The organism is Priestia sp. 179-F W1.4 NHS (assembly GCF_045369295.1).
In the GTDB taxonomy this organism is placed as follows: domain Bacteria; phylum Bacillota; class Bacilli; order Bacillales; family Bacillaceae_H; genus Priestia; species Priestia zanthoxyli.
The window spans coordinates 230,686-288,221 of the sequence record NZ_JBIQFF010000001.1; the positions used below are offsets into that span (position 1 = coordinate 230,686).

Annotated in this window: 59 protein-coding genes, 1 other RNA gene and 3 other annotated features (2 of these 63 only partly in view); of the genes, 52 read left to right on the plus strand and 8 right to left on the minus strand. The window is 39.2% G+C overall.

All coding sequences use genetic code 11. The features are described from left to right. Positions 1-59, plus strand: the final stretch of a protein-coding gene (ysxE, locus tag ACH0CI_RS01110) for a spore coat protein YsxE (RefSeq protein ID WP_406900785.1). The gene continues 991 nt to the left of window position 1, outside the view; the window shows 59 of its 1,050 coding nt (coding positions 992-1,050); the start codon falls outside the window, past its left edge; the stop codon is at positions 57-59. A gap of 11 nt (positions 60-70) precedes the next feature. Here ysxE and ACH0CI_RS01115 read toward each other — a convergent pair whose 3' ends face one another. After that, positions 71-268 carry a hypothetical protein gene (locus ACH0CI_RS01115; protein ID WP_013059354.1) on the minus strand — a complete coding sequence of 66 codons (198 nt, stop codon included), beginning with the start codon at positions 266-268 and terminating at the stop codon, positions 71-73. Between the two features lie 230 nt (positions 269-498). After that, positions 499-743: a binding site (T-box leader), on the plus strand. Positions 744-825: 82 nt separating this feature from the next. On the opposite strand from ACH0CI_RS01115, the gene ACH0CI_RS01120 reads away from it, so the two are divergent. From ACH0CI_RS01120 to pheA, 23 genes are all read left to right on the plus strand, one after another. Next, positions 826-3,468, plus strand: coding sequence for a valine--tRNA ligase (locus ACH0CI_RS01120; protein ID WP_406900786.1), 2,643 nt, complete (start codon positions 826-828; stop codon positions 3,466-3,468). A gap of 96 nt (positions 3,469-3,564) precedes the next feature. Next, entirely contained in the window at positions 3,565-4,863 is a 1,299-nt protein-coding gene (locus ACH0CI_RS01125; protein ID WP_406900787.1) for a bifunctional folylpolyglutamate synthase/dihydrofolate synthase, read from the plus strand. 156 nt (positions 4,864-5,019) lie between these two features. Continuing rightward, positions 5,020-5,577 carry a DUF420 domain-containing protein gene (locus ACH0CI_RS01130; RefSeq protein WP_028411723.1) on the plus strand — a complete coding sequence of 186 codons (558 nt, stop codon included), beginning with the start codon at positions 5,020-5,022 and terminating at the stop codon, positions 5,575-5,577. Between the two features lie 185 nt (positions 5,578-5,762). Next, positions 5,763-5,957: an ATP synthase subunit B family protein gene (locus ACH0CI_RS01135; protein WP_406900788.1), complete on the plus strand. Its 195-nt coding sequence runs from the start codon at positions 5,763-5,765 to the stop codon at positions 5,955-5,957. Continuing rightward, positions 5,954-6,709: a prepilin peptidase gene (locus tag ACH0CI_RS01140; protein ID WP_034265545.1), complete on the plus strand. Its 756-nt coding sequence runs from the start codon at positions 5,954-5,956 to the stop codon at positions 6,707-6,709. The genes ACH0CI_RS01135 and ACH0CI_RS01140 overlap by 4 nt, the downstream gene beginning before the upstream one ends. A gap of 118 nt (positions 6,710-6,827) precedes the next feature. Beyond that, a complete protein-coding gene (locus ACH0CI_RS01145; RefSeq protein ID WP_367076845.1) occupies positions 6,828-7,910 on the plus strand; it encodes an SPOR domain-containing protein in 1,083 nt (360 codons plus the stop codon). Between the two features lie 111 nt (positions 7,911-8,021). After that, positions 8,022-8,591, plus strand: coding sequence for a Maf family protein (locus ACH0CI_RS01150; protein WP_406900789.1), 570 nt, complete (start codon positions 8,022-8,024; stop codon positions 8,589-8,591). A 15-nt stretch (positions 8,592-8,606) separates the two neighbouring features. After that, positions 8,607-9,293 carry a RadC family protein gene (gene radC, locus ACH0CI_RS01155; RefSeq protein WP_028411718.1) on the plus strand — a complete coding sequence of 229 codons (687 nt, stop codon included), beginning with the start codon at positions 8,607-8,609 and terminating at the stop codon, positions 9,291-9,293. Positions 9,294-9,522: 229 nt separating this feature from the next. Beyond that, positions 9,523-10,548: a rod shape-determining protein gene (locus tag ACH0CI_RS01160; RefSeq protein ID WP_013059345.1), complete on the plus strand. Its 1,026-nt coding sequence runs from the start codon at positions 9,523-9,525 to the stop codon at positions 10,546-10,548. 19 nt (positions 10,549-10,567) lie between these two features. Beyond that, a complete protein-coding gene (gene mreC / locus ACH0CI_RS01165; RefSeq protein ID WP_095378863.1) occupies positions 10,568-11,449 on the plus strand; it encodes a rod shape-determining protein MreC in 882 nt (293 codons plus the stop codon). Beyond that, a complete protein-coding gene (mreD, locus tag ACH0CI_RS01170; RefSeq protein ID WP_340843706.1) occupies positions 11,449-11,967 on the plus strand; it encodes a rod shape-determining protein MreD in 519 nt (172 codons plus the stop codon). The genes mreC and mreD overlap by 1 nt, the downstream gene beginning before the upstream one ends. 116 nt (positions 11,968-12,083) lie before the next feature. Next, positions 12,084-12,767: a septum site-determining protein MinC gene (gene minC / locus ACH0CI_RS01175; RefSeq protein WP_028411717.1), complete on the plus strand. Its 684-nt coding sequence runs from the start codon at positions 12,084-12,086 to the stop codon at positions 12,765-12,767. 2 nt (positions 12,768-12,769) lie between these two features. Then, a complete protein-coding gene (gene minD, locus ACH0CI_RS01180) occupies positions 12,770-13,570 on the plus strand; it encodes a septum site-determining protein MinD (RefSeq protein WP_013059341.1) in 801 nt (266 codons plus the stop codon). A 120-nt stretch (positions 13,571-13,690) separates the two neighbouring features. Continuing rightward, positions 13,691-14,473, plus strand: coding sequence for a M23 family metallopeptidase (locus ACH0CI_RS01185; protein WP_028411716.1), 783 nt, complete (start codon positions 13,691-13,693; stop codon positions 14,471-14,473). After that, the gene (locus tag ACH0CI_RS01190; protein WP_033579652.1) at positions 14,466-15,332 is read left to right on the plus strand and encodes a M50 family metallopeptidase; all 867 of its coding nucleotides are present in this window, start codon (positions 14,466-14,468) and stop codon (positions 15,330-15,332) included. Before ACH0CI_RS01185 ends, ACH0CI_RS01190 begins: the two co-directional genes overlap by 8 nt. A gap of 83 nt (positions 15,333-15,415) precedes the next feature. Beyond that, positions 15,416-16,885, plus strand: a complete 1,470-nt coding sequence (locus tag ACH0CI_RS01195; protein ID WP_406900790.1) for an Rne/Rng family ribonuclease — start codon at positions 15,416-15,418, stop codon at positions 16,883-16,885. A gap of 78 nt (positions 16,886-16,963) precedes the next feature. Then, positions 16,964-17,035, plus strand: a sequence feature (ribosomal protein L21 leader region). Positions 17,036-17,049: 14 nt separating this feature from the next. After that, positions 17,050-17,358 (plus strand): 50S ribosomal protein L21, encoded by a 309-nt coding sequence (rplU, locus tag ACH0CI_RS01200; protein WP_013059337.1) that lies wholly within the window; start codon positions 17,050-17,052, stop codon positions 17,356-17,358. Between the two features lie 9 nt (positions 17,359-17,367). After that, positions 17,368-17,700 carry a ribosomal-processing cysteine protease Prp gene (locus ACH0CI_RS01205; RefSeq protein ID WP_013059336.1) on the plus strand — a complete coding sequence of 111 codons (333 nt, stop codon included), beginning with the start codon at positions 17,368-17,370 and terminating at the stop codon, positions 17,698-17,700. Positions 17,701-17,716: 16 nt separating this feature from the next. Continuing rightward, on the plus strand, positions 17,717-18,010 hold the full coding sequence (gene rpmA / locus ACH0CI_RS01210) for a 50S ribosomal protein L27 (RefSeq protein WP_013059335.1): 294 nt from the start codon (positions 17,717-17,719) through the stop codon (positions 18,008-18,010). Positions 18,011-18,181: 171 nt separating this feature from the next. Then, complete coding sequence (locus tag ACH0CI_RS01215) at positions 18,182-18,718, plus strand: Spo0B C-terminal domain-containing protein (protein ID WP_013085118.1); 537 nt, start codon at positions 18,182-18,184, stop codon at positions 18,716-18,718. A gap of 51 nt (positions 18,719-18,769) precedes the next feature. Continuing rightward, positions 18,770-20,056 carry a GTPase ObgE gene (gene obgE, locus ACH0CI_RS01220; protein ID WP_406900791.1) on the plus strand — a complete coding sequence of 429 codons (1,287 nt, stop codon included), beginning with the start codon at positions 18,770-18,772 and terminating at the stop codon, positions 20,054-20,056. A 33-nt stretch (positions 20,057-20,089) separates the two neighbouring features. Then, positions 20,090-20,539 carry an ACT domain-containing protein gene (locus tag ACH0CI_RS01225; protein ID WP_028411711.1) on the plus strand — a complete coding sequence of 150 codons (450 nt, stop codon included), beginning with the start codon at positions 20,090-20,092 and terminating at the stop codon, positions 20,537-20,539. A gap of 28 nt (positions 20,540-20,567) precedes the next feature. Continuing rightward, complete coding sequence (gene pheA / locus ACH0CI_RS01230) at positions 20,568-21,440, plus strand: prephenate dehydratase (RefSeq protein WP_406900792.1); 873 nt, start codon at positions 20,568-20,570, stop codon at positions 21,438-21,440. A gap of 29 nt (positions 21,441-21,469) precedes the next feature. Here pheA and ACH0CI_RS01235 read toward each other — a convergent pair whose 3' ends face one another. Both ACH0CI_RS01235 and ACH0CI_RS01240 read right to left on the minus strand, forming a co-directional pair. Beyond that, complete coding sequence (locus ACH0CI_RS01235; RefSeq protein WP_028411709.1) at positions 21,470-22,015, minus strand: transcription repressor NadR; 546 nt, start codon at positions 22,013-22,015, stop codon at positions 21,470-21,472. A gap of 15 nt (positions 22,016-22,030) precedes the next feature. Further along, the gene (locus tag ACH0CI_RS01240) at positions 22,031-23,167 is read right to left on the minus strand and encodes an IscS subfamily cysteine desulfurase (protein ID WP_406900793.1); all 1,137 of its coding nucleotides are present in this window, start codon (positions 23,165-23,167) and stop codon (positions 22,031-22,033) included. A gap of 89 nt (positions 23,168-23,256) precedes the next feature. On the opposite strand from ACH0CI_RS01240, the gene nadB reads away from it, so the two are divergent. The 6 genes from nadB (at position 23,257) to ACH0CI_RS01270 (ending at position 29,988) form a co-directional block, all read left to right on the plus strand. Further along, entirely contained in the window at positions 23,257-24,801 is a 1,545-nt protein-coding gene (gene nadB / locus ACH0CI_RS01245; RefSeq protein ID WP_406900794.1) for an L-aspartate oxidase, read from the plus strand. A 35-nt stretch (positions 24,802-24,836) separates the two neighbouring features. Continuing rightward, positions 24,837-25,730 (plus strand): carboxylating nicotinate-nucleotide diphosphorylase, encoded by an 894-nt coding sequence (nadC, locus tag ACH0CI_RS01250; RefSeq protein ID WP_406900795.1) that lies wholly within the window; start codon positions 24,837-24,839, stop codon positions 25,728-25,730. Continuing rightward, the gene (gene nadA / locus ACH0CI_RS01255; RefSeq protein ID WP_406901368.1) at positions 25,687-26,787 is read left to right on the plus strand and encodes a quinolinate synthase NadA; all 1,101 of its coding nucleotides are present in this window, start codon (positions 25,687-25,689) and stop codon (positions 26,785-26,787) included. Before nadC ends, nadA begins: the two co-directional genes overlap by 44 nt. A gap of 214 nt (positions 26,788-27,001) precedes the next feature. Beyond that, on the plus strand, positions 27,002-28,279 hold the full coding sequence (safA, locus tag ACH0CI_RS01260; RefSeq protein WP_335388183.1) for a SafA/ExsA family spore coat assembly protein: 1,278 nt from the start codon (positions 27,002-27,004) through the stop codon (positions 28,277-28,279). Then, the gene (locus ACH0CI_RS01265) at positions 28,269-29,234 is read left to right on the plus strand and encodes a phosphotransferase (protein ID WP_230624656.1); all 966 of its coding nucleotides are present in this window, start codon (positions 28,269-28,271) and stop codon (positions 29,232-29,234) included. Before safA ends, ACH0CI_RS01265 begins: the two co-directional genes overlap by 11 nt. Before the next feature lie 94 nt (positions 29,235-29,328). After that, positions 29,329-29,988: a YhcN/YlaJ family sporulation lipoprotein gene (locus ACH0CI_RS01270; RefSeq protein ID WP_033579658.1), complete on the plus strand. Its 660-nt coding sequence runs from the start codon at positions 29,329-29,331 to the stop codon at positions 29,986-29,988. Between the two features lie 103 nt (positions 29,989-30,091). Here the strand turns inward: ACH0CI_RS01270 and ACH0CI_RS01275 are convergent, their stop codons facing one another. Further along, the gene (locus tag ACH0CI_RS01275) at positions 30,092-31,171 is read right to left on the minus strand and encodes a YsnF/AvaK domain-containing protein (RefSeq protein WP_406900796.1); all 1,080 of its coding nucleotides are present in this window, start codon (positions 31,169-31,171) and stop codon (positions 30,092-30,094) included. A 291-nt stretch (positions 31,172-31,462) separates the two neighbouring features. On the opposite strand from ACH0CI_RS01275, the gene ACH0CI_RS01280 reads away from it, so the two are divergent. The 7 genes from ACH0CI_RS01280 to yajC all read left to right on the plus strand — a co-directional run bounded on the left by ACH0CI_RS01280 (position 31,463) and on the right by yajC (position 36,673). Continuing rightward, the gene (locus ACH0CI_RS01280; protein WP_028411700.1) at positions 31,463-31,999 is read left to right on the plus strand and encodes a BofC C-terminal domain-containing protein; all 537 of its coding nucleotides are present in this window, start codon (positions 31,463-31,465) and stop codon (positions 31,997-31,999) included. 296 nt (positions 32,000-32,295) lie between these two features. Beyond that, positions 32,296-32,907 carry a Holliday junction branch migration protein RuvA gene (ruvA, locus tag ACH0CI_RS01285; RefSeq protein WP_028411699.1) on the plus strand — a complete coding sequence of 204 codons (612 nt, stop codon included), beginning with the start codon at positions 32,296-32,298 and terminating at the stop codon, positions 32,905-32,907. A gap of 16 nt (positions 32,908-32,923) precedes the next feature. Beyond that, positions 32,924-33,925 (plus strand): Holliday junction branch migration DNA helicase RuvB, encoded by a 1,002-nt coding sequence (gene ruvB, locus ACH0CI_RS01290; protein WP_028411698.1) that lies wholly within the window; start codon positions 32,924-32,926, stop codon positions 33,923-33,925. Continuing rightward, positions 33,922-34,122, plus strand: a complete 201-nt coding sequence (locus ACH0CI_RS01295; RefSeq protein WP_028411697.1) for a DUF2905 domain-containing protein — start codon at positions 33,922-33,924, stop codon at positions 34,120-34,122. The genes ruvB and ACH0CI_RS01295 overlap by 4 nt, the downstream gene beginning before the upstream one ends. Before the next feature lie 23 nt (positions 34,123-34,145). Next, positions 34,146-35,174, plus strand: coding sequence for a tRNA preQ1(34) S-adenosylmethionine ribosyltransferase-isomerase QueA (gene queA, locus ACH0CI_RS01300; protein ID WP_028411696.1), 1,029 nt, complete (start codon positions 34,146-34,148; stop codon positions 35,172-35,174). A gap of 23 nt (positions 35,175-35,197) precedes the next feature. Continuing rightward, positions 35,198-36,337 (plus strand): tRNA guanosine(34) transglycosylase Tgt, encoded by a 1,140-nt coding sequence (tgt, locus tag ACH0CI_RS01305; RefSeq protein WP_013059317.1) that lies wholly within the window; start codon positions 35,198-35,200, stop codon positions 36,335-36,337. A gap of 72 nt (positions 36,338-36,409) precedes the next feature. After that, entirely contained in the window at positions 36,410-36,673 is a 264-nt protein-coding gene (yajC, locus tag ACH0CI_RS01310; protein ID WP_028411695.1) for a preprotein translocase subunit YajC, read from the plus strand. 34 nt (positions 36,674-36,707) lie between these two features. On the opposite strand, the gene ACH0CI_RS01315 is transcribed toward yajC, so the two are convergent. Continuing rightward, complete coding sequence (locus ACH0CI_RS01315; RefSeq protein ID WP_014458132.1) at positions 36,708-37,091, minus strand: TIGR04086 family membrane protein; 384 nt, start codon at positions 37,089-37,091, stop codon at positions 36,708-36,710. Positions 37,092-37,237: 146 nt separating this feature from the next. Between ACH0CI_RS01315 and ACH0CI_RS01320 the strand changes: the two genes are divergently transcribed. Continuing rightward, positions 37,238-37,891 carry a DUF421 domain-containing protein gene (locus tag ACH0CI_RS01320; protein WP_028411694.1) on the plus strand — a complete coding sequence of 218 codons (654 nt, stop codon included), beginning with the start codon at positions 37,238-37,240 and terminating at the stop codon, positions 37,889-37,891. 20 nt (positions 37,892-37,911) lie between these two features. Here the strand turns inward: ACH0CI_RS01320 and spoVB are convergent, their stop codons facing one another. Then, complete coding sequence (gene spoVB / locus ACH0CI_RS01325; RefSeq protein ID WP_028411693.1) at positions 37,912-39,522, minus strand: stage V sporulation protein B; 1,611 nt, start codon at positions 39,520-39,522, stop codon at positions 37,912-37,914. Positions 39,523-39,586: 64 nt separating this feature from the next. Here spoVB and ACH0CI_RS01330 point away from each other — a divergent pair, with 64 nt between their 5' ends. The 6 genes from ACH0CI_RS01330 (at position 39,587) to dtd (ending at position 48,128) form a co-directional block, all read left to right on the plus strand. After that, positions 39,587-39,880, plus strand: coding sequence for a post-transcriptional regulator (locus ACH0CI_RS01330; RefSeq protein ID WP_028411692.1), 294 nt, complete (start codon positions 39,587-39,589; stop codon positions 39,878-39,880). Between the two features lie 137 nt (positions 39,881-40,017). Next, complete coding sequence (secDF, locus tag ACH0CI_RS01335; RefSeq protein WP_335388187.1) at positions 40,018-42,255, plus strand: protein translocase subunit SecDF; 2,238 nt, start codon at positions 40,018-40,020, stop codon at positions 42,253-42,255. A gap of 141 nt (positions 42,256-42,396) precedes the next feature. After that, positions 42,397-44,739: a single-stranded-DNA-specific exonuclease RecJ gene (gene recJ / locus ACH0CI_RS01340; RefSeq protein ID WP_406900797.1), complete on the plus strand. Its 2,343-nt coding sequence runs from the start codon at positions 42,397-42,399 to the stop codon at positions 44,737-44,739. A gap of 15 nt (positions 44,740-44,754) precedes the next feature. Beyond that, a complete protein-coding gene (locus tag ACH0CI_RS01345; protein WP_013059309.1) occupies positions 44,755-45,267 on the plus strand; it encodes an adenine phosphoribosyltransferase in 513 nt (170 codons plus the stop codon). 185 nt (positions 45,268-45,452) lie between these two features. Further along, the gene (locus ACH0CI_RS01350) at positions 45,453-47,651 is read left to right on the plus strand and encodes a RelA/SpoT family protein (RefSeq protein ID WP_013059308.1); all 2,199 of its coding nucleotides are present in this window, start codon (positions 45,453-45,455) and stop codon (positions 47,649-47,651) included. Between the two features lie 15 nt (positions 47,652-47,666). After that, on the plus strand, positions 47,667-48,128 hold the full coding sequence (dtd, locus tag ACH0CI_RS01355) for a D-aminoacyl-tRNA deacylase (protein WP_406900798.1): 462 nt from the start codon (positions 47,667-47,669) through the stop codon (positions 48,126-48,128). On the opposite strand, the gene ACH0CI_RS01360 is transcribed toward dtd, so the two are convergent. Next, positions 48,119-49,003, minus strand: coding sequence for an N-acetylmuramoyl-L-alanine amidase family protein (locus tag ACH0CI_RS01360; protein ID WP_223546263.1), 885 nt, complete (start codon positions 49,001-49,003; stop codon positions 48,119-48,121). The two genes, dtd and ACH0CI_RS01360, sit on opposite strands and share 10 nt — an antisense overlap. Positions 49,004-49,169: 166 nt before the next feature. On the opposite strand from ACH0CI_RS01360, the gene ACH0CI_RS01365 reads away from it, so the two are divergent. The 8 genes from ACH0CI_RS01365 (at position 49,170) to pstA (ending at position 57,267) form a co-directional block, all read left to right on the plus strand. Continuing rightward, on the plus strand, positions 49,170-49,346 hold the full coding sequence (locus tag ACH0CI_RS01365) for a hypothetical protein (RefSeq protein WP_013059305.1): 177 nt from the start codon (positions 49,170-49,172) through the stop codon (positions 49,344-49,346). 87 nt (positions 49,347-49,433) lie between these two features. Further along, positions 49,434-49,666: a binding site (T-box leader), on the plus strand. 68 nt (positions 49,667-49,734) lie between these two features. After that, complete coding sequence (hisS, locus tag ACH0CI_RS01370) at positions 49,735-51,003, plus strand: histidine--tRNA ligase (protein ID WP_028410586.1); 1,269 nt, start codon at positions 49,735-49,737, stop codon at positions 51,001-51,003. A gap of 12 nt (positions 51,004-51,015) precedes the next feature. Next, positions 51,016-52,794, plus strand: a complete 1,779-nt coding sequence (gene aspS / locus ACH0CI_RS01375; protein WP_335388191.1) for an aspartate--tRNA ligase — start codon at positions 51,016-51,018, stop codon at positions 52,792-52,794. A gap of 119 nt (positions 52,795-52,913) precedes the next feature. After that, a non-coding RNA gene (gene ssrS / locus ACH0CI_RS01380) (6S RNA) lies at positions 52,914-53,095 on the plus strand. A gap of 162 nt (positions 53,096-53,257) precedes the next feature. After that, positions 53,258-54,022, plus strand: coding sequence for a tRNA threonylcarbamoyladenosine dehydratase (locus ACH0CI_RS01385; RefSeq protein ID WP_028411687.1), 765 nt, complete (start codon positions 53,258-53,260; stop codon positions 54,020-54,022). 422 nt (positions 54,023-54,444) lie between these two features. After that, positions 54,445-55,329 (plus strand): phosphate ABC transporter substrate-binding protein PstS family protein, encoded by an 885-nt coding sequence (locus ACH0CI_RS01390; protein WP_335707220.1) that lies wholly within the window; start codon positions 54,445-54,447, stop codon positions 55,327-55,329. A gap of 124 nt (positions 55,330-55,453) precedes the next feature. Beyond that, positions 55,454-56,341: a phosphate ABC transporter permease subunit PstC gene (pstC, locus tag ACH0CI_RS01395; RefSeq protein ID WP_016765624.1), complete on the plus strand. Its 888-nt coding sequence runs from the start codon at positions 55,454-55,456 to the stop codon at positions 56,339-56,341. Continuing rightward, positions 56,338-57,267: a phosphate ABC transporter permease PstA gene (pstA, locus tag ACH0CI_RS01400; RefSeq protein ID WP_406900799.1), complete on the plus strand. Its 930-nt coding sequence runs from the start codon at positions 56,338-56,340 to the stop codon at positions 57,265-57,267. Before pstC ends, pstA begins: the two co-directional genes overlap by 4 nt. 46 nt (positions 57,268-57,313) lie before the next feature. Here the strand turns inward: pstA and ACH0CI_RS01405 are convergent, their stop codons facing one another. Continuing rightward, on the minus strand, positions 57,314-57,536 hold the 3' end of the coding sequence (locus ACH0CI_RS01405) for a replication-associated recombination protein A (protein ID WP_028411685.1). The gene runs 1,055 nt beyond the window's last position; the window shows 223 of its 1,278 coding nt (coding positions 1,056-1,278); its start codon lies off the right edge, out of view; it ends in the stop codon at positions 57,314-57,316.

Sequence of the window (57,536 nt, forward strand, 5' to 3'; positions counted from 1 at the left end):
TAGATCAGCAAAAAAAAATGGCAGCGGAAGCAGCTGCACAAGCCCAAGCGAACGAATAGCGCTTGGGTTTTTAAATCCAGTCCGAATATAAAGCAACCGCTAGTATGGCAAGAAGTGCCAACAACAGTACATCAAAGGTTGTGGGGAAGAATAGTGTACGTATACCTTGAAAAATTGTTAAAGGAACAATAAACTGTCCACAAGCCGCTCCTGCTGTTTTGAGCCACCGCTGCAGCTGATACGAATTTACATTTATTCGTTTCTTCATTTGTACATGCCCCTTTCAATCCACGTGCCCAGGTTAAAGTAAGTATATGAAAAAAGAAAGAAATGGTGCCATTTTTTTGAGCGGACTTTTCATTTTATTTCCAAAATTAGCGAGTGAATGAAAAAATAAAGAGCAGAACAAAAAAATTATGAATATAATCATAAAAAAATGGAGAAGATTATTGACGATTCAACATTTTTTCATATAGTATAATTAAGAGAAATTCATACATAAATACAGTGAATAGGAAGAGTACGGGATGTTCGTCTTTCAGAGAGAGAAATCAGCTGCTGTGAGATTTCTTAAGAATGTGCACTCGGAATGTCGCCTGTGAGTAGCTTTTTTGAACAGCTGCATAGCTCAGTAGAAAAAGCCGGTTAATCAACCGTTATGAAATGAAGTGTATAGGCTTATCAAACGGGATACGTCTATAAAAAAAGGTGGTACCGCGAAATCAACTCCTTTCGTCCTTTTATTAGGAAAGGAGTTTTTTTATGTTTATAAAAGGTTTACACAGTTTCTAAAGACTGAAACTTTATATTATGGAGGTATACATTATGTCTGAAAAAGAAGTGACTCTTCCAACGAAGTATGATCCAAAAACCGTTGAAGAAAATCGTTATCAGTATTGGTTAGACGGGAAGTTTTTTGAAGCAACAAATGACCCTGAAAAAGAGCCATATACAATTGTAATTCCACCCCCAAACGTAACGGGCAAGCTGCATTTAGGCCACGCTTGGGATACAACGTTACAAGATATTTTAACGCGTATGAAGCGCATGCAAGGCTATGACGTTCTATGGCTTCCCGGCATGGACCATGCGGGGATTGCAACGCAGGCAAAAGTAGAAGAAAAGCTTCGCAGCGAAGGGAAAAGCCGCTACGATTTAGGCCGCGAAAACTTTGTAGCTGAAACGTGGAAATGGAAAGAAGAATATGCAAGCTTTATTCGCCAGCAGTGGTCGAAGCTAGGACTTGGCTTGGACTATTCACGCGAGCGCTTCACGCTTGATGAAGGTCTTTCTAAAGCAGTGCGCGAAGTATTCGTAACGCTTTACAAAAAAGGGTTAATCTATCGCGGAGAATATATTATTAACTGGGATCCAGCTACAAAAACAGCTCTTTCAGACATCGAGGTTATTTACAAAGATGTACAAGGTGCGTTTTATCATATGCGCTATCCGTTGGCAGATGGTTCTGGACATATTGAAATCGCAACAACTCGTCCTGAAACAATGCTAGGAGATACGGCTGTAGCTGTTCACCCTGAAGATGATCGCTATAAGCACTTAATCGGCAAAAAGGTTGTCCTTCCGATTGTAGGTCGTGAAATTCCAATCGTAGGCGATGATTATGTAGATATGGAATTCGGTTCTGGTGCGGTAAAAATTACGCCTGCTCATGACCCGAACGATTTTGAAATTGGAAACCGTCATAATTTAGAGCGTATTTTAGTGATGAATCAAGACGGCACGATGAATGACAAAGCAGGTAAATATGAAGGAATGGATCGTTTTGCTTGCCGTAAGCAAATTGTTAAAGACCTTCAAGAAGACGGCGTATTGTTCAACATTGAAGACCACATGCATTCAGTAGGTCACAGTGAACGAAGCGGTGCCGTTGTTGAACCTTATTTATCAACTCAGTGGTTTGTAAAAATGCAGCCGTTAGCAGATAAAGCAGTAGATCTTCAAAAACAAGAAGAAAAAGTAAACTTTGTGCCTGATCGTTTTGAAAAGACATACTTACACTGGATGGAAAATATTCGCGACTGGTGTATTTCGCGTCAGCTTTGGTGGGGACATCGCATTCCAGCTTGGTATCATAAAGAAACTGGAGAAGTATACGTAGATCATGAGGCTCCAGCAGATATCGAAAACTGGGAACAGGATTCAGATGTATTAGACACATGGTTCAGTTCAGCGCTATGGCCGTTCTCAACAATGGGCTGGCCGGATGTGGATGCAGCTGATTTCAAACGCTACTACCCAACAAATGTGCTTGTAACGGGCTACGACATTATTTTCTTCTGGGTATCTCGTATGATTTTCCAAGGTCTTGAATTTACGGGTAAACGTCCGTTTGACGATGTACTTATTCACGGTCTTGTACGAGATGCTGAAGGTCGTAAGATGAGTAAATCACTTGGTAACGGCGTAGATCCAATGGAAGTAATCGAGAAATACGGTGCAGATTCTCTTCGCTATTTCTTATCTACAGGAAGCTCACCGGGACAAGATTTACGCTTCAGCTTTGAAAAAGTCGAAGCGACGTGGAACTTTGCAAATAAAATTTGGAATGCTTCTCGTTTTGCATTAATGAACATGGACGGCATCACATTTGAAGAGCTTGATTTATCAGGCGAAAAGTCAGTTGCGGATAAATGGATTTTAACGCGCTTAAATGAAACGATTGAGCACGTAACAAAATTAGCTGACAAATATGAATTTGGTGAAGTTGGACGCATTCTTTATAACTTTATTTGGGATGACTTCTGCGATTGGTACATTGAAATGGCTAAACTTCCTCTTTACGGAGAAGATGAAGCAGCTAAAAAGACCACTCGCTCAATTTTAGCTTATGTACTTGATAACACAATGCGACTTTTACATCCATTCATGCCGTTTATTACTGAAGAAATTTGGCAAAGCTTGCCGCATGAAGGTGAATCAATTACAGTAGCTAAATGGCCGGAAGTACGCGCTGAGCTTTCGGATAAAGAAGCTGCTAACGATATGCGTTTACTTGTAGATATTATCCGTGCTGTTCGTAACATTCGTGCTGAAGTGAACACGCCGATGAGCAAACAAGTAAAATTATTTATTAAAGCTAAAGATGAAAATATTCAAAGTCAGCTTGAAAAGAATCGTGCGTATGTAGAACGTTTCTGTAATCCAAGTGAGCTTGTGATTTCAACCGATGTTTCATTAGATGAAAAAGCGATGACTGCTGTTGTAACAGGCGCAGAATTAATTTTACCTCTTGAAGGTTTAATTAATATCGAAGAAGAAATCGCCCGTTTAGAAAAAGAATACGATAAGTTAAACAAAGAAGTAGAACGTGTACAAAAGAAATTAAACAACCAAGGCTTTATTGCAAAAGCGCCTGCTAAAGTAGTAGAAGAAGAGCGTGCAAAAGAGCAAGATTACGTTGAAAAACGTGAAGCTGTTCAGTCTCGTATTGCTGAATTACGCGGATAATCAATGGGTTAATAAACTAACAGAAAAAGCGTGGCTTGTATAGCGACGCTTTTTCTTTACATAATAATAGCGATGGAAAAGAAAGGTGAATAAAAGATGATAACGACATATGAAGAAGCGCTTGATTGGATTCATAACAGACTTCGCTTTGGAATCAAGCCGGGGTTAGAACGAATGGAATGGATGCTAGAGCAGCTTGATTTTCCGCAGCAAAATATAAATGCTATTCACGTTGCTGGGACGAATGGTAAAGGTTCTACTGTTTCGTATTTGCGAAATATGTTAGAAGAAGCAGGGTATAAAGTTGGAACGTTTACTTCCCCTTATATCGAAACATTTAATGAGCGGATTAGCGTGAATGGACAGCCTATTTCAAATGAAGCAATGACCGCTCTTGTTCAGGAAGTAAAGCCTGTAGTGGAGCGACTAGAACATACGGACTTAGGGTCAGCAACGGAATTTGAAGTGATTACAATCATGGCTTTTCTTTATTTCGGCTATCATGATTCAGTTGACTATGTTGTGTTTGAAACAGGTCTTGGGGGACGATATGATTCAACAAACGTTGTGAATCCTATGGTGAGTATTATTACAAACATTGGATTTGATCACATGGCGATACTAGGTGATACGGTAGAAGAAATTGCAGCAGAAAAAGCGGGGATTATTAAAAAAGAAGTCCCTATTATTACTGGTGCAGAGCAAGTAAAGGCGCTTGACGTCATTACAGAAGAGGCAAATTTGAAGCAGGCTTCGTTATTTGTGTTAGGAAAAGAATTTAAAATTGAAAACTATGGGCCCTTAGCAAATGGAGAAGGCTTTACGTTAAAAACGCCGTATGGTACATTTGAACACTTGCAATTAAATATGCTTGGCTATCATCAAGTTAAAAATGCAGCTTTGGCTGTGATGGCCGTTTGTTATTTAAAAGAAAAGAAAAAGCTTTCTATCTCCAATGAGCAAATGATAAAAGGGATTCAGCATACAAAGTGGAACGGCCGCTTTGAGATAGTAAATGAGCATCCTTTAACGATTATTGACGGGGCTCATAATGCAGAAGGCATTGATAGCTTGTTATCTACTTTACGCCTTCATTATGAAGATCGAAACATTCATTTAATCTTCAGCTGCTTAAATGATAAAAGCGCTGATCGAATGGTCCAAGAACTTGAAACAATCGCTGCAAGCATTACATTTACGTCGTTTGACTTTCCTCGTGCTCGCGCAGCTGGGGAGCTTTATGAGATGAGTACTCATCATAATAAGCATATGGACGAGGAGTGGAAAAAAGCAATTGCTTACGTAAAGGAAAAGGCGACAGGTGAACAAGACATGGTCGTGATTACAGGGTCTCTGTATTTTATATCAGAAGTGCGGGCCTTTCTTCTCAAATGAGCAGAAGCAGCAAGTGAACTCTTGCTGCTTTTAACATAATATAAGAAAGGGATACAAATAATAAGGAAGCACTAAGTTCAAAGTATTGTCACTTTCACCCCCTAGGTAAGTGATATATAATAAACATGTACATCACTAAATAAGGAGATTGTTAACATGAGTAAGAATAATGAAAAAATTGTACCGAAAAGTAATAAAAACTTTACCGGTATTATTCTTACCTTTTCAGTGATAGCGAATGTTATTATCTTACTGCTATTCTTTTCGAATATTGGCTATCAAGGAAAAGTAAGTTTTGATTTGACTATCTTTCCACGGTTAAATGCTATTTTGAATAGTTTTACGTTTATTTTTTTAGTGGCAGCGTTGATTTCAATCTTTAGAAAAAACATCAATGCTCATAGAGGGTTTATCTTAGCGGCATTCACTTCTACACTGCTCTTTTTAGTTTCATATTTAACGTTCCACTATATCTCAACCGAAACAGCTACGTTTGGTGGAGAAGGAATTGTTCGTCCCATTTACTTCTTTATTTTGATCACACACAGTTTCTTAGCAGCGATTATCGTTCCGCTGGCACTGTTTGCACTTGTGTGGGGCTGGACAATGCAAGTTGAAAAACATAAAAAAATTGTGCGATGGACAATGCCAATCTGGCTTTATGTAAGCCTTACAGGTGTAATTGTCTACTTATTTATGGCTCCTTACTATTAAAAAACGTCTGCTTTTGCAGACGTTTTTTTATGCTGTTTTTGTTTTTTAGTGGTATAATCCTTATTACCTATAAAAGGTGTGTTTTAAGGAAGGAGGCATACAGAATATGACTTTTATGGGTATTAAGATTCAGTTTATTAATGAAGGAGCTGTTTGATACTAATCAATAAAAGAGAGGTGTGGAAATGGATAAACTGTCAAAAGAGAATAAAGGACTTTCTCTCACGCAAGTGATCATACTGGTTATCGTAATAGGTCTTTTATCAGCTTTTCTCATACCGTTTATTGGCAGCTATTTAAAAGGAAAAGATACATTGCCCCATTCAAAAGAAAATCTACAGTTAGTATTCTATACCCCTGAAATGGAAGGAGTCGTATGAGTATAATTTACCTTTATCTATTCGTTTCAGGTATCACTCTAGGTTCATTTTACAACGTAGCAGGCCTTAGAATTCCTCAGGGAAAATCTATTTTATCTCCAAGATCTCATTGTCCACACTGTTTATACGTTCTTTCTCCACAACAGTTAATCCCCGTAGTCTCCTACATTAAAAATGCAGGAAAATGTAGTATGTGTCGCAAAAAAATCTCCTTCATCTACCCGTTCGTAGAATTTTCGACAGGAAGTTTATTTGTATATGCTTTTTTAAAATTGAATATGACGTTAGAACTGATTGTCATATTAACTTTTGTTTCTTTTTTAACAATTATCGTTGTCTCAGATATAGCCTATATGATTGTCCCAAATAAGGTGCTGCTTTTCTTTTTGCCTATCTTTCTTCTTGAGCGTCTTTTCATTCCATTAACTTCGTGGAGTGATTCTTTAATGGGAGGAGGAATCGCATTTTTTCTCCTCTTTCTAATCGCATTTCTCAGCAGAGGAGGCCTTGGAGAAGGAGATATTAAATTGTATGGTTTGATTGGTATTGTGCTTGGAGTAAAGCTTGTTTTGCTATCACTTTTTTTAGCTATATTAATAGGCGGAACCGTTAGTATAGGAGCATTATTAATGAAAAAGGCAAAGGTAGGTGTACCAATTCCTTTCGTTCCTTTTATTTTTATAGGGACAATCGCTGCTTATTTTCATGGAAACGAATTGATAGATTGGTATGTTAGCAACTATTTTTATTGAGCTTCAAGTCTTCGACAAAGTTAAAATTTCTGTAACTAAATAGCGAAAACCTTTTGTAACAAGACGACAAATGTCTTGTTATTTTTTTTTTCTTCTATGATAGCATGGAAAAAAGTGTATGTTTTATGTCGGTTTACCTCAGCTTACAACCGGTACTAAGACTACGTTAACTAAAGGCGGTGGGGCAGTGGACAAGCAGGAACGAAAAATTTCAATTAAAATCAATGGTCAATCTAAGGATGAGAAGGAAGAACAAGCGCCGGAAAAAGACGAATTTACGTGGGTTCTTCCGGAACCGGCATCCAAAGATTCTCATGTGGAAGAAAATAAAGTGGTGTTTATTGAAGATGTAAGGAATGAAAAGAAGAAAAAGCCGCGATTACACCCTAAAAATGTTTCGATTAAAACAGTAAACGGCGGTGTGATCAAACGAACGGCTGTGATTGTATTACTAGCAGTCGGAATAGGCAGCGGCATTGGTATGGTTGGTGTGAAAATGATGACAGGAAGCGAACAGCCTGTAGGAAAAGCACAAACAAGTGAGCGAGCGAAAGAAGAAAAAGCTGCTCAAACAGCGTCTGCCACTGAAAGTGTTGGTAAAGCTGAAAAGAAAAGCGAACAGGAATCGAAGGATACGTCAGCTGCTGCTTCTACTTTAGACCCTTTTTCCTTTTACATTGTGCAAGCAGGTGCTTTTTCATCAAAAACTGCTGCAAATAAAGCAATGGATAAATGGAAAGAAGAGAACGAAGCAGGCGAGATTTTTTCACCTAAAACCTATTCTCTTGTCGTTGGTGCTGCCACTGGAGAAGAAAAAGCAAAGGCACTTAGTAAAACGTATAAACAACAAGGTAAAGATGTATATGTAAAGTCTTATGAAATTAAGCCCACCAGCGAATTAGGGAAAAAAGATCAAACGGTTATAACAACGGCGCAGCCGTTTATGGCTAATCTCTTAGATCAATCTGTTAAAGCGATTGAGGGAGAGCGGGTGGCCGATATCAAATCTTTGAAAAAAGAGCTGACAAAAGTTCAGAAAGAAGCGTCAAATGAAGACATTAAAACCATGGTGAGCACCCTTCAAAAGGCTGCGGCTTCTCTTTCTTCATATGAAGACAATAAAAGCAGTAAAGACGCTTGGCTTGCTCAGCGATACGTGTTAAAAGCTCTTCAGCAGTATGAAAGCCTTGTAACGTCTTAACAGGTGAGGTAGTGTAATGCTGCCTCACTTGTTTATTGTCATTTAGAGATGAAATTGCTAAAATAACGGTGTGTCCTTCTTTTTTAAAATCAAAATGCAAAGGTGAGATGTATGAAACAAACATTAATTTTAGCTTCAGGCTCTCCTCGTCGAAAAGAATTACTTCAGCAGCTTCACATTCCCTTTACCGTTCACGTTAGTACAATTGAAGAAATCGTCAATCCATCATACACTCCGTCCGAGGTAGTAATGGATTTAGCTAGGCAAAAAGCAGTGGACGTCGCTTCGCATTATAAAGAGGATATGGTCCTAGGCGCCGATACAGTTGTCGTATATGGCAATCGTATTTTAGGAAAGCCAAAAACGAAACAAGAAGCGATTGAAACACTTACGATGCTGTCAGGTCAAAAACATCAGGTGTTAACTGGAGTAGCGTTCGTATCAAATGCAAAAGTTCATACGTTTTATGAACAAACTAATGTAGAGTTTTGGCCGGTTGAACAAGATGAAATCGTACAGTACGTAGAGTCAGGAGAGCCTATTGATAAGGCTGGTTCTTATGGAATTCAAGGTCTCGGTGCTGCGCTAGTTAAAAAAATTGAAGGAGACTATTTCTCCGTGGTGGGCTTGCCGCTCTCCCGAACAATACGTGAGCTAAAACAATACGGTTTCGTCTACTAAAAAGGAGTGACGAAATTGGATCAATCATTGCTAATTAAAGATTTTCCTCAAGATGAAAGACCTCGAGAGCGCCTTGTGGCAATGGGTGCTTCTAGTCTTTCTAACCACGAGCTTATTGCTATTTTGCTGCGCACCGGAACCAAAGATGAATCTGTTCTTCAGCTGTCCAATCGCATATTAACGCATTTTGAAGGTCTTCAACTTTTACAGCATGCATCGCTTGATGAAATGATGAATATTAAAGGTATCGGACCTGCAAAAGCGATTCAAATTATAGCGGCTATTGAAATAGGTAAGAGGATTGTACAGCGGAAATCTAGTGAGCGATATACCATTCATGGCCCTGAAGACGGAGCTAATTATGTGATGGAAGAAATGCGCGTGCTGTCCCAAGAGCATTTCGTCTGTTTATACCTCAACACGAAAAATCAAGTTCTCCACAAGCAAACCATTTTTATCGGAAGCCTCAATTCATCTATTGTCCATCCAAGAGAAGTATTTAAAGAAGCCTTTCGCCGTTCAGCTGCATCTCTTATTTGTATTCATAATCATCCCTCCGGCGACCCTACTCCCAGCAGAGAAGATATAGAGGTAACGAAGCGCTTAAAAGAGTGCGGATTTATCATAGGAATTGAATTGTTAGATCATTTAATTATCGGAGATCGAAAATATATTAGTTTAAAAGAAAAAGGATACATGTAAGGCTATGCTTTTTAAAATCCTTGGGTTATAATAGTAGTCATGATTTTAAATGACAAGTTCTTTACAATCATTCGTTATTAATAGACAAAGTATGACTTTTTATCATACAATATTTGGCGTTGACATCTATGAAAAAAGTATAGAAAATAAAAAATGTTACTTATGAAATGAAGAAATTGAATTATGGAATTTTTACCTTTGCATTTTGGTAAGAGAAAGGAAGAGACACATGTTTGGAATCGGTACTAGAGACCTTGGAATAGATTTGGGTACTGCAAATACGCTCGTTTATGTAAAAGGAAAAGGAATTGTTGTGCGTGAGCCGTCTGTTGTGGCTTTGCAAACTGATACAAAACAAATCGTTGCGGTAGGTAACGATGCAAAAAATATGATTGGTCGTACACCTGGGAACGTAGTAGCCCTTCGTCCAATGAAAGATGGAGTTATTGCAGATTACGAAACAACTGCGACGATGATGAAATATTACATCAATCAAGCTCAAAAAACAAAAAGTTTGTTTGCGGGTAAGCCGTATGTAATGGTTTGTGTACCTTCTGGCATTACAGCTGTTGAGAAGCGTGCCGTTATTGATGCGACTCGTCAGGCTGGCGCGCGTGATGCGTATACAATTGAAGAACCGTTTGCTGCAGCAATCGGCGCCAATCTACCGGTTTGGGAGCCAACGGGAAGTATGGTAGTAGATATTGGCGGAGGAACAACAGAGGTTGCGATTATTTCTTTAGGCGGAATCGTAACATGTCAGTCAATCCGTATCGCTGGGGACGAGATGGATGAAGCGATTATTCAATATATTCGCAAGAATTACAATTTAATGATCGGTGAGCGTACGTCAGAAGCATTAAAAGTAGAAGTCGGTTCTGCCGGAATTCCAGAAGGTATTGAAAACATGGAAATTCGCGGACGTGACTTACTAACAGGTCTACCGAAAACAATCGAAATTTCAGCAGAAGAAATTGCAGAAGCGCTAAAAGATACAGTGGCTTCTATTGTCGATTCAGTAAAAAGTACATTAGAAAAAACACCACCTGAACTTGCGGCAGATATTATGGATCGCGGTATTGTATTAACAGGCGGTGGCGCATTGCTACGTAATTTAGATAAAGTTATTAGTGAAGAAACAAATATGCCGGTTGTCATCGCAGAAGATCCGCTTGACTGTGTTGCAATTGGAACTGGTAAAGCGTTAGAACACATTGATTTATTTAAAAATCGTACAAGCGATTCATATCGCTAAATATTAAGAGGTGTAGATCGTGCCACAATTTTTCTTAAATAAACGTTTAGTTATTTTATTGGTCAGTATTATTGTATTAGTGGCATTGATTGGTTTTTCGTTAAATGGTCGTAAAAATGTAACGTGGCCTGAACAGTTTGTCAAAGATACGGTTGGTCTTGTTCAGGCTACCTTTAATGAACCCGCACAATTTGTAGCGGGTTTCTTTCAGAATGTAGGTGACTTAAAGCGTACATACGAAGAAAACGAGGTATTAAAAGCCCGTTTAGACGAACGCATGCAATTAGAAACGAAAGCCAACGCTTTGCAGCAAGAAAATAAAAAATTAAGAGCACAGCTCAACAAAAAAACGGATTTAAGTCAATACAATCCAATCGAAGCAACAGTTATTGCTCGTAATCCAGACCGTTGGCATGAGGTAATTGCCATTGATAAAGGGACGGTTCATAATGTACAGGAAAATATGGCTGTTATGACTCCTGAAGGGCTGATTGGTAAAGTGAAGCATGCATCTAAGTTCACATCTACTGTGCAGTTAATTAGTTCATCAGATCGTACAAACCGTGTATCTGCTAAAATTCAGGCTAAAAAAGAAGTGTTTGGTTTAATTGAAGGCTATGATGATAAAGAACAGGCGCTTGTTATGCGTCGTATTCCTTTTGATGCTGATATTAAAGAAAAGCAAAAAGTAGTAACGTCCGGTCTAGGACAAGAAGACGGCATTTTTCCTAGCAATCTTCCAATTGGCGTTATCACAAAAATTGAGCCTGATGAATATGGATTAACGAAAAAAGCTTATATCAAACCTGCTGCTGACTTGTATGACTTAGATAACGTAGTTGTAGCTAAAAGAAGTGCGCCCGCTGCTGAAGACGATTTAGGGGCGGAGGAGGCTAACTGATGAAGCGGTTTGTCCTTCCTATTCTCGTGCTTGTCGTTTTTATGTTTGAAAGTATCTTTGTTAATTTTGTCGCCATGGCATCACCATGGCGAGACTGGATTCTATCGCCTCACTTTGTTGTAGTGGTACTGGCTTTTATGGCAGTGTATTATCACCCAAAGCAAGCGATGCTATATGGGGTAATCCTTGGATTCATGTACGATATTGCCTTTACGGATGTCTTAGGAGTATACGCGCTTGGATTGCCGGCCGTATGCTATATCGTATCAAAACTAATGAAGGTTTTTCAGCAAAATACGCTTATCGTAATCTGCATGTCGCTATTAGCTGTAGCCATTATTGAGTTTTATGTATATGGAATTAATAGCATTATTAATATATCCGATATGACCATTGGTCGCTTCTTGCAAGAGCGATTTTACGCAACCATCATTTTAAATGCCATATTTGCACTCATTTTTGCATTTCCGCTTCAAAGATGTTTTCAATATTTCGCTAAATTTATCGATGAACGCTGATACGAAAATATATTACGCTTCTCGTTCGTTATGTGATAAAAATGCTGATTGAAGAAACGAAAAAAAGGAATTGAGTAAGTCTCTGTCGAAATTATATATTCGTTGAGGTGAGCGTCTTGAATAAACAAAAGCAACAAAATGTGACAATTAAAGGAACAAAAGATGGATTAACGTTGCATCTCAATGATACATGTTCATTTGCAGAGCTTTTGACGGAACTTAAGACGAAGCTTTTGACAAATAAGCATGGCGATGCCGATCAAATCGTCACAGTGTATGTCAAAATCGGAAATCGTTATTTAACTACAGAGCAGGAAACCGAATTGAAGGCGCTCATAGAAGAAAATCAGTATTTAGTAGTTAAACAAATTGATAGTAACGTTATTTTAAAGCAAGATGCAGTCCGAGTAAGAGAAGAAAGTGAATTAGTATCTGTTACAAAGGTAGTTCGTTCAGGACAGGTTCTCCATGTAGAAGGCGATTTGCTTCTAGTCGGAGACGTAAATCCCGGAGGAACCGTCGTAGCTGGAGGAAATTTATTTGTATTAGGTGCTTTAAAAGGGATTGCTCATGCAGGATATCGCGGCAATAAAAACGCCGTTATTGCTGCATCGTTAATGAAACCTTCACAGCTGCGCATTGCTGATATCATTACCCGATCAGAAGAAGAGCGCAGTGAGAAGGAAGAGAATATAATGGAATGTGCATACTTAGATGATAATGATCAAATGGTGATAGATCGCGTGCAAGCTTTACCGCATCTAAGACCGAATTTGACCAGGGTAGAAAGGAGAATTTGACAGTGGGAGAGGCTATTGTTGTTACGTCTGGTAAAGGTGGAGTTGGAAAAACAACGACATCAGCCAATTTAGGTACTGCTCTAGCATTAGCTGGAAAGCGCGTGTGTCTAGTAGACACTGATATCGGCTTACGCAACTTGGATGTTGTAATGGGGCTTGAAAATCGTATTATTTATGATCTTGTAGACGTGGTAGAAGGTCGATGCCAACCGCAAAAAGCCTTGATTAAGGACAAGCGTTTTGAATGTTTGTACTTACTTCCTGCTGCTCAAACGAGTGACAAAACAGCTGTTCAACCAGAACAAATGCGAGAGTTAGTTCTTCAGTTAAAGCAAGACTATGACTATGTGGTTATTGATTGCCCAGCTGGTATTGAACAAGGCTATAAGAATGCCGTAGCTGGCGCTGATAAGGCACTCGTTGTGACAACACCGGAAGTTTCAGCTGTTCGTGATGCTGACCGTATTATTGGATTATTGGAGCAAGAGGATATCGAATCTCCAAAACTGGTTATTAACCGAATCCGTAGTCATATGATGAAAAATGGAGACATGCTGGACGTGGAAGAAATTTCTCAGCTTCTGGCTGTTGATTTAATTGGAATCGTTGCTGACGATGAAAATGTTATTCGTGCTTCTAACAACGGTGAACCAATTGTCATGGATCCATCAAGCAAAGCATCAATTGCATATCGTAATATTGCAAGACGTATTCTAGGTGAAACGGTTCCTCTTCAATCGTTAGATGAAGAAGATAAGGGAATGTTTGCACGTATTAAACGATTCTTTGGTGTTCGTTCTTAAAAAGCTTCCGATAGAGGAAGCTTTTTTTATTTATGTGATTTTGTAGAGTCAAGCTGTCATAAGCTCCACGGACAAGTCATATAGTTGATTATACGATAAGAACAAGGAGAATGATGAATCATGAATCGACGTGCTGATGAAATCCGTAAACGAATTGCTGAGCGCAAGCGAAAACAATTAAATACAACGAAGCGTCTTCCTCAAGAACCTCTTCATACGTCCTTAATGAGTGAAGAAGAAAAATATGGATCGATGGATTATTCTGCGGTTGAATACACACCATCAGCAAAGGAATATCACCCGTTATTTCGAAAAGAACGCTTTTTATTTAAAATTTTAGCTTCGGCCTGCTTAGTGTTAATTGTAGGGATTATGTTCAAGAACGCTTCTCCTGCTTTTGAACAGGCCAGAGTGGTGGTTCAACAAACAATGGATAAAGAATTTCAGTTTGCGGCTGTTTCCTCTTGGTATGAAGATAAGTTTGGGAAGCCGTTAACGCTACTGCCGAATAAGGAGTCTAGCAAAACGGAGCAAAGTGTAAGCGGAGAATACGCTACTCCAGCTTCAGGGAAAGTAACGGAAACATTTGCTCAAAGTAAGCAAGGCGTGACGGTTCAAACAGGAGTGGATTCTGTTGTAGAAGCAATGAGTGAAGGTATTGTAAGGTATGTAGGAAAACGTGATGATACTGGGAATACCGTTATTATTCAACATGCCGATGGAACTGAAACTTGGTATGGACAGCTCAAAAAAATCAATGTTAGCATGTATGATTTTGTGAATAAAGGCAAAGAAGTAGGGATTGTGGAAAACAGTAAAAAAGGCGATGCTGGAACGTTCTATTTTGCTATTAAAAAAGGCGATAAGTTTGTGGATCCTAGTCAGGTGATTCAATTTGAATAGTGCTTTTTCGTTATTAATGAAAATTCACATTCATCCATTGTTTTGGGGGATTTTCGTAATTGGTATCTTAACGGCTACGGTAAAGCAGCTTTTTTTGTTATTTATTATTGTAATTATTCATGAACTGGGCCACGCCGTAGCGGCTCAGTGTTTTTCTTGGCGAATTCGTAGAATTATGCTCTTACCTTTTGGAGGAGTAGCAGAAGTAGATGAACATGGTAATCGTCCATTTCGAGAAGAGTTTATTGTGACAATAAGTGGACCTCTTCAGCATCTTTGGATGTTTGGAGCTGCTTTCTTATTAATGAAAATAAATGTGTTGTCTTTGGAAACGTATGAGCAATTTATGTTTCAATGCACAGTAATTTTACTGTTTAACCTTTTGCCCATTTGGCCATTGGACGGAGGGAAGCTGCTTTTTTTAATGTGCAGTCGTTCTTTACCATTTTTAGAAGCGCATAAGCTTGCACTCCGGTTATCAACGTTTTTTTTAGCTATCGGTATTATCTACGCCGTCATTATGCATCCTTTTCAGCTGCACTTATGGATTGTTATTTCATTTTTAATTATATCCGGATATTTGGAATGGAAGAGCAGGCAATTTGTCTACATGCGCTTTTTGTTGGAGAGGTATCATGGAAAAGAGCATCCAATTGGAGCTTTAAAAACGCTAAGTGTATCAACCAGTGAGACGCTCCATCAAGTCCTGCAAAAATTCCAAAGAGGTTGTAAGCATATGATTATTGCTACATCTCAAACAGGCGAGCATGTACAAATTGATGAAAATGAACTTTTACACGCTTACTTTGTAGAAAAAAGAACAAATAGCCCACTAGATGAACTTGTAACAGTTTACTGATTTCTAGTAACATAGAATAGAATGAAAAAAGTTCGGTTGCACTGACCGAACTTTTTCCTATGAATTTAGATTAAAGTGAGGCAATGTATGTGAAGGCATGTATCATTAACGCGGCTACTTCTTCCAAACGTATAGCCGTGATAAACGATAAAACACTAGAAAAAATATATTTAGAAGAACAAAGCGAGAATCAAATTATTGGTGATATATATTGGGGTAAAGTCGTAAAAGTCCTGCCGCATATGCAAGCAGCCTTTATCGATATTGGTTTATCAATGAACGGATTTATTCATCGAAATGAACTTGTATCCTATCAGCAGTCAGATAATCCTCACAAGGATCAGCAGCCGATGTCTGCTTTTATTCGTGAAGGAGAAAAAGTATTGGTTCAAGTTGTAAAAGAAGGCATTGGAACAAAAGGGCCGAAGCTGACGGGTATTATTGAATTTTCTTCTGATGAGCTTGTATATTTACCGCACGGAAACTATGTCGCTGTATCCAAAAAAATAGATGAGCCACAACGACAACAGTGGAAACAGCTTGGCGAGCGGTTAAAACAGGGGATGGAAGGCTTTTTATTTCGAACAGCGATTGAGGAAAAATCAGAAGCTGCGGTCCAACACAAAATAAAAGAGCTACAGAAGAAATATGAGCGCCTTGAACGACAGACACAGGGAATGAAAGCTCCTGCCCTAGTCAGCAAGGGACAAGATTTTCTCAAAACAAGAGTGCAAGCTGCACTTCAACAAGGAATTGACGGGATAGTAGTAGATGACTTTGACCTATATCAGCATCTTCAAGCTGCCTACCCTAACTCGTTAATAGAGTACTATAAAGGAAATGAAAATATTTTCTCCTTTTATGATGTGGAACGGCAAATAGAGAAGCTTTTAAAGCGAATCGTGTGGCTCAAAAGTGGAGGTTATATCGTTATTGACGAAACGGAAGCGATGACGGTCGTAGACGTGAACACGGGGAAGTTTTCAGGAAAAGATAATATTCGAAAGACGATGCTTCAAACAAATATGGAAGCTGCGTATGAACTGTCCAAACAGATGCAATTACGTCACTTAGGCGGCATGATCTTAATTGATTTTATAAATATGTCTCATAAAGAAGATCGGACAGAAGTAGAAAGGTACATGAAAAAGCTATGTGAACAAGATGAAGTGCGGACGAATGTAGTTGGCTTTACAGAGCTCGGCATATTGCAATTAACGCGGAAGAAAGTGCGCAATAGCATTGGGTCAACATTAACTATGCCTTGTGAAGTATGTGAAGGAACCGGTAAAATGATTGATTCCAAAACGGTTGCTTTTCAAATTGAACGTGTAATTTGGGAACATCGCGGCGCGGAAGAAGAGGCTATTTGGATTGAGACGCGAAGTAATGTTATAAATGAAATGAAAGCTCAAGGGTTTCTCAAAGCTCTAGAGAAAATGGTTAAAAAAACCGTATATCTTACGCCAAGCGATGATTATACAAACGCATTTGTTTTGCGTCAATTGGGGTCGAAAGAGCAGATTCAAAAAAGGGTCTCTGCTTCTATATAAATTTTTAGAAGAAAACATGAATTCCAATTGACACTAACCTTTGATTTGTAGTAAGATTTAATATGTTGGTTTGTAGCACCCGTGCTACAACCGCTCAGAACAGGTTTTAAGTTCACTTGAACACCTGTGATGGCGAGTCTTAGTTTTTAGAGGAGGTGCAGAGAATGTACGCAATTATTGAAACTGGTGGTAAGCAAATTAAAGTAGAGGCTGGTCAAGCAATCTACGTTGAAAAACTTGCTGGTGAACAAGGCGAAACAGTTACTTTTGACAAAGTATTATTTGTAGGTGGCGACAGCGTGAAAGTTGGTGTTCCTTTCGTAGAAGGTGCAACAGTTACGGCTAAAGTTGAAAAACAAGGTCGCGCTAAAAAGATCACTGTATTTAAATACAAAGCAAAGAAAAACTATCGTCGTAAGCAAGGTCACCGTCAACCTTACACAAAAGTTGTAATCGACGCTATCAACGCGTAAATATAACAAATGATTAAGGTGACGATTTCTCGTGATGCAAATAAGAAAGTTGACGGGTTCACGATGAGTGGACATGCTGACTTTTCCGAACACGGAAAAGATCTTGTTTGTGCGGGAGCATCTGCAGTTTCATTTGGAACAATTAATGCTATCTTTTCAATAAGTGGGGTTGAACCGCACTTAGAGCAAGGTGGAGATGGTGGCTATCTCCGTTGTGAGATTCCGAAAGATGTGGATTCGTTCACATTGGAACAGATTCAATTGCTATTAGAAGGTATGGTTGTTTCACTGAAAACGATCGAATTAGATTACAGTAATTATATAAAAATTAACGACAACTAAACAGGAGGTGGATGTCATGTTAGTAAGATTAGACCTTCAATTCTTCGCTTCTAAAAAAGGAGTAGGTAGTACTAAAAACGGTCGTGATTCAATCTCGAAACGTCTTGGTGCTAAACGTGCTGATGGCCAATTCGTATCTGGTGGTTCAATTTTATACCGTCAACGCGGTACTAAAATTTACCCAGGTGCAAACGTAGGTCGTGGTGGAGATGATACTTTATTCGCTCAAATCGACGGTATCGTTAAATTTGAACGTTTCGGTCGTGACCGTAAAAAAGTATCTGTATACCCTGTTGCTCAAGAAGCATAAGATACAAAAAGAAAACTCTAACCCAAGTAGGTTAGAGTTTTCTTTTTGTAGAATATTTCACCTATTACCCATTGGAATTTGTTATAATCGAACATATCTAAGAAGATTGATACGAGATGTTTGTCAGCGTTGTGAAATACTTATGCTCGAGTCAAAGTTAGGAGTGCTAAGATGGAAAAAGAATGGGATGTCGTAGAGGTATTAAGATACGCGCGGCATGATTGGTTAAATAAGCTGCAATTAATCAAAGGCAATCTAGCGTTGAATCGGCTTGATCGAGCGAATGAAATCATTGAAGAAATTGTAAATGAATCCAAACATGAATCCAAGTTAACAAACATCAATATGCGACTGTTCGCGGGCTTTGTTATGACCTATCATTGGAATAACCATGCTGTTCGCTTAGATGTGGAAGTGCTTGGAGAATTGAAGGATTTATCACAATACGATGAGTTCGTATACAACTGGTGTTGCTATTTGACAGAAGCACTCGAAAAATATGTTGATTATCATGCAGAAAACTATTTGAGTATTTCAGTATGCATTGAAGAACAGGGAATTCGTTTCTTTTTTGACTTTAGTGGAATACTAACAGATATACAGAAGCTACAAAACAAGCTACAATGTTATGAGTGCGCTCAAGGAGTTGCATTGGTTGAACAGCATATGTCTGAAGATGAATTTAGCCTTATGCTCACAATAAGTTAAAAGCGCTTTTGCTATGGCAAGAGCTAAGATATAGAACGGAGTGAAAAAGAAATGTTTGTAGATCAGGTCAAGGTATATGTAAAAGGTGGCGACGGAGGAAATGGAATGGTTGCCTTCCGTCGCGAAAAGTACGTACCAAAAGGAGGTCCTGCAGGTGGTGACGGTGGTCACGGTGCAGATGTCATTTTTGAAGTAGAAGAAGGATTACGTACGCTGATGGATTTCCGCTATAAGCGTCACTTTAAAGCAAGCCGTGGTGAACATGGAATGTCAAAAGGACAGCACGGACGTAACGCTGAGCCGATGATTGTAAAAGTTCCACCAGGTACCGTTGTGTTGGATGAAGATACGAACGAAACGATTGCTGATTTAGTTGAGCACGGCCAGCGCGCAGTGATTGCTAAAGGTGGACGCGGAGGGCGTGGGAATACGCGTTTTGCTACACCTGCAAATCCAGCACCGGAGCTTTCAGAAAATGGAGAGCCGGGTAAAGAGAGAAATGTCATTCTTGAATTAAAAGTATTAGCCGATGTAGGATTAGTTGGTTTCCCAAGTGTTGGAAAGTCAACGTTATTATCCGTAACGTCTGCTGCAAAGCCAAAAATTGCTGAATATCATTTTACAACAATTAATCCGAATTTAGGAGTAGTTGAAACAGAAGATAATCGCAGTTTTGTGATGGCAGATTTACCAGGGCTAATCGAAGGTGCACATGAAGGTGTAGGATTAGGTCATCAGTTTTTACGTCACATTGAACGTACCCGCGTTATTGTCCATGTAATCGATATGTCAGGTTTAGAAGGCCGCGATCCGTATGAAGATTACTTAACCATTAATGAAGAGCTGCGTCAATATAATATGCGTTTAACAGAACGTCCGCAAGTAGTGGTAGCAAATAAAATGGATATCCCGCAAGCCGAAGAGAATCTAGCTGCATTCAAGGAAAAAGTAGGGGACGAAGTGAAAGTCTTTCCAATTTCTGCAGCAACGCGTAATGGAATCCGCGAACTGTTATTTACAGTAGCTGATCTTGTAGAAACTACGCCGGAATTCCCAATGCAAGAAGAGGAAGATTTATCTATGCACCGCGTACTGTACAAGCATGAAAAGAAAGAAGTGGAATTTGTTATTACGCGTGATAGCGATGGCTCATACGTATTAAGCGGTGAAAAAATCGAAAAATTATTCAAGATGACTGATTTCTCACGTGAAGAATCAGTTCGTCGATTTGCGCGCCAGCTTCGAGGCATGGGCGTCGATGAAGCCCTTCGTGAACGAGGAGCAAAAGATGGCGATATTGTAAAGCTATTTGAATATGAATTTGAATTTATTGACTAATTGTTGTTCATAGGATAAGGGGAGGGGCTTTACTTGCATAAGAGCGATAAGCAGTTTTATTTAGTTCGCGAAGATGTATTACCGGAAGCGATGAAAAAAACATTGGATGCGAAGCTGTTAATTGAACGGGGAAAAGCTGAGTCGGTAGCAGATGCTGTACAAGCCGTAGACTTGAGTCGCAGTGCTTTTTATAAGTACCGCGACACGGTCTTTCCGTTTCAGACGGTTGTCAAACAGCGCATTATTTCACTATTTTTTCATATTGAAGATCGATCAGGAACTTTATCACATTTATTGAGCACCGTTGCATCATCGGGATGCAATGTGTTAACGATTCACCAAACCATCCCTTTACAAGGGCGTGCCAACGTAACTCTTTCATTAGATACAGCAAGTATGAGTGTTGAGTTAAATGAAATGCTGCGAAGACTGAAAAGCTTAGAGTTTGTAGATAAAGTGGACGTGCTTGGTTCAGGGGCATAATGGTAAACAGATATAGATAAGGAGAGGCATGATTGTGGGGAAAGTAGGATATTTAGGACCAAAGGCAACATTTACACATGTGGCCGTCCAAGGCGTATTTAAACAGCACGACCATATTCCATACAAAACAATTCCAGCATGCATTGATGCAGTGGATAAAGGAGAAATTGAGTATGGAATTGTACCGTTAGAAAATGCACTTGAAGGATCTGTAAATTTAACACTTGATTATCTCATTCACGAACGTCGTCTGCCGATTGTTGGAGAAATTGTGCTTCCAATTCGTCAGCATTTAATGGTTCATCCATCTCGTGCAGAACAGTGGAAAAACATTGAAACGATTTATTCTCATCCTCATGCAATTGCGCAGTGTCATAAATTTTTACACGGAGAATGTACGTCAACTGCAGTAGAAGAGATGACATCAACGGCGTTTGCTGCTAAATATGTAAGCGAACACCCTGAGCTTAATATTGGAGCTATTGCGAATGGATTAGCAGCCCGTGAATATGGATTACATATTGCTTGCCCGAACATTCATGATTATGATCATAATACAACAAGATTTGTTATTTTGCATAAAGATGGAGGGCAAGAGGTGCCATTTTTAGCTGGAAACGGGTGCAAGACAACGTTAATGATTACACTTCCATCTGATCAGGCAGGAGCGCTTCATCAAGTGCTTTCAGCTTTCTCCTGGCGTAAGCTAAATCTGTCTAAAATTGAATCCCGTCCCATGAAAACAGGGCTTGGAAACTATTTCTTTATCGTTGATATTGAACAAAAAATGGATGAAGTATTAATTCCTGGGGCTATGGCTGAACTTGAGGCACTAAGCTGTAGCGTAGAGCTGTTAGGAAGCTATCCTCATACACTACTTGAAACAGAAATCCCGCTTTAAAGCGGGATTTTTTTTGTTATAACACCTTTTTACTCATTCGAAACTAAATAACCTTCCGCTTCAAGAGCTAAGCAGGCAGCATTCAGTTTTTCAATTGTATCTGCTTCAATTGTATGAAGGTGAATCCCCTCTGTTAACTGAGATAAATAAGTTGCGTTTGTTTCTTGAATTTTTTTTATGAACGTTTCTACTTCTTTTCGGGTTTGAATCATAACGGAAGCCGTTAATTCACCATACACAGGGTGTTCAACGGTTACATTTTTTACGAGAACGCCGTGGTCAACAAGCAGGAGAAGCTCCTTTTCAGCATCTTCTGGCGTATGCTGACAGGCAATAATTCGCTGATGCACGGTAGTTTGAGATGGATTTTGAATATAAATATATCCTTGGCTTGTTGCGATAATGGGCTCATTTTTAGCTTTAAGCAGCGAAATATCTTGTACAATGACTTGGCGGCTAACGTTTGTTCTTTTCGAAAGCTCACTGCCCGTCATTGGTTTATTCTCTGTTTGTAACCATTGTAGAATAAGTTCTCTTCTTTCTTCTCCAAGAATTTTCTTTTGAGTTCCTGGCACCTTTAATCCCTCCTTTTACACTGTCATAAATTCTTGCTGTAATAAATGAAAAACGGATATGAGTCGATCAATATGCTTAAACGTTGAATGTTGACTAAATGAAAGACGTACAAAGTTCTTAGCATTCGCAGTCGATTTGCCAATCGCAAGTAAAGAAGCTAATGGTTCCTGCTGATTTACATGGCAGGCACTTCCCGTAGATATAGCAATTCCGTGACGATTACATTGTAACATAACATATTGACCCTGTATGTTTGAAAATGTCAGTCCAATAATTCCAGGAAAATGAGAGTTCCCAAGGCCTTCTACCTCTATAAAAGGAGCAAGAGATTCTAGTTTTTCCAGTAAGTACGATTTTAAGCGCTCATAATGGCTTCTGGCGGTCTTCATTTCTGCATATGCGCATTCAGCTGCTGCAGTAAAGGCAGCAATGCCTGTGGTATTTACAGTCCCAGGGCGAAAGCCTTTTTCATGAGTTGCTTTATGATAAATAGGCTTCCAAGAAGAACTTGAATTCATGTATACCATTCCTACACCTTTTGGTCCGTAAATTTTATGACTAGAAACTGAGATGCTATCAGCTTTCAGCTTTTTAACATCAATAGGAAGCTTACCGAAAGATTGAACACAATCACAGTGAAAGAGAATTTCTTTTTTAGATAAAAAATGGCCAATATCCTCAACTGGCTGAATTGTACCGATCTCATGATTGATATGCTGAATGGCTACTAGCACAGTGTCAGGTCGAATCGTCTTCTTTAAGTCGTCTACAGACACAACGCCGTTTTGATCTACAGGTACGTAAGATAAGGAAAAGCCTTCTTTTTCAAGCTGCTGCAACGTATGAAGAACTGAAGAATGTTCAAGCTTCGTTGTAACCAAATGTTTTCGTTTGCTAGTGTTTCCTTTTAAAAGAGAGTGAATAGCTAAGTAATTAGCTTCTGTTCCCCCGCTTGTAAAAAAAAGATCATCCTCTCGGCAATTTACTAACAGGCTTAATTTTTTTCTGCATAGTGTAAGCAGATTCTCTGCTTGTGTTCCAAGTGTGTGAAGACTGCTGGAATTTCCATAATAGCTCGTTGCCGCTTCAGTATATACCTCAATTGCTTCTTGTCTCATTGGCGTTGTTGCTGCATAGTCCAGATAAATCATTTTCTCCCCCCGATAAAAAAACTTCTTGTCTTTCATTTAATAATATGTAAATATAGGTGTCAAGACACATGTAAATAAAGAGGTGTAAAATGTTAGAGACGGATGTTTTAATTATTGGAAGCGGATTAGCAGCGTTTTCTGCAGCTTATGAACTGTGTCGTCATAACAGAGTTGTAATGGTAACGAAAGGGAAAATTGACCGCAATAACTCAGTTCTTGCTCAAGGCGGAGTAGCAGCTGCTATTGGAAGCAGCGATCACTGGAGTGAACATCTCTATGATACGTTGGTTGCGGGCAATAAGCATTGCAATGAACAAGCGGTACGCACTTTAGTGGAAGAAGGTGCGGCTGTAGTAAATGAATTGATTCATAAAGGAATGAAGTTTGATAAAAATCCAGATGGTACGCTGCATTTTGGAAAAGAAGGAGCCCATCGTGTCAATCGTATTTTGCATGCAGGTGGGGATGCAACAGGACAAGCGCTGTTCGCTTTTTTGAAAAAAGAAGTAATGCCATATATTACAGTGATTGAAAACGAAATGATTCAGCATTTAGTAACTGTAGATGGAACGTGCAGAGGTGCTATCGGACAAGGTGAAAACAACAAAATTACTATATATTATGCTCGTCAAACCATTATTGCTACCGGAGGAATCGGCGCTTTGTACAAGCATACATCTAACCAGCCGCTTGCGACAGGAGATGGGCTAGCGCTTGCGTACAGGGCTGGAGCAAAATTAGCGGACTTAGAATTTGTTCAGTTTCATCCGACCCTTTTGTATCAAAAGGAAGCGAAAGGTCTAGTATCCGAAGCGGTTCGAGGTGAAGGTGGTGTACTGGTAAATGAATGGAATGAACGCATAATGGAAGGCGTTCATCTCTTTAAGGATTTAGCACCGCGAGATGTTGTAGCAAGGACGATTTTTAATGAAATGAAAAAAGGAAGATCCGTATTTTTAGACATTGAAAAAGTGGCTCATTTTGAACAAAAATTTCCTACGATTACGGCACTGTGTCGAAAGTATAAAATTCAATTGGACAAAAAACGAATACCTGTTACTCCGGGCGCACATTTTTTAATGGGTGGAATTGAAGTAGATGCTTACGGACAAACAAGTGTTGAAGGATTGTATGCCGTGGGGGAAGTTTCTTCTACAGGCGTTCATGGAGCAAATCGTCTAGCAAGCAATTCATTGTTAGAGTGTCTTGTATTCGGAAAACGGGCAGGGCGTCATATTTTACATAAAGCGAGAACGGTATCTCGTTATACTCCCGTTCGTTACGTCTATAAAGGCATGCCTAAAATACTGCCTGCCACAAGACAAATTCAGCATAAAATGATGGATTGTGTAGGAATCATTCGTCATGAAAACGAATTGGCTACCATTGTGCATGAATTCACAAATTATTTGGATGGAATATCTCTTGATCAAGAAGTTATATATTCGAGGGAAGCTGCAACCATCTGCAATATGCTAACTGCAGGTCTGCTTATTGCCGAGTCCTCTCTTGCAAGAAAAGAAAGTAGAGGAGGTCATTACCGAAGTGACTTTCCGCATGAAAAGCAAGAGTGGGAGCATAAGCGAATTATTAAGCAGTCTGCTGCTTCAACAAAACAATCATTGATTTTATAAGCAAGGAAATCTAAAAAGAAAGGTGAGGTAGTACAATGAACACGTTGAAATTACAAACACTGTTGCAGTCTTTTTTTATAGAAGACATTGGAGATGGAGATATAACTTGTGAAGCTATTTTTTCTCGGTCTGACCAAGGAAAGGCTCTGTTTACGGCAAAGCAATCAGGTATTATTGCAGGAGTGGAATTGATTAAAGAAGGATTTCATTTAATAGACCCTAATGTGAAAGTGGATTTTGAAAAAAAAGATGGAGATGTTCTTAAGCCTGGAGATAAAATAGCTGCCGTTTCAGGATCCGTGCGATCTATTTTGACCGGTGAACGGGTAATTTTAAACTTACTTCAAAGAATGAGCGGCATTGCCACGATGACGCACAAAGCCGTAGCGATGCTTGGCAGCTCACATACCCGCATATGTGACACGCGAAAAACAACCCCTGGTCTGCGAATGTTAGAGAAGTATGCCGTTCGTGCTGGAGGAGGTTATAATCATCGTTTTGGCTTGTACGATGGCGTCATGTTAAAAGATAACCATATTGCACATGCAGGATCTATTCTAGACGCTGTTGTGAGAGTAAGAGAGCAGCTTGGACATATGGTTAAGGTGGAAGTAGAAATTGAAAATAAAAGTCAATTGCTAGAAGCAATAGAGGCAGGAGCAGATGTCATTATGTTCGATAACTGTTCTCCAGAAGTCATTAAAGATTGGATACCGCTGGTTCCCGCTCATATTGTCACAGAAGCATCCGGTGGAATTACGCTTGGCACGCTCCATTCTTTTAGAGACAGCGGAGTGGACTATATTTCACTTGGAGCTTTAACGCATTCAGCAGGGTCTATCGATATCAGCTTGGACTTATTAACAGAAAGGGGAACAGAAAATGATGAGTTTATTACAAACGCTTCAGCAGCAAACGCTGCCCGCTAAATATACGGAGCTCACAGAAAATGAAATGAAAAGAAGAGTATTAGAAATCAAGAAAAAACTCGGAAGCAAATTGTTTCTGCTCGGCCACCATTATCAAAAAGACGAAGTGTACGAGTTTGCAGATGCGGTAGGAGACTCCTTACAGCTGGCTCAAATAGCGGCTGAAAATAGAGAAGCTGAGCATATTGTGTTTTGCGGCGTTCACTTCATGGCAGAAACAGCTGATATTTTAACAGGTGAAAACCAAAAAGTCATTTTACCCGATATGCGAGCTGGCTGTTCAATGGCTGATATGGCTACTATTCAGCAAACAGAAAAGGCATGGCCTGTCTTGCAGGATCTTTTCGGAGATACGATTATTCCGCTTACGTATGTAAATTCTACAGCTGCAATTAAATCTTTTGTAGGCGAACATGATGGTGCAACAGTAACATCTTCAAATGCAAAAAATATGGTGGAGTGGGCATTTTCTAAAAAAGAGCGCATTCTCTTTTTACCAGATCAGCATTTGGGCAGAAACACAGCTTATGATTTAGGTGTTGGACTAGATGAAATGGCCATTTGGAATCCTATTGAAGAAATGCTTGAATATGAAGGCGATATAAACAACATCAAGGTGATTCTATGGAAAGGTCACTGTTCTGTGCACGAAAATTTCACGGTTAAAAATATTGATTATTTACGCGAGAAGCAGCCTGGGATGAATATTATTGTTCATCCAGAGTGTTCCCATGAAGTGGTGCAAAAATCAGATTATGCAGGTTCTACAAAATATATTATTGATACAATTGAACAAGCTCCTTCAGGCTCTAAATGGGCCATTGGCACGGAAATGAACTTAGTGAAACGGATTATCAATAGTCATCCGGATAAAGAAATTGTTTCACTTAATCCCTATATGTGTCCTTGTTTGACGATGAACCGAATTGATTTGCCTCACTTGCTGTGGGCTTTAGAAAGCATCGAAGAAGGAAAAGAAGTAAATCAAATCAAGGTGGATAAACATACAGCAGAAGGTGCTATCAAAGCCCTAACGAATATGTTAGAACGAGCATAAAGATTTTTAAGACAATTAAACAAAGAAGGTCTAAAAGAAGACTTATTGACATATTGTTTGTGTTGATAAGTCTTTTTTTCTTTATCATAAAAACTTGAACCAAACTGTGGGCAAAATGAATAAAAAAATGGTTCAAGGCATATCTTGTGATGAACAAACAGAACTTACTTTGATTTTGCACATATAGATGGCAGAGACTCTACTCGGGAGGGGAATGACGTTGAAAATCCATATCGTTCAAAAAGGGGATACCCTTTGGAAAATCGCTGAAAAGTATGGGGTTAATTTTGAAGAGTTAAAAAAAGCGAATTCTCAATTAAGCAATCCAGATATGATCATGCCTGGAATGAAAATTAAAGTGCCGACAAGCGGAGTGCCTGTTCAAAAAGAAGGAGCTCCTTCACCTGGGATAAAAGAAATGCCTAAAGTTCAACACCCTTATAGTGACCAATCCACAAAAGCTTATCCAGTAACGGAAATTGATGAAAGTCCAGATGAGAAAAAGTCAGCTAATCAGCCTGCTCAGACACCGTTTATGCAACCGATAAAAGAAGCACCAATTGCCCAGCCTAAAAAAGAAGCACCGATTGCTCAACCGAAAAAGGAAGCGCCGATTGCGCAGCCAAAGAAAGAAGCGCCGGTCGCCCAGCCTAAAAAAGAAGCACCAATTGTTCAGCCTAAAAAAGAAATGCCAGTTGCGCCAAAGCTTCCTAAATTAAAGCCAATTGCACCTGAGATTGATATTAACAATTATTACACAGTTAATATGGCGATGCAGGCTCCAAAAAAAGAAGCACCAAAAGAACTACCCAAGCATGAATCGCCAGAAAGTCCTGAGATGGAGAGTATAGAAATGCCTCCTCAAATGCCATGTTACCCAATCATGCCAATATCGCCTGTGATGCCAGGCTGCGGATTTAATTATATGCCGTGTCATCCGCCAATGTATGCACCGCAGCCATATCCAATGCCAATGTATCAACAGGCTCCAATGTATCATCACGGTTATGAAAACGAATCGTTTGAAGAACATGCAATGGGCGCTCACATGGCACCGATGCCAATGTATCCAATGATGCCACACAGCTGCTATGGACCGGTACAATGTTCTCCTTGTCCGCCTCCATGGGGATATCAGCAGCCCGTTTATCCGGCCTATCATCAAGCACCGATGTATCCACAAGTGCAAGGAGCTATGACAGGTGGCCATTATGAAAGTTCTTCCGAAGGTTTTGGAAACGCGCCTTACCATTATGGGCAGCACTATGCGCCACAGCAGCAAGGAGACTGCGGCTGCGGTGAACCACGACCTGACGACTATGCACCACAGCAGCCTTATCCACAGTACCAGCAGGTACCTTATGGCTTTCAGGACCCAAGGGCACCCTATCCAGCCCCATATGGCATGATTGGTGTACCTCCGTATCCTGCGTTTGACCCAAATGCATTTAGTATTCCAGAATATGATGAGTACGACGAAGATGAGGATTGATTATTATACACGAGACGATTTTAATTTAAATCGTCTCTTTCTCTATTTGAAAAAAAGAGATATTCAAGTTGAGGCCTACCGTATGAAAAAGCCTCATGTCATCATAGCGGATACGAATAAAGGAAAAAAAGTAATAAAAGCTTACAGAGATAAAGGTAAAATTGAACATGTTTATCATTTTTTATCTCAGATTCAACAAGGGTACGCTGTTAATTTCGAAGCTTACCCACAAGGTGAACTTTATATAAAGGACCGTCATTTGTATTGGGCGATGATGCCCTTTGTTAAGCAAGTAAAAGAGGTAACGTATGAAAGTTTTCAGGATCGAGAAGAAGTATTACAAGCATTGAGCCGCTATCATGGAGAAGTTCATAAAAAGAAAATAGCCGCGTATACAAAGCTTTCTGAGTATGATCTTATTTTAAAATGGAAAAAGCGGCTTTCTTCTTTTCAAGAAGCATCACACATATTTAGAGAATTTAATCAATTTCATGTATATAAAGATATTGTGACTTGGGGAGAAAAAGCTTTAGTCTTAATGGAGCGCTTCAAAGATAGAGGGTTGAACTATTCCATTATTCATGGTGATGTTGCTTCACATAATTTCTTGAAAACAAACCACTTGGGTATTGTTATGATTGATTTTGACTTAGCGGCTAAAGCTCCTGCTCTTTATGACTATGTTCAGCTGGCCCAGCGCTTTTTGCCTTACGTCCAATGGTCGATGAAAGAACTACTTCAACACTCGAAAATAAAAGAATTAAGCAAGCAGCGTTTTTTTCTTGCTTCTTTGCTATTTCCATCGATGCTGATGAGAAACTGGAATATAAACCCCTCTGCTTTATCATGGGCAACCCGTCAAAGGTTAATGCAGCAATCAGTTGAAGAATGGTCACAGCGTACACGGTTTTATCGAGTGATTTACCAGCACTTACAAAACCTACATGACATGTAAAGAGTTTATAAACACTTCATCGAATAAGAAACGGCTTGTCTTTTAATCCTAATAGTAAGCTCAGAGTAAATAGAGCTTAAATTAGGGGGCGATTATGTTGAATAGGTATGTAGCAACTTCTTTAGCTTTTGCATGTATGATGGGACTTGGCGCTTGCAATAACAAAGACCAAGGTATGGAACAACGCTATACAGATACGACACAGCCTGTTGGGTATCATACAAATGAAAAAGCGAATGAACATCGCGTAGATAATCCGAAAGGTCCAATGACTGAAGTTTTAGATGGGAATGGAACACCTAATTATCCGTTAAACGTAAGTGATGGACGTTTTGACAATCCGACAAACCCTTATGGAAACATCAATAATACAAATGATCGTACAAATGGCGTGGCTAATATGTATTACGGTGAAGATTATCCAAGAGACTTTACGGAAAAAGTGGCTGATCGAGCTGCAAGCGTTAAAGGTGTAGAAAATAGTCGCGCCGTTGTCCGTGGAGATCAGCTATTAGTTGCTGTGGATCCTGCCAAAGACATAAATAACGGCCGTTTAAGACAAAATGTGCTCGATAAAGTAAAGCCTATTGCGAAGGACTACAATGTTCAAGTAAAAGTAGATCACGATGTATTTATGAATGCTCGTTCTCTTGATGACGATATTCGAAATGGAAAAGACCGAAATACGATTCAAACTAATTTCAATGGTCTATTTGAATCAGTCGATGAGAATGTCAATCATAAACATCGTTAAATGAAGAAGCAGCTGTCTGTGAAGGGCGGCTGTTTTTTTGATGAGAATACATATAAAAAAGCTGCCATTGAAGCCAGGCAGCTATTCCTCGAACATGTAACTATTAATTTTTCTTGTTAGAAGCAGATTTGTTTGTTGTTTTAGATTCCGCTTCTTCATTTTGAGCGTTAGTTTCGTTTTGTTTGAGGCGACCTTCTCTTTTTTTCGTATCTGCTGGTGCCGTAGCGACACTCTTTGTATTTTTAACATTTTTTGCAGAAGAGCTTGTCTTATTAGCTTGTGTGTTTGGCTTCTCGTTGTTAGTTGTCTGACTATTTTCGTATTCAGCTTCCACGTCGCTTGCTAGAGCTGCAGAAACTTGAGCGTAAGTATGGTCTGTATAGTTCATCATATTTTCGTATACTTCAGGGCTCGCGAGTCCATCAGGTTCTACGCTTGCTTCTTCTTTCTTAATCGTTTCAGTCCATTCTTTTGTTTCTTGAATAAGTTTTTTTCCTATAATTACTTCTTCAACAATAACTGGTCTTTTGGTTATTTCTACTCGTTCTTCCATGATTGGAACACGAATAATTTCATCTTCTGTAAGTGGGCCAGCGTTATAGTCTCCGTCAATTACAGGGCGGCGTTCAATATAAAACTCTTCTCTTGTAACAGGAACGTGTACAGTTCTTTCTTCCTCTATTACTTTTTTGTGGAGTTTTACTTCACCTACTTGAACGCGTTCTTTTAAGACATCTAATTTTTCTTCACGCAGTTGGACAGCTCTATGCTCGTTGTGTTCCGTATAGGTTCCGTACGCTGGAGTTTGTTCAGAGCTTACGGCATCTATCAAAATTAGAATTTTACCAGCAGCTACATCTGTCTCGCACTGCACGGCTGAGATGTCTGGGATGCCCATGCGGATTAATTTTGATTTCAAGCCGCTTCCTTGTTTGAGCCCCATGCCGCCTGTCATCATGGTAAAAAAGTTATCCATCATGACGCCAGCTAATGAACTTACGGCAGGCGAACCAGCTTCAATAATTACATTTGTATCATGACCTATTTGAAATGTATTGCTTTTACTATTAGAAATGACCATGATGTCTGTTTCTCGATAACCTTGATGTTTTAAATTATGGATAACATCTAAAGCTTCTTTTTCTGAAAAAAAAGTTCCGACTACACGTTTATTCATTCTCATTACTTCAGCTCCCTTTTTTATGAAAATAGATAATAGAAGTCCTTACAATTACTTCCACTATGTACATACCCTGCGAAAATTTAATTAAAACGTTTAAGAGAAAATTTTACAAATAGTGTACAAATGTAACAAATACTCCATGTTTTCTTAACATAATATCGTGAAAAGGATTCGCTTCATAAAATAAGAGGATAAAAGAAAATAAGTAGGTCAAACTATTAGTGTAGATTTTCACAAAACCTTTTTAGATAATACTAAAAAGAGTATGATTAACGTGTGAGGTGAAGGTGAGTGAAGAAAGTCATTCATCAAGCAGCTTTTTTAATGCTAGTAAGTATTGTGCTTTGTATAATGCCATACCGTGCAGATGCGAATGAAAAGGAGCCGATGACATTATTTCTTGAGCGCGTGTATGTGGATGGAGTCGTAAGTCAAGAGATGATCAAAAGCCCTTCTATGACAAAAAAACAATTAATGAAAAAATATAAAAATTGGCGACTGCTTAAAGAAACCGATCGAGAGCTAGTTTTTAGAACAAGCATAGACGATATTTCACCTATTTTAAAAGACAACGGCTACGTAGGGCTTTCTGTTAACGGTATTCTCTCAGCATTTGAAGGCAAGCCAGCTTCGTCGCAGCACATTATACAGTCGTTTTTTCAAATTGACATCAAAAGGCTTGAAAGCTATCAGCATGAACAATTAAAGAAAGGTATTCGCGTTCAATCAAAAGATGAATATCTTTCCCTCATTAATTTCTATAAAATCTATCAGCTCCAGCAGCGGCCGCTTTCGATCAAGCAGCCGTTTTTTAGTATGGTAAAATAATTATTGAATTCAACATTCTAAATTGCTTCTATTTGCTTTTGGCGATATGTTAAAATGGTATTCAGCAGTCTAGTATTGTATATAATTTAAAAGGTCATTCATCAATAAAAGTGGGCGGTTCTATTTTTTACAGCTATTGTAAAAGTGGGTTGAGAAAGATGAAAAGAGGCGAACGTTCTCTTGAACGTCTTTTTAAAAGGAACTCTAAAGGAAAATAGAGAACGATGCGGGCAGGACTCTTCATAGGTAAGATGGGAGGTCACTGCCCGCGCGTACGTGAGTAAGGAGAGAGCTTATTGTTTGATTATATCAAAGGCACGGTTACATATATAAATCCTGAGTATATAGTAATTGAAAACAACGGAATAGGCTATCAGGTCTTTACGCCGAATCCATACGTGTTTTCAATTGATGAACAACCAAAAACGGTTTACACCTATCAATATGTAAGAGAAGACGTAATTGCACTTTACGGGTTTGCTTCGCGAGAACAAAAGGATTTATTTATGAAGTTAATTAGCGTGTCAGGAATCGGCCCAAAAGGCGGTTTAGCTATTTTAGCGTCAGGTAATCCAGCGCAGGTTGTCCAAGCTGTGGAGGAGGAAGACGAGAAGTTTTTAGTTAAGTTTCCAGGAGTAGGTAAAAAAACAGCTCGACAGATGATTCTAGATTTAAAAGGAAAGCTGCATGATATTGTACCAGATGCCGTTCCTTCTTTATTTGCAGATTTGGACGCACAAGAAGTCAAATCTCAAAGTTCAGAAGCACTCGATGAAGCGATTGAAGCACTTAAAGTATTAGGTTACGCAGAAAGAGAAATCAAAAAAATTGTTCCAGCTTTAATGAAGGAAACGATGACAACAGATCAGTATATTAAAGAAGCGCTAAAACGATTATTGAAACAATAAGTAAGGGAGGAGTAAAATGGACGATCGTATTGTAACGGGAGATGTTCTTGGTGAAGAAGAAATCATCGAGCAAAGTTTGCGGCCGCAAACCTTACAGCAGTATATTGGTCAGCATAAAGTAAAATCCCATCTTGACATTTTTATTAAAGCTGCCAAAATGCGAAGCGAAACGTTAGATCACGTGCTCTTATATGGTCCTCCAGGATTAGGTAAAACAACCCTTGCCACTATTATCGCTAATGAAATGGGCGTGCAAATCCGAACGACCTCAGGGCCAGCCATTGAGCGTCCAGGCGACTTAGCCGCGGTTTTAACCAGCTTAGAGCCTGGAGATGTGCTTTTTATTGATGAAATTCATCGATTAAATCGTTCAGTTGAAGAAGTACTGTACCCAGCAATGGAAGACTTCTGTTTGGACATTGTGATTGGAAAAGGGCCAAGTGCACGTTCTGTCCGTCTTGATTTGCCTCCGTTTACGCTAGTAGGTGCAACAACAAGAGCAGGGCTTTTATCTTCTCCTTTACGTGATCGCTTCGGCGTTTTAAGCCGTTTGGAATACTATCAAGAAGAAGATCTTGCTTCGATAGTAGAAAGAACAGCAGCTATTTTAGATGTAGAGATTGATCAGAAAGCGACGTTTGAGATGGCTAGGCGTGCTAGGGGAACTCCACGTATTGCGAATCGCTTGCTTCGAAGAGTCAGAGATTTTGCCCAGGTAAAAGGAGACGGAGCTATAACTGAAACCCTTGCTACTGAAGCATTAGAAATGTTACAGGTGGACCGTTTAGGTCTTGATCATATTGACCATAAATTATTAAGAGGGATTATTGAAAAATTTAGAGGCGGGCCTGTAGGCTTAGATACAATATCAGCTACTATTGGTGAAGAATCTCACACGATTGAAGATGTATACGAGCCTTATTTACTACAAATTGGCTTTTTGCAGCGAACGCCTCGAGGACGAATTGTGACTCCTTTGGTTTATGATCATTTTCAGCTGGAGGTGCCTGATCAGTGAATGATATGCCTAAGATGCTGATTACATTAGGAGGCATTTTAGTAGTCATTGGGCTGTTATGGCAGTTCGTTGGCAAGCTTCCTGGCGATATTTTTATTAAAAAAGGAAATACAACCTTTTATTTCCCGATTGTGACATGTATCCTAGTAAGCGTTGTGTTATCACTTATTTTTTATGTAATTGGCAGGTTTAAATAATTAAGTAGAAACAGGTGAACATTTTGAAAGTAGATTTATTTGATTTTCATTTACCAGAAGAATTGATTGCGCAAACACCACTTGAGCAGCGAGATGCATCAAGACTCATGGTATTAAACAAAGAAACAGGAAATGTGAAACATCATATGTTTCATGACCTTCTTGATTATGTGCAAGAAGGAGATTGTTTAGTGTTAAACGATACGCGTGTTCTTCCTGCACGTTTATTTGGCACAAAAGAAGATACAGGTGCTAATATTGAAGTATTGCTTCTAAAACAGACACAAGGCGATACGTGGGAGACGCTTGTAAAACCGGCTAAGAGAGTAAAAGAAGGAACGGTTATTTCGTTTGGTGACGGACGTCTGACTGCTGTGTGCAAAGAAACGAGCGATCAAGGCGGACGTTTGCTAGAATTCAACTATGAAGGCATCTTTTATGAGGTGCTTGAACAGTTAGGAGAAATGCCGCTGCCGCCTTATATTAAAGAGCGTTTGGATGATCAAGAGCGCTATCAAACGGTTTTTGCCCGTGAGCAAGGTTCTGCAGCAGCGCCAACAGCAGGTCTTCACTTTACAGAAGAAATGCTTGAACAGTTAAAAACAAAAGGTGTGCATATTGCATTTTTAACGCTTCATGTCGGATTAGGTACGTTCCGTCCAGTCAGCGTTGACGACTTAGAAGAGCACGATATGCACGCAGAGTTTTATCAAGTGAGTGAAGGAACCGCGGCTTTACTAAACAGCGTACGCGAAAAAGGCGGACGCATTATTTCAGTAGGTACAACTTCTACCCGTACTCTTGAAACAATTGCAACTGAGCATAACGGAAAATTTGTTGCTTCTTCAGGCTGGACCAATATTTTTATTTTCCCAGGGTATGAATTTAAAGCAATTGATGGAATGATTACAAACTTCCATCTTCCAAAATCTACGCTCATTATGCTTGTAAGTGCCTTAGCAGGAAGAGAAAACGTCATTTCTGCCTATGAACAAGCTGTAGCAGAGAAGTATCGCTTTTTCAGCTTCGGCGACGCGATGCTAATCGTGTAATTTAACATGAAAGGAATACATCAATGACAGCAATTCGTTACGAACATATAAAAACTTGTAAACAAACAGGAGCGCGTTTAGGTATTGTCCACACGCCTCATGGTTCATTTGAAACGCCTATTTTTATGCCAGTAGGCACATTAGCTACAGTAAAAACAATGTCTCCGGAAGATTTAAAAGCAATGGGGGCAGGCATTATTTTAAGTAATACGTACCATTTATGGCTTCGTCCAGGTCATGAAATTGTTAAAAAAGCAGGTGGTCTGCATAAATTTATGAACTGGGATCGTCCTATCTTAACAGATTCAGGCGGCTTCCAAGTTTTTAGTTTAAGCGATTTGCGCCGTATTGAAGAAGAAGGCGTTCATTTCCGCAACCATTTGAATGGAGACAAGCTTTTCCTATCTCCAGAAAAAGCGATGGACATTCAAAATGCGCTTGGGTCTGATATTATGATGGCATTTGATGAATGCCCTCCTTATCCAGCAGAGTATGACTACTTAAAACGTTCAGTAGAGCGTACTAGCCGATGGGCAGAGCGATGCCTTGAGGCTCACAGCCGCCCTCAAGACCAAGGTCTTTTTGGAATTGTTCAAGGCGGAGAGTTTGAAGATTTACGCCGTCAAAGTGCAGCTGATTTAGTATCAATGGACTTCCCAGGTTATGCTGTGGGAGGCCTGTCAGTTGGAGAACCAAAAGATGTGATGAATCGTGTGCTAGAGTTTACGACGCCATACTTGCCAACTGACAAACCTCGTTATTTAATGGGAGTAGGATCACCTGACTCGTTAATTGATGGGGCAATTCGCGGGATTGACATGTTTGACTGCGTATTACCAACGCGTATTGCACGTAACGGAACGCTTATGACAAGTGAAGGTCGTCTTGTTGTTAAAAATGCCAAATATGCAGAAGACTTCGGTCCGATTGATCCAAACTGTGACTGCTACACATGTCAAAATTATTCAAGAGCGTATATTCGCCACTTAATTCGCTGTAATGAAACGTTTGGAATTCGTTTAACATCTTACCATAACTTATATTTTCTGCTAAACTTAATGGAGCAAGTCCGTGAAGCCATTCGCGAAGACCGACTTGGCGATTTCCGCGATGAGTTCTTTGAAAAATATGGGTTTAACGGCCCAGACGCAAAGAATTTCTAGGTCACTACAGGAATTTTCATCAAATTTATGAATGAGTACCTGTTGATAATATAAATAAAAGGAGGAGTTTTCATGGGTGTTTTACAAAATATTTGGCCATTACTTTTAATGTTTGTCATTTTCTATTTCTTGTTAATCCGTCCACAGCAAAAACGTCAAAAAAACGTACAGCAAATGCAATCAGCACTTAAAAAAGGTGATAAGATTGTTACAATTGGCGGTATGCACGGTTTGGTAGAAGCAATCGATGAGTCACAAGTTGTGGTTCGCAGCACTGACGGTTCAAAATTAACATTTGACCGCAATGCTATTCGTGAAGTAAGAAGCGTAGATTAATAAAAAACGTCACGTACATGTACGTGACGTTTTTTTATGCTTCTCGTGAACCGGCAATGTTTACGCCAACAATTCCCCCGAGAATAGCGACTCCAATAAACCCAGCGTGAAATAAAAGCTGCTGTGCAGAAAACAGGTGACTATAGCCGAGGAATTGCAGCAAAAACATTAAAAAAGAATAAGAAATACCAGTGGCTCCTCCAACAAGCAGTCCCTTTGAACCGTTTCGTCCTCCCGCTATAAATCCTCCGATAAACAGTGTAATAAATGAGAGAATAAGTAAAAATAAACGTACGGACTGTTCTTCAAGCGATGTGAATTTTAAAATAAGCGAAAAGATAATGCTAATCGCTAAAGCCATTACTAAGATTGTTGCTACCCCTGCAAATACAGCGTTGCTCATTCGTTTTGCACCCAACTTGTTTCCCCCTTATGAAATAAAAAGATAGGTGAACCCTTAGTACGAGCATATTCGGGATGACTTCAAAATAGACGCATAAAAGTAAGGCTATTTTAAAATAAATGGTACAAACTACAAGGGAATACATAAAGGAGGTCTTTGCAGTGGAACTATTAATCATGGTTGCGCGAACCGTGCTTTTGTATGTAGTAGTTTTAATTATTTTTCGCGTTATGGGCAAAAGGGAAATAGGAGAGCTGAGCATTTTGGATTTAGTTGTCTTTATTATGATTGCTGAAATGGCAGTAATGGCTATTGAAAACCCAAAAGATCCTTTGCTGTATTCAATTCTTCCGATGTTAACGCTTCTTATTATTCAAATTGGTTTAGCTATATGGTCTCTTAAAAGCAATCGAATGCGAAATTTTATTGATGGTAAACCTAGTATTATCATTGAAAATGGAAAAATAAATGAACATGAAATGAAAAGGCAGCGATATAACTTCAATGATTTGCTTGTGCAGCTGCGAGATAAAAATATAAAAAATGTAGCTGATGTTGAATTTGCTATTTTAGAATCTTCAGGAAGGCTATCCGTGTTTGAAAAAGATCAGCAATCAGGTAAAAAAGGCAATTTGAATTTGCCTTTTATCATTGACGGCGTTATTCAAGAAGAGCATCTGTTGCATGAACATAAAACAACGGAATGGTTAAGGCAGGAGTTAGAGAAACTGGGGCATTCAAACTTAGACAAGATTTCATATTGCAGCTACGACAACGGAAAATTCTTTATAGATTTAATAGATGTGAAACAATAAAACGCGGAGTGCTCCGCGTTTTATTTTCGTTTAAAATAACGTAAAACAGAAAAGCGATTTAATTCTTCTTTTGTTATCAGTCTAAAAAGCAGCAAAAACAGTACATATACAAAGCTTGTCAGTGCAATTGATAAAATGGTTCGTAAGCTTAACGGGATGGAAGTGAAAAGGTTCATATAAGCAAAGTGTCCAATAAAGCCTGATATGCCCATTACAGCAAAGCTGCGAAGATACTCAAACACATGAAGCTTATACGTGATTTTTTTCATGACCGTAGACAGATGTAAAAGAGTGACAAGCATCATTCCCACAACAATTGCAAGGCCAGCTCCCATAATGCCTAGATTGGGCTGAGTTGCGAGTAAGAAGATAAGAGACGTTTTGACCGCTGCTCCTATAAAACTGTTAATCATGGCGGCTTTTGCAAGGTCTAGCGCCTGCAGAACAGCTTGAAGCGGCCCTTGAAAGTAATAAAAGATAAAAAAAGGCGCCATGACTTTGACAAAAATAGCAGCTTTGTCAGAACCATACATCAATTCCATTACCGGATTAGCAAATACATAAAGAACAACAACGGCCAGTCCGCCTGTTACAAATGACAAGCGGAGAGCTTGATGAAGCCGATATTCGATTTGTTTCATTTGATTCTGTGCAAGAGATTCACTGATTGCGGGAACCAAAGAAGTGGATAGAGACACCGTTACAAAAGAAGGCAGCATCAGGAGAGGGAGTGCAAAGCCTGTTAATTCTCCGTACTGCTTCGTTGCTACCGCTGTCGCTACTCCTGCAATTGCTAAACTTTGAGCTACTACAATCGGTTCTAAAAACCAAGAAATTGACCCAATCATGCGGCTTCCTGTCGTGGGAAGAGCGATTCGCATTAAGTCAAGGAACGTATCTTTGCCCGCATGTAAAGAAGCAAAAAATTTTCGTCTTACCGTTATTTTCTTCTTTCGCTTGAACATAAACACCATGTAAAACAGGGAAGCGAGCTCTCCAAATACCGAAGAGAGCATAGCGCCAGCCGCGGCGTACTCAATTCCATAAGGTAAAAATGCTTTTGTACAGACAGCAATTAACGTAATTCGCACCACTTGTTCAATAATTTGAGAATAAGCAGCGGGCTTCATTTGCTGCTTTCCTTGAAAATATCCGCGAATGACAGACGACACGGCGATGATCGGAATAACAGGAATAATCGCAAGCAGCGGATAGATCGTACGTGAATCTGTAAAGAAGGTTTTTGCTACAACGGGAGCGAATAATATTAGTCCGAGCGTAAATAAAACGCTCAGCGTACACGTAATACTTAAAGAGACGACAAGTATTTTTTTTATTTTATGCCTGTCACCTAAAGCTTCTGCTTCTGCCACTAACTTTGAAATGGCAACCGGTAGCCCAAGCTGTGTTAAGGTGATTACTAATACCAGCGTGGGGACCGCCATCATATAAAGTCCCACACCTTCGTCTCCAATCATTCGAGCCACCACAATTCGATTGACAAACCCGAGTACACGTGTAATTAAGCCAGCAATTATTAAAATAATAGTTCCCTGTAAAAATTTAGACATATACTCACTGCTTTCTTGAGGTTTATACAGTGAATATATGCGGCGTCGGTGTCCAAGCATGACAAGTATTCCTCATACGAGAAAGAAATTTTACGCAAAATGTCAAACGGAAAGGAGGATCAATATGACACATCCATTTATTTCAGCTTCGAAAGAACTTATACAGCCTGTCGTATCCAGCAAAATGGAAGAATTTCATATGCTCGGATATGAAGAAGTAACGGAGAACGATTTATTGAGTTATTTGGAAATGAAAAAATGGAAAAAAGAAAAGGAGCTATCTCTCCATCAAGTTGTAAATGATATTTTATCTGTTAAGATCACGCAGGTGATGAGCTATGTAACCATTGAATCTTATAAATCTGATATGTTCTCAAGTGTTAATAATGGAGAAGACTGGAAAGAATTATTAAAGTAGAGTTTGTAAAATACATGTATTAAAATTTGATAAGGTCTTTATTTGACAGACATTAGGTTATGAATGATAATTAGATTGGTCATTTATCTATTGTTATCATTTCATGTTTTTTACATAAGAAGGAGGATTTTCTGTCGATGGTTAAAAGAGGACGTATCGTTGCCTTTTTCCTCTTAGTACTGCTTGTGTTTAGTACAATCGGAACAACGATGACTGGAATTACAAAAGATATTAAACTTGGCCTCGACCTTCAAGGTGGATTTGAAATTTTATATAAAGTCAGTCCAGCTAAAAAAGGCGATGTCATTGACAAAAAGGCACTTAACAGCACGGTTGAAGCGCTGCGTCAACGTGTCGATGTACTGGGAGTTAGTGAGCCCAGCATTCAAATTGAAGGAAACGACCGCATCCGCGTTCAGCTAGCTGGTGTCACGAATCAAAAGCAAGCCAGGGATCTGTTATCAACTCAAGCAAACTTAACGTTCCGTGACGTGAACGATAAGGTGCTGATGGATGGTACAGACTTAGCGCAAGGCGGAGCAAAGCAATCGTTTGACCAAAGCAATCAGCCTAGCGTCTCACTAAAGTTAAAAAATGCGAAAAAATTTGAAAAGATTACGCGAGAGCTTTCTCAAAAACCAGCACCTAACAATTTAATTGTCATTTGGCTGGATTATGAAGAAGGAAAAGACTCGTACCAAAAAGAATCAGCAAAACAAAATCCGAAGTACCTGTCTGCAGCTTCTGTTAGCAGCGTGTTAACACAGCCAGATGTTGAAATTTCAGGTGGAAACTTCACAGTGAAAAGTGCAACGCAGCTGGCGGAATTGTTAAATGCCGGGTCGCTGCCAGTTAAATTAGATGAGCTATACTCTACATCCGTTGGAGCTCAGTTTGGAGAAGAAGCTCTTCATACGACTATATTAGCGGGTATTATCGGCATCGGAATTATCTTCCTTTACATGCTGTTTTTCTACCGTTTACCGGGGCTTATTGCCGTTATTACACTCAGCTTCTATGTGTACTTAAACTTAGTTGTATTTGACTGGATGCACGTGGTTATGACGCTTCCAGGGATTGCGGCTCTTATTCTCGGCGTAGGTATGGCAGTAGATGCGAATATTATTACCTACGAGCGGATTAAAGATGAACTGAAAACAGGAAGGTCTGTTATATCGGCTTACCGGGCAGGAAATCGTCGCTCACTTGCGACCATTTTTGATGCCAATATTACAACAATGTTAGCGGCTCTTGTACTGTTCTTTTATGGTCAAAGTTCGGTAAAAGGATTTGCCACAACATTAATGATCGGGATTGTGCTAAGCTTTGTAACTGCTGTTTATGGTACTCGTTTACTAATGAGTCTTTTAGTAAACAGCCGCTGGTTTGATAAAAAACCAGGCTACTTTGGCGTGAAGAAAGAGCAAATTCACGATTTGAGCAAAGACGACGGCACAACCGTTTTACCTACAGCGTGGGATAAGATTGACTTTGTAAAATACCGTAAAGCGTTCTTCACGTTCTCAAGCGTGCTCGTCATTATCGGTATTATCTCGGTTGCTGTGTTCAGGCTGAACCTCGGTATTGACTTTACGAGCGGAACTCGCATAGAGATTCCGGCAAATCATACCGTTACGCAGGCTGAGATACAGCGCGAAATGAAGTCTCTTGATATCAAAACGGATGACATAGTTATTACAGGAAAAAGTAATGATACGGGTGTCGTACGTGTAGTTGGGGTTCTCGATAAAAAAGAAATCGCCAATTTAAAAGATCACTTTAAAGATAAATACGGTTCTGAACCAAATGTAAGCACCGTTTCGCCGACGGTTGGAAAAGAACTGGCGAAAAATGCGATGCTTGCAATTCTGATTGCTTCAATTGGAATTATCATTTATGTAACGATTCGATTTGAGTTTTACATGGCGCTTGCAGCCGTGCTTGCGTTGTTACATGATGCGTTCTTTATCGTTACGGTCTTTAGCTTAACAAAGTTAGAGGTAGATTTAACGTTTATCGCTGCTGTCTTGACGATTGTTGGTTACTCAATTAACGATACAATCGTTACGTTTGACCGCATTCGTGAAAATATGCAGAAATTTAAATCTAAAACGTTTGACGACTTAGCGTTTATCGTAAATCTAAGTTTACGCGAAACGTTTACTCGCTCGATGAATACCGTGTTAACAGTTGTGATTGCAGTTGTAGCACTTCTTCTATTCGGAAGTGAATCGATTCAAAACTTCTCAATTGCTCTGTTAGTAGGTTTAATCCTTGGTGCATATTCATCTGTGTTTATTGCTGCTCAGCTATGGCTTGTGTGGAAAGGAAAACAGTTGAAGCGTGAGGAACAAAAAGAAGTAGAAAGCAAGTAATTCAAAAACGTGCGAAGTATTCGCACGTTTTTTTTGTGCGTGAAAATTCAAGGCGTACTGTCAGAAAAATGTGCTTATTTTCTTTCGTTGCTCCATTTCATCCACTCTAGTATAATAATGTGGGTTAAGGGGTGAAGAGACATGTTACAGTCAAAAAAACGTTGGAATGTTCAAGAATGTGATGAACAACTTGTTAATGAATTTGTAGAAAACCTCAATATTACACCTCTAGTAGCTTCGTTATTACTTAATAGAGGCATGACAACAGTAGAAGCGGCACGTGAGTTTTTACACGTTGATGCACAAACGTTCCACGATCCGTTTTTATTGCACGATATGGACAAAGCGGTAGCTCGCATTCAGCAAGCAATTGATCATAAGGAAAAAATTATGATCTATGGAGATTACGATGCTGACGGCGTCAGCAGCACTTCCGTTATGTTATCTGCTTTACAGCAGCTTGGCGCTGATGTTGATTTTTATATTCCTAATCGCTTTACAGAAGGTTATGGGCCGAATAAGGCGGCATTTGATAAAATAAGCGCAGGCGGCTATCAGCTGGTGATTACGGTAGACACAGGTATTTCGGCAGTCGAAGAAACTGCGTATGCACGTGAATTAAACTTTGATTTAATTATTACTGATCACCACGAGCCGGGGCCGGTTTTACCGGATGCTTATGCAATTATTCATCCAAAGCTGCCGGGAAGTACATATCCATTTAAAGAACTGGCAGGTGTAGGAGTGGCTTTTAAACTCGCTCATGCGCTGTTAGGAGAGCTTCCGAAACATTTGTTAGAACTAGCAGTAATTGGGACGATTGCTGACTTAGTTCCTTTAGTCGACGAAAATCGTTTAATTGCTCGCAAAGGTCTTGATTATCTCAAGCTCACGAAGCGCACCGGAATTGAAGCGCTGCTGAGCGTATGTGGAGTAAAACGTGAAGAAATTAATGAGGATACAATTGGATTTGCGATGGCTCCTCGCATTAATGCAGTAGGACGTCTTCAAGATGCCGATCCAGCTGTTCATTTACTTATGACGACAAATGCTGAAGAGGCAAAAGGTTTAGCTAAAGAAATTGATGCGTTAAACAAGGAAAGGCAGCAAATCGTAAACGATATTACAGAAGAAGCCGTTGAATTTGTTGAGAGTATGTATCCTCCGGATGAAAACAGCGTTCTTATTGTAGAGGGAGAAGGATGGAATGCAGGCGTTGTTGGAATTGTCGCTTCTAGGCTCGTAGAAAAATTCTACAGACCAACAATTGTACTAAGTATTGACTCTGAAAACTGTATTGCCAAAGGTTCAGCAAGAAGTATCCAAGGCTTTGACTTATTCGCGAACTTATCTAAATGCCGTGACATTTTGCCGCATTTTGGAGGTCATCCAATGGCAGCCGGCATGACGTTAAACAGCGAGGATGTAGAAGAACTGCGCAGACGCCTTAATGAACAAGCAAGCAACGTGTTAACCGAACGGGATTTTATTCCAATTACATCAGTTGATACAGTATGTACAACAGAGGAAATTACGCTGGAAAACATTGAACAAATGAGTGCGCTTGCTCCATTTGGTATGCATAACCCGAAGCCAAAAGTTCTCATTAAAGATGTTCATACAACATCTATGCGGAAAATTGGCGCGAATAAAAATCATTTAAAACTCGTATTTGAAGACAGCGGTGTATCGGTTGATGCAGTAGGCTTTGGGTTAGGCTATATATTAGATGAAGTATCTCCTATAGCTAAGGTATCATTAGTAGGTGAACTATCTATTAATGAGTGGAACAATATGCGCAAACCGCAGCTGATGGTAGAAGATATTTCTGTAGATGAGTGGCAGATGTTTGATTATCGCAGCGCGGTTGATGTCAAACGTTTCTTTGAGCAGGTATTCACAGATCAAATGAAAGTTGTTGCTTTTCACGATTCAACAATTGATAAATACAAGTCGATGCTGCCGATGGAGCATGTTGTTCTTATTCAAAATGAAGAACAGGCAAAAGCATGCATGTTTGCAGGAGAACAGATCGTTTTATTAGATTTGCCTCCGTCACAGAAGTGGCTTGAAGCTTTGTTTGTCCAAGGTATTCCTTCTAGGATATACGCTATTTTCTTAACGGAAGAAGACCATTATTTTGATACAATCCCAACTCGCGATCACTTTAAATGGTTCTACGGCTTTTTAGCGAAAAAGGGTCCTTTTGATTTAAAACGCTACAAAGAAGATTTAGCAATTCATAAGGGCTGGTCGAAAGAAACGATTGATTTTATGGCAAAGGTGTTTTTTGAGTTAGAATTTGTTACAATAAACAATGGCTTAATTTCGTTAGTGAAAAATTCTACGAAACGTGATTTAATAGAATCTGCGACTTATCGCCAAAAGCAGCAGCAGATTGAAATAGAAAAAAACTTTATTTATACGTCATATGTACAGCTTAAAAATCAATTTCAAGATATTTTTAAGCGTTCGATTGAATGAGGAGGCAACATTAGAATGAATTTTAAAGATTATATTACAATTGTACCTGACTGGCCAAAACCAGGTATTACATTTAAAGATATCTCAACATTAATGGATAACGGTGACGCATACCGTGCCGCAACGGATGAGATTGTAAAATATGCTAATGATAAACAAGTTGATATTATCGTAGGACCGGAAGCTCGCGGATTTATCGTTGGTTGTCCAGTAGCATATGCGCTAGGTATCGGCTTTGCACCTGTTCGTAAAGAAGGAAAATTACCGCGTGAAGTAATCAAAGTAGATTACGGTTTAGAATACGGTAAAGACGTATTAACGATTCACAAAGATGCAATTAAGCCAGGTCAGCGCGTGTTGATTACAGATGATTTATTAGCAACAGGCGGTACAATTGAAGCGACAATTAAGCTTGTCGAAGAATTAGGCGGAATTGTTGTTGGAGCTGCGTTCTTAATTGAACTTTCTTACCTTGACGGCCGTGACAAACTAGACGGTTATGATGTATTCACATTAATGACGTATTAAGACGAACGATCACATAAAAAAGAGTACCTGATACAGGTGCTCTTTTTTCGTTAAAAAACGTTAATACGTAAAATGGAAATGATGTAAATTTCATAAATTAGACGCAAAGGCTTTACATCCTTGGATTTTTTCAAGATAATAGTTACAATATGAATTAAAAATGCTAGTTGATAAAAGGTGATTTCATGGCAAATGAGCAAGTCCTAACAGCGGAACAGGTCATTGACAATACGAAGCGATATTTAAATGAAGAAGACGTGGCTTTTGTACAAAAAGCATATGATTTTGCAAAAGAAGCTCACAAAGAACAATATCGCAAGTCGGGTGAACCATATATTATCCACCCGATTCAAGTCGCAGGAATTTTAGTTGATCTAGATATGGATCCAGCAACAATTGCAGCTGGATTTCTACATGATGTGGTCGAAGATACAGAGATAACACTAAAGGATTTAGAAAAAGCTTTTAACGAAGAAGTAGCAATGCTAGTAGACGGCGTAACGAAACTTGGAAAAATTAAATATAAGTCTAAAGAAGAGCAGCAGGCTGAAAATCACCGCAAGATGTTTGTGGCAATGGCTCAAGATATTCGAGTCATACTGATCAAACTTGCGGATCGTCTTCATAACATGCGTACGCTGAAGCATTTACCGCAGGAAAAGCAGCGACGCATTTCAAATGAAACGCTTGAAATTTTTGCTCCTCTTGCTCATCGTCTTGGTATTTCAAAAATTAAGTGGGAGCTTGAAGATACAGCTTTACGTTACTTAAATCCTCAGCAATATTATCGCATTGTCAATTTGATGAAGAAAAAGCGTGCGGAACGCGAGCAATATTTGGCTGAAGTTATTGATGAAGTTCGTGAGCAAGTAGATGAAGTGTCGATTAAAGTTGAAATTTCAGGACGTCCAAAACATATTTATTCCATTTATCGTAAAATGGCACTGCAAAACAAGCAGTTTAATGAAATTTACGATTTACTAGCTGTGCGCATTATTGTAAATAGCATTAAAGACTGCTATGCGGTGTTAGGGATTATTCACACGTGCTGGAAACCAATGCCAGGACGTTTCAAAGATTATATTGCGATGCCAAAACAAAATATGTACCAGTCTCTTCATACGACGGTTATCGGACCAAAAGGTGATCCGTTAGAAGTTCAAATTCGAACATTTGACATGCACCAAATTGCTGAGTATGGAATTGCTGCTCACTGGGCTTACAAAGAGGGAAAAACAGCTGAGCATGCTTCATTTGAAGAAAAGTTAACGTGGTTTAGAGAAATTTTAGAATTTCAAAATGATGCAAACGATGCAGAAGAGTTTATGGAATCTCTAAAAGTTGATTTATTTTCTGACATGGTTTATATTTTTACGCCAAAAGGCGACGTCATTGAGCTTCCTTCGGGTTCTGTTCCAATTGATTTTTCCTATCGTATTCATTCTGAAATCGGAAATAAAACCATTGGAGCAAAAGTCAACGGCAAGATGGTTACGCTTGATTACCGTTTGAAAACGGGGGACATTATCGAAATTTTGACGTCTAAGCATTCATATGGTCCAAGCAAGGACTGGTTAAAGCTTGCTCAAACGTCTCAAGCCAAAAATAAAATTCGCCAATTCTTTAAAAAGCAAAGCCGCGATGAAAATATTGAAAAAGGCAAAGAGCTGGTTGAAAAAGAAATTCGTCAAATGGAGTTTGACTTAAAAGAAGTATTAACAGCTGATAATATCAAACGAGTAGCGGAGAAGTTTAATTTCTCAAATGAAGATGATATGTATGCAGCTATTGGATATAACGGATTAACTGCGGCTCAAGTAGCTAATCGTTTAACCGAGAAGTGGAGAAAGCAGCGCGATCAAGAACAAGAGATCCAAATTGATGACATTGCACGCGACACTGCGGCTAAACGTGTTCGCCAGCATAAACGAAAAGATTCCGGTGTTATCGTACCGGGTGTAGAGAACATGCTGATTCGCTTGTCTAAATGCTGTAATCCAGTTCCCGGAGATGAGATTGTTGGTTTTATTACAAAGGGGCGGGGAGTATCTGTTCATAGAGCAGATTGTTTAAACGTTCACACAGATGATGCTGAAAGCCGTCTTATTCCTGTAGAGTGGGAAACACATATTAAAGAAGGCAAAGAGTTTAATGTGGAAATTGAAATTTCGGGCTACGACCGTCGAGGCTTATTAAATGAAGTTCTGCAGGTTGTAAACGAGACTAAAACGAATATTTCAGCCGTTTCAGGAAAATCGGACCGAAACAAAATGGCTACGATTCATATGTCAATTTCTATTCATAACATCAGTCATCTTCATAAAGTGGTCGAGCGCATTAAGCAGCTTCGAGACATTTATTCAGTTCGCCGAATTATGCATTAAGAAAGGTCGTTATACATGAGAGTAGTCGTACAAAGAGCAAAGAATGCAAAAGTAACTGTTGCAGGCGAGACGGTCGGCGAGATTGAGCACGGATATATGCTTTTAGTCGGTATTACCCACGAGGATACTGAAGCCGATGCAGAGTATGTAGCAGACAAAATTGTAAATTTGCGAGTGTTTGAAGATGAGTCTGGCAAAATGAATTTGTCGCTTCTAGATGTAGAAGGAGAAATTTTATCGGTATCTCAATTTACGCTTTACGGAGATTGCCGAAAAGGCAGAAGACCAAACTTTATGGAAGCTGCTAGGCCAGATTATGCTGTAACGATTTACAACTATTTTAATAAAGTATTATCAGGAAAAAATATTCGAGTAGAAACCGGCGCATTTGGCGAAATGATGGACGTATCATTTACGAATGACGGACCGGTCACACTTATTGTAGAAAGCAAAGAAAAAACGCAGGCTCACAGATGAGTCTGCGTTTTTTCTTTGTTTTGAAAGTAGTGATTTAATCCTTCAGCGATAGCGGATGTAATCATTTGCTGATAACTGATGGAATTAATATACGTTTCTTCCCGTTCGTTGCTTAAAAAGCCCAGTTCAATTAATGTACTCGGACGTGTATTTTCGCGAAGAACATAATAGTTTCCAAATCGTTCTCCTTTGTCTTTCAATTTTGCATGTTCAATGAGTGACTGATGAATAGAATGTGTGAGTGGACTGTCCTGATGCTGATGATAATAATACGTCATAAGGCCAGTTAGCTGTGAGCTGTTCGTACTGTTGTAGTGAACGCTTATAAAAGCATCTGCTTTAGTCGATTGCAGCGTGCGCTGTGAAAGTAGAACGTACTCATCACGGGTGCGGGTTAAAATGACGTGTGCGCCTTCTTTTTGAAGTTTGTTTTGTAAAATCAGCGCTGTTCGGAGAGTGAGATCTTTTTCATATGTGCCCTGTGTGCCGATGGCTCCTTTGTCTTTTCCTCCATGGCCTGCATCAATAATAATGGTTTTGCCCTTTAGGTGCTGCAAGCTTTTACTCAGCGTATAAACAGGCTGGCGCTGCGCTACTTGCATGCTAGGCTGAACGCTGCGGAGCGCTACGGTTTTCGTGAATTTTTTAAACACCCAGCCTTGAATACCCGAGCTTTCTACATAATACCAATCTCCTTGACGGTCTGAAACGGATAGTCTTGTATTCTTCGTCAATTTATTTGTAATTGAAAATGAACGTCCTGGACCGCTGCGTACATGAAGAGAGTCAGCTGTTACAACAATGGGTTGATGCACCGGTACATTTGGGCGCTCAAATGAGGAAGAGCACAGTAACAAAAGGATACTTGCAGCCAAAACAGATACAGACTTCATGTTAAGATGGCGAATAGATAGACCTCCTTTTTATAACAAAATAGAGTATTCGATGAAAAGAAAAAAAATCCTTTCTCTTATGTAAAAACATCTTTTTTGGGCAATGCTAATAAAAGGATAAGTAAGTGTAGGCAGGGAGGAAGAAACGATGAAGTTTAGTGAAAAAGGTGAACAATCATTTCAACAGGTAAATCCAGTATTTGGCATTCATTTTCATGATTTTATTGATAGAGAAAGTGAAGCTTCATCCCTTGAATTGGCTTCTGAATTTGGTTTAACGCTTCGAGATATTCAGAAACTAAGAAAACAATTAGACCGCTCTTAACATGAAAGGTGCTTGACAACTGCTCATTTCATTCGTAATATAGAAAGCAATTGCTAAATTAAAATGAATGTATAACATTTTTATATTGATAAGCCAAAGATCGAGAAAAGTAGTAAAGATGACACATGGCTAGAGAGGAAATGTCTTAGGCTGAAAGCATTTCTACATGATGACTTTATGAAAGAACACTCAGGAGGCTTCACTCTGAAAAGGGAAACTTAGTAGGAGATGAACGTGTTCGTGCGTTAACGAAATGAGTGGAAACATGTCATATGTTTCAATTAGGGTGGTACCACGTGAGATTAACTCTCGTCCCTACTATGGAAAAATAGTAGAGGCGAGAGTTTTTTTGTATTGTAAATTTTAAATATAGGAGGCATATCACGTTATGTCAGTTCAAATACCTAGAGGCACACAAGATATTTTACCGGGCAAAGTAGAATATTGGCAGTTTGTTGAACAGCGAGCAAGAGAAATCTGCCGTGCGTTCAACTACCAAGAAATTCGTACACCAATGTTTGAACACACTGAATTATTTTTGCGCGGAGTGGGAGAAACAACGGATATCGTGCAAAAAGAAATGTACACATTTAAGGATCGAGGCGACCGCAGCTTAACACTTCGTCCAGAAGGAACAGCTGCAGTTGGACGATCATTTGTTTCAAATAAAATGTTTGGAAATCCAACGCAGCCAACAAAGCTGTTTTATATCGGTCCTATGTTTCGTTATGAACGCCCTCAAGCGGGACGTTTCCGTCAATTCGTTCAGTTTGGCGTAGAAGCATTAGGGGTAAATGATCCAGCTATCGACGCTGAAGTTCTTGCCCTGTTAATGAGCTTTTACCAATCGCTTGGATTAAAAAAATTAAAGCTGGTTGTTAACAGTTTAGGAGATACAGAAAGTCGTCAAGCTCACCGTCAAGCACTTATCGATCACTTTGCACCTCGAATCGGAGAGTTTTGCAGCGACTGTCAAAGCCGATTGGAGAAAAATCCTCTTCGTATTTTAGATTGTAAAAAAGATCGTGACCATGAACTGATGGCTACAGCGCCGTCTATTCTTGATTATTTAAACGACTATTCAAAAGAATATTTTGAAAAAGTACAGCAGTACTTAACCGATTTAGACATTGACTATGTTGTAGATCCGACGCTAGTACGCGGGTTAGATTATTATAATCACACAGCATTTGAACTAATGAGTGAAGCAGAAGGATTTGGCGCCATTACAACTCTTTGCGGCGGAGGCCGTTATAATGGGCTGATTCAAGAAATCGGCGGACCTGAAACACCAGGTATCGGATTCGCTTTAAGCATTGAACGTTTATTATCTGCATTGGAAGCAGAAGGAATTGAGCTTCCGGTAGAAACTGGCGTAGATTGCTATGTAGTGACAATGGGCGATGAGGCGAAAGAAAAATCTGTTTCAATTGTAAATACGCTTCGACGTGCAGGTTTTGTAGCAGATAAAGATTATCAAGATAAAAAAATGAAAGCTCAGTTCAAAGCAGCCGATCGTGTACAAGCAAAATTTGTTGTTGTTCTAGGTGAAGATGAGCTAGCAAAACAAGTTGTAAACGTAAAGAATATGGAATCTGGCGAACAGCAAGAAGTATCAATTGATCAATTGGTTAGCTATTTGCAGGAACAAGTATAAGGGGGAACCATGATGACAAAACGTTCATACTACTGTGGAGATGTAACAGAACAAGCAACTGGCGAAACAGTTCTATTAAAAGGATGGGTTCAAAAGCGCCGTGATTTAGGCGGATTAATTTTTATTGATTTACGCGACCGCGGCGGAGTTGTGCAAGTTGTATTTAATCCTGAAAAATCTGCTGAAGCGCTAAAAATTGCTGAAGATGTACGTAATGAATTCGTACTGGAAGTGCAGGGAACTGTTGTAGCTCGTGAAGAGGGAACCGTTAACCCGAACTTAAAAACAGGTAAAATTGAAGTTCACGCTGAGCAAATTACGGTGTTGAATAAAGCCAAAACACCTCCTTTTGCCATTGCGGATCAAACCGAAGTATCAGAAGATGTTCGATTAAAATATCGTTATTTAGATCTTCGACGTTCTGAAATGTTTAACACGCTTAAAATGCGCAATGACATTACAAAAACAATTCGCGACTTCTTAGATCAAAATGACTTTTTAGATGTTGAAACACCTATTTTAACAAAAAGCACGCCAGAAGGTGCACGTGATTATCTTGTGCCGAGCCGCGTACACGAAGGTGAATTTTATGCTCTTCCTCAATCACCGCAAATCTTTAAGCAGCTGTTAATGGTAAGCGGAGTTGAGCGTTATTATCAAATTGCTCGCTGCTTCCGCGATGAGGACTTGCGTGCAGATCGTCAGCCTGAATTTACTCAAATCGATATTGAAACATCATTTTTATCTCAAGAGGACATCATGACAATGACGGAAGAAATGATGTCTAAAGTAATGAAGCGCGTAAAAGATTTAGATGTAACGACGCCTTTTCCGCGCATGTCATATGATGAAGCGATGAGCCGCTATGGTTCAGATAAGCCGGATACACGTTTTGAAATGGAGCTAGTCAACTTATCAGAGCTTGTGAAAGACTGCGGGTTTAAAGTATTTAGCGCAGCAGTTGAAAACGGCGGAGAAGTAAAAGCGATTAACGTAAAAGGTGCCGCTTCTAGCTATTCACGTAAAGATATCGATGCTTTAACAGAGTTCGTGAAAATTTACGGTGCTAAAGGGTTAGCATGGCTGAAAGTTGAAGCAGACGGCTTAAAAGGACCGATTGCAAAATTCTTCAACGAAGATGAGCAAAAGCAATTTGCTGAAGCTCTTCAAACGGAAGAAGGAGATTTACTTTTATTTGTAGCTGATAAAAAGTCAGTTGTAGCAGATGCACTTGGCGCTCTTCGCCTAAAGCTTGCAAAAGAACAAGGGATTATTGATGAAACGAAATTTAACTTCCTATGGGTAACAGATTGGCCTCTTCTTGAGCATGACGAAGAAGACAACCGTTACTACGCGGCTCATCATCCATTCACAATGCCAGTTCGTGAAGATTTACCAATGTTAGAAAGCAATCCTGGACAAGTCCGTGCACAAGCATATGACTTAGTGTTGAATGGTTACGAACTTGGCGGAGGATCTTTACGTATTTATGAGCGTGATATTCAAGAAAAAATGTTTAAAACGCTTGGATTTACATTAGAAGAAGCATATGAGCAGTTCGGTTTCTTACTTGAAGCATTTGAATACGGTACTCCTCCTCACGGCGGAATTGCGTTAGGTCTTGACCGTTTGGTTATGCTTTTAGCAGGACGCACAAACTTGCGCGATACAATTGCCTTCCCTAAAACAGCAAGTGCAAGCTGTCTATTAACAAACGCACCTGGTGAAGTAAGTGAAGCGCAATTAGACGAGCTGCATTTGCAGGTAAAAAAGCAAAAAACAGAAGCGTAATCGATTAAACCATCTGTTAAATCGAGCCTGTCACTGGAGCACGACAGGCTCGATTTTTTTTGTTTTACTTATTAATTGCAAAGTGATTTTTTCTGTGATAAGATACTTTCAAGAACTAAATAGTCCTGATGTGTTCGTCCTTAATCCAGTTTTGACCGAACAATTTTTTGCTTGGGAGCTCGGAGTTTTTAACGAGCGTACATGCCTCATCTCGAGGACTTACAATGGTTAAAGCAGAGCACCCACCTGCCGAGAGCGGGTTCAAAACGAAGGCACTCGAGACGGCACGATCGGGACTAGCATACATATAAGAAATCCTCTATGTAATGATTTGCATAGAGTTTTTTTATGGAGAAATAACGAATGCTCATGTTCGTTTTGCTAAAAATATGGTATAGTCAATTTCGTTGTTTATTTGAATTAATCATACACGTTGGTGTATTTAATAGAGGAGTGTTTTAACATGTTGCATCAGTTTTCGCGTAATGAACTGGCGATAGGAAAAGAAGGGTTAGCTACTTTAAAAGGCAGCACGGTTGCTATTTTAGGGATAGGAGGAGTAGGGTCGTTTTCTGCTGAGGCTTTGGCTCGGTCAGGAGTAGGTCGTTTAATTCTTGTAGATAAAGACGATGTTGATATTACAAACGTAAATCGTCAAATTCATGCGCTGCTTTCGACGGTAGGTCAGCCCAAGACAGAATTAATGAAACAGCGTATTTTGGATATTAACCCAGACTGTGACGTCGTTTCTCTTCAAATGTTTTATACGGAAGAAACGTATGAAGAGTTCTTTAGTTACAAACCGGACTTTGTAGTGGATGCATCCGATACGATTTCGTATAAAATTCATTTAATGAAAGAATGTTTAAAACGTGATATTCCGATTATTTCAAGTATGGGTGCTGCGAATAAAATGGATCCAACACGTTTTAAAATTGCAGACATTTCAAAGACGCATACAGATCCGATTGCAAAAGTGGTTCGTACTCGTCTGCGTAAAGAAGGAATTCGCAAAGGAATTAACGTCGTTTTTTCTGATGAACGTCCAATCGTTATTCGCGAAGAAGTTCGCAAAGAAGTAGGAAACGATCAAGCGCAAATTCGAAAAGCGAAAATGCCCCCATCTTCTAATGCTTTTGTTCCATCTGTAGCGGGATTAATTATGGGCGGTCATGTTATCAATGAATTATTAAGTAATATTAAGATTCGCCGCGTAGGTGATCAATAAAAAGAAGGCTATCGCAGCCTTCTTTTTTTTATGGAAATATCTGTTCTATTTATGCTTTGGATGGAATCTTCTGTTTGATATGTATAAAAAGTACTAATAAATTGAAAAATGTGGCTTGATGGTGAATTTACACTGTAGTAAAAAAAGAGATTTATGTAAATTTATTTAACGCTTTATTTACATAAAATTTACGTTTTGGCTTTCTTTCTGTTGTATCTTCTACAGTAATATTCAGAAAGTCTTATATATCAAGGGTTTTGATAGAAATAAGAAAAAATAAACCCCAAATAAGTAAGTTTACAGTAACTTAAAATTCACTTCATATAAAGACAACAATCTACTCGTATAATGTGTCTTGTACCTGTTGTTCGAGTACAAAGGACTAGTACTAATTACACATATATTTATTGGAGGGTAATGTAATGAAAACAAAGGGTTTTAAAGTAACATTAGCAGCTTTTTTAATGGTAGGAGCACTAGCAGCATGTGGTAAAGACGGAGCAAGCAACGACAGTGGTTCGGGCAGCAAAGAAGAAGTGTCAGGTACGTTAACAGCGGCGGGATCTACAGCTTTACAACCACTTGCAGAAGAAGCAGCGAATGGAATTACGGAAAAATATCCAAACCTTTCAGTAACGGTACAAGGTGGAGGTAGTGGAACTGGTGTTAACCAAGTAGCATCAGGAGCAGTTGACATTGGAAACTCTGACGTTCCAGCAGCCGATAAAATCGAAGATAAATCAAAAGCAGATAAACTTGTCGATACGAAAGTAGCGGGCATTGGGTTCGCACTTGTTGTAAATAAAGATGTAAAAGTAGAATCGTTAACAAAAGAGCAAATTCAAAAGATTTTCTCTGGTGAAATTAAAAACTGGAAAGAAGTTGGCGGAAACGACGAAAAAATTAACGTAATCAACCGTCCAGCATCATCTGGTACACGTGCTACATTTGAGAAAACATTAATGGCTGACGCAAAAGTAAATGACAGCGTTGGTACAGCTCAAGATTCAAACGGAGCGGTTGAGCAATCAGTAAACTCAACTCCAGGAGCAGTAAGTTACCTTGCTATGTCGTATTTAATTGGCGATAAAAAAGAAAGTTTAAAAATGCTTAATATTGATGGTGTGGAGCCAACAACAGAAAATATTGTTTCTAAAAAATATCCGTTCTGGTCTTATGAGTACATGATTACAAACGGTGAGCCAAAAGATGGTGCAAAAGAGTACATTGATTATGTATCTGGTAAAGACTTTGCTAAGCAAGTAGAAGATATGGGCTATATCCCAATGACTGAATTCAAAAAATAAGAGTGTTTTTAAAAAGAATAGGGCTGACTAATACAGTCAGTCTTATTCTATTTGAATGTTAATAAAGTATATAGAGAATAAAAAGAAAAGCGAATATATACTGAATATGTAAGGAGACAGAGCGATGAAGGGGAAAAAATCCATTAATTATGTAAAAAGCGAATACATTGGCCGTACGCTTTCTACATTTTGCGGTATTTTAATTGTACTTGTTACGTTAGCTATTATCGTGTTTATTTGTGAAAAAGGCATACAGTCATTTTTACAAAGTAATATATCAATCGGTGAAATGTTGACTTCAACAAAATGGAGCCCAAACAATAAAGAATACGGGGCACTTGTATTTATACTAGGTTCCATGCTTGTATCAATCGGAGCAGTTATTATAAGTGCTCCAATTGGAATTGCTATTGCCATTTTTAACAACTATATTTCGCCTAAATTTGGTTCAACGGTTTTACGACCGGTTTTAGAACTTTTAGTCGGAGTTCCTTCAGTGGTATACGGTCTTTTAGGGGTTACCATTTTAGTGCCGCTTCTTCGCGATAACTTTGGCGGAGTGGGCTTTAGTTTGATTGCCGGAATTATTGTCTTAAGCGTCATGATTCTTCCGACAATTGCAAGTATTGCTGACGATGCAATTCGAAGCGTAGCACCTGAATATTTAGAAGCTTCTTATGGACTAGGTTCAACAAGATGGCAGGCAATTAGCCGAGTTATTATTCCATCTGCTAAAACAGGTATTTTAACAGGTATCGTGTTAGGGCTTGCCCGTGCATTCGGAGAAGCGCTAGCTGTTCAAATGGTTATCGGAAATACGGTTAAGCTTCCTGAAAGCTTATACAGCCCAACGGCAACATTAACAGGTATTTTAACAATGGATATGTCTAATACGTTAAACGGAACGGCATGGAATAACGTATTGTGGACGTTAGCCATGATTTTACTGCTTATTTCTTTCGTGTTCATTTTAATTATCCGAGCAATTGGGAAACGAGGTGCTCATCAATGAGAAACAAAAATGCACGCACAGTAAATAATATATGGACAGGTGTTTTTTATGGCATTGCCGCTCTAGTTGTGGCGCTATTAGTGTATTTAGTTGTTGAAATTATCGCCAAGGGCTGGGGATTTTGGGATCCGAACTTTTTATTTGGAAAGCCAAGCAATACGATGGCAGGTGGTGGTATTGGACCGCAGCTGTTTAACTCGTTTTACATGCTTGTTTTAACGCTGATCATTTCTATTCCTCTTGGTTTAGGAGCCGGAATTTACTTAGCGGAGTACGCGAAGCAAGGTCGTTTCCTAAATTTCGTCCGCTTATGTATTGAGACAATGGCGTCATTACCGTCCATTGTAGTTGGTTTATTTGGATTATTAATTTTCGTCACATTTTCAGGCTGGGGCTATACGCTTATCGGCGGAGCACTTGTGATTACAATTTTAAATTTACCGGGTTTAACGCGCGTATGTGAAAGTGCGATTGCATCTGTTCCTGCGAGTGTAAAAGAAGCGAGTTTAGGCTTGGGTGCGACTAAATGGCAAACAATTGTCAAAGTAGTGATTCCATCAGCGATTCAACAAATTATCACGGGCGTTATTTTAACAGCGGGACGAATCTTTGGAGAGGCAGCTGCGCTGATTTATACAGCTGGCTTAACGACGCCGATGTTAAATTCAAATGCCGACTTAACGAGTCCTGTAAACCCGTTTAATATTTTTCGACCAGCGGAGACGCTTGCCGTCCACATTTGGAAATTAAACTCTGAAGGAATTGTACCTGATGCGAGATTGATTGCAACAAAGTCAGCTGCTATTCTAATCATTATGGTTCTGTTGTTTAATATCATCGCTCGTTTAGTAGCAAAATTTTTAGACAGCTACTTTAAAGGTTCAACAAAAACGAAAAAACGAAAAGACGTTAAAAGTGCAGCTTAATAGATAAAGACAAAAAAGAAAATGGCTTTGAAACTGAGCAACAGTTTCAGCCATTTTCTTTTTTTAATGTCTCTAAACGATTGAAAACTTTTGAAAAGTATTTTTCTTGTCCATTTTGTTTAGGATGAAAATATTGTTTGTTTTTGATGCGATCCGGTAAATACTGTTGAAGGACCCATCCGTTATCAAAATCATGCGGGTATTGATATTCAACGCCTCGTCCAAGGTTCTCTGCTCCTTTGTAATGAGCATCCTTCAAATGAATGGGA

What these genes read in the sequence shown, in the direction of transcription:
- nadA (WP_406901368.1), top strand. Translation starts at nt 25,687, where the DNA reads ATGAGTTTATTACAAACGCTTCAGCAGCAAACGCTGCCCGCTAAATAT.
- ACH0CI_RS01150 (WP_406900789.1), top strand. Translation starts at nt 8,022, where the DNA reads ATGAAACAAACATTAATTTTAGCTTCAGGCTCTCCTCGTCGAAAAGAA.
- ACH0CI_RS01140 (WP_034265545.1), top strand. Translation starts at nt 5,954, where the DNA reads ATGAGTATAATTTACCTTTATCTATTCGTTTCAGGTATCACTCTAGGT.
- ACH0CI_RS01275 (WP_406900796.1), bottom strand. Translation starts at nt 31,171, where the DNA reads ATGAGAATGAATAAACGTGTAGTCGGAACTTTTTTTTCAGAAAAAGAA.
- ACH0CI_RS01330 (WP_028411692.1), top strand. Translation starts at nt 39,587, where the DNA reads ATGACACATCCATTTATTTCAGCTTCGAAAGAACTTATACAGCCTGTC.
- ACH0CI_RS01130 (WP_028411723.1), top strand. Translation starts at nt 5,020, where the DNA reads ATGAGTAAGAATAATGAAAAAATTGTACCGAAAAGTAATAAAAACTTT.
- obgE (WP_406900791.1), top strand. Translation starts at nt 18,770, where the DNA reads ATGTTTGTAGATCAGGTCAAGGTATATGTAAAAGGTGGCGACGGAGGA.
- ACH0CI_RS01195 (WP_406900790.1), top strand. Translation starts at nt 15,416, where the DNA reads ATGTATGTGAAGGCATGTATCATTAACGCGGCTACTTCTTCCAAACGT.
- ACH0CI_RS01120 (WP_406900786.1), top strand. Translation starts at nt 826, where the DNA reads ATGTCTGAAAAAGAAGTGACTCTTCCAACGAAGTATGATCCAAAAACC.
- pheA (WP_406900792.1), top strand. Translation starts at nt 20,568, where the DNA reads ATGATTGTGGGGAAAGTAGGATATTTAGGACCAAAGGCAACATTTACA.
- recJ (WP_406900797.1), top strand. Translation starts at nt 42,397, where the DNA reads ATGTTACAGTCAAAAAAACGTTGGAATGTTCAAGAATGTGATGAACAA.
- ACH0CI_RS01385 (WP_028411687.1), top strand. Translation starts at nt 53,258, where the DNA reads ATGTTGCATCAGTTTTCGCGTAATGAACTGGCGATAGGAAAAGAAGGG.
- ACH0CI_RS01205 (WP_013059336.1), top strand. Translation starts at nt 17,368, where the DNA reads ATGATTAAGGTGACGATTTCTCGTGATGCAAATAAGAAAGTTGACGGG.
- nadC (WP_406900795.1), top strand. Translation starts at nt 24,837, where the DNA reads ATGAACACGTTGAAATTACAAACACTGTTGCAGTCTTTTTTTATAGAA.
- ACH0CI_RS01265 (WP_230624656.1), top strand. Translation starts at nt 28,269, where the DNA reads ATGAGGATTGATTATTATACACGAGACGATTTTAATTTAAATCGTCTC.
- ACH0CI_RS01215 (WP_013085118.1), top strand. Translation starts at nt 18,182, where the DNA reads ATGGAAAAAGAATGGGATGTCGTAGAGGTATTAAGATACGCGCGGCAT.
- tgt (WP_013059317.1), top strand. Translation starts at nt 35,198, where the DNA reads ATGACAGCAATTCGTTACGAACATATAAAAACTTGTAAACAAACAGGA.
- yajC (WP_028411695.1), top strand. Translation starts at nt 36,410, where the DNA reads ATGGGTGTTTTACAAAATATTTGGCCATTACTTTTAATGTTTGTCATT.
- nadB (WP_406900794.1), top strand. Translation starts at nt 23,257, where the DNA reads ATGTTAGAGACGGATGTTTTAATTATTGGAAGCGGATTAGCAGCGTTT.
- hisS (WP_028410586.1), top strand. Translation starts at nt 49,735, where the DNA reads ATGTCAGTTCAAATACCTAGAGGCACACAAGATATTTTACCGGGCAAA.
- ACH0CI_RS01185 (WP_028411716.1), top strand. Translation starts at nt 13,691, where the DNA reads ATGAATCGACGTGCTGATGAAATCCGTAAACGAATTGCTGAGCGCAAG.
- ACH0CI_RS01240 (WP_406900793.1), bottom strand. Translation starts at nt 23,167, where the DNA reads ATGATTTATCTGGACTATGCAGCAACAACGCCAATGAGACAAGAAGCA.
- ACH0CI_RS01365 (WP_013059305.1), top strand. Translation starts at nt 49,170, where the DNA reads ATGAAGTTTAGTGAAAAAGGTGAACAATCATTTCAACAGGTAAATCCA.
- pstA (WP_406900799.1), top strand. Translation starts at nt 56,338, where the DNA reads ATGAGAAACAAAAATGCACGCACAGTAAATAATATATGGACAGGTGTT.
- dtd (WP_406900798.1), top strand. Translation starts at nt 47,667, where the DNA reads ATGAGAGTAGTCGTACAAAGAGCAAAGAATGCAAAAGTAACTGTTGCA.
- rpmA (WP_013059335.1), top strand. Translation starts at nt 17,717, where the DNA reads ATGTTAGTAAGATTAGACCTTCAATTCTTCGCTTCTAAAAAAGGAGTA.
- ACH0CI_RS01135 (WP_406900788.1), top strand. Translation starts at nt 5,763, where the DNA reads ATGGATAAACTGTCAAAAGAGAATAAAGGACTTTCTCTCACGCAAGTG.
- pstC (WP_016765624.1), top strand. Translation starts at nt 55,454, where the DNA reads ATGAAGGGGAAAAAATCCATTAATTATGTAAAAAGCGAATACATTGGC.
- ACH0CI_RS01160 (WP_013059345.1), top strand. Translation starts at nt 9,523, where the DNA reads ATGTTTGGAATCGGTACTAGAGACCTTGGAATAGATTTGGGTACTGCA.
- spoVB (WP_028411693.1), bottom strand. Translation starts at nt 39,522, where the DNA reads ATGCTTGGACACCGACGCCGCATATATTCACTGTATAAACCTCAAGAA.
- ruvB (WP_028411698.1), top strand. Translation starts at nt 32,924, where the DNA reads ATGGACGATCGTATTGTAACGGGAGATGTTCTTGGTGAAGAAGAAATC.
- ACH0CI_RS01115 (WP_013059354.1), bottom strand. Translation starts at nt 268, where the DNA reads ATGAAGAAACGAATAAATGTAAATTCGTATCAGCTGCAGCGGTGGCTC.
- ACH0CI_RS01350 (WP_013059308.1), top strand. Translation starts at nt 45,453, where the DNA reads ATGGCAAATGAGCAAGTCCTAACAGCGGAACAGGTCATTGACAATACG.
- ACH0CI_RS01145 (WP_367076845.1), top strand. Translation starts at nt 6,828, where the DNA reads ATGTTTTATGTCGGTTTACCTCAGCTTACAACCGGTACTAAGACTACG.
- mreD (WP_340843706.1), top strand. Translation starts at nt 11,449, where the DNA reads ATGAAGCGGTTTGTCCTTCCTATTCTCGTGCTTGTCGTTTTTATGTTT.
- ACH0CI_RS01270 (WP_033579658.1), top strand. Translation starts at nt 29,329, where the DNA reads ATGTTGAATAGGTATGTAGCAACTTCTTTAGCTTTTGCATGTATGATG.
- rplU (WP_013059337.1), top strand. Translation starts at nt 17,050, where the DNA reads ATGTACGCAATTATTGAAACTGGTGGTAAGCAAATTAAAGTAGAGGCT.
- ACH0CI_RS01125 (WP_406900787.1), top strand. Translation starts at nt 3,565, where the DNA reads ATGATAACGACATATGAAGAAGCGCTTGATTGGATTCATAACAGACTT.
- ACH0CI_RS01390 (WP_335707220.1), top strand. Translation starts at nt 54,445, where the DNA reads ATGAAAACAAAGGGTTTTAAAGTAACATTAGCAGCTTTTTTAATGGTA.
- aspS (WP_335388191.1), top strand. Translation starts at nt 51,016, where the DNA reads ATGACAAAACGTTCATACTACTGTGGAGATGTAACAGAACAAGCAACT.
- secDF (WP_335388187.1), top strand. Translation starts at nt 40,018, where the DNA reads ATGGTTAAAAGAGGACGTATCGTTGCCTTTTTCCTCTTAGTACTGCTT.
- ACH0CI_RS01345 (WP_013059309.1), top strand. Translation starts at nt 44,755, where the DNA reads ATGAATTTTAAAGATTATATTACAATTGTACCTGACTGGCCAAAACCA.
- safA (WP_335388183.1), top strand. Translation starts at nt 27,002, where the DNA reads ATGACGTTGAAAATCCATATCGTTCAAAAAGGGGATACCCTTTGGAAA.